Annotated in this window: 54 protein-coding genes and 2 pseudogenes (2 of these 56 running past the window's edge); 32 read left to right on the plus strand and 24 right to left on the minus strand. The window is 65.1% G+C overall.

The window, feature by feature from the left end:
* Positions 1–730: the 3' portion of a DUF8173 domain-containing protein gene (locus KG104_RS08415; protein ID WP_207346712.1), read on the plus strand. Its footprint begins 404 nt before the window's first position; 730 of the gene's 1,134 nt are visible here — the last part of the coding sequence; the start codon falls outside the window, past its left edge; the stop codon is at positions 728–730.
* Between the two features lie 50 nt (positions 731–780).
* Here the strand turns inward: KG104_RS08415 and KG104_RS08420 are convergent, their stop codons facing one another.
* Positions 781–1,497 (minus strand): NADPH-dependent F420 reductase, encoded by a 717-nt coding sequence (locus KG104_RS08420; RefSeq protein WP_207346713.1) that lies wholly within the window; start codon positions 1,495–1,497, stop codon positions 781–783.
* Positions 1,498–1,621: 124 nt separating this feature from the next.
* On the minus strand, positions 1,622–2,326 hold the full coding sequence (locus tag KG104_RS08425; RefSeq protein ID WP_207346714.1) for a DUF4386 domain-containing protein: 705 nt from the start codon (positions 2,324–2,326) through the stop codon (positions 1,622–1,624).
* A gap of 100 nt (positions 2,327–2,426) precedes the next feature.
* Between KG104_RS08425 and KG104_RS08430 the strand changes: the two genes are divergently transcribed.
* Complete coding sequence (locus tag KG104_RS08430) at positions 2,427–3,128, plus strand: TetR/AcrR family transcriptional regulator C-terminal domain-containing protein (RefSeq protein WP_237686806.1); 702 nt, start codon at positions 2,427–2,429, stop codon at positions 3,126–3,128.
* Positions 3,129–3,331: 203 nt separating this feature from the next.
* On the opposite strand, the pseudogene KG104_RS08435 reads toward KG104_RS08430, so the two are convergent.
* Positions 3,332–3,448, minus strand: a pseudogene (locus tag KG104_RS08435) (histidine phosphatase); the annotation flags it as partial.
* 276 nt (positions 3,449–3,724) lie between these two features.
* Between KG104_RS08435 and KG104_RS08440 the strand changes: the two are divergent.
* From KG104_RS08440 to KG104_RS08460, 6 genes are all read left to right on the plus strand, one after another.
* On the plus strand, positions 3,725–4,645 hold the full coding sequence (locus tag KG104_RS08440) for an alpha/beta fold hydrolase (RefSeq protein WP_207346715.1): 921 nt from the start codon (positions 3,725–3,727) through the stop codon (positions 4,643–4,645).
* Complete coding sequence (locus KG104_RS08445) at positions 4,635–5,609, plus strand: CPBP family intramembrane glutamic endopeptidase (RefSeq protein ID WP_104054430.1); 975 nt, start codon at positions 4,635–4,637, stop codon at positions 5,607–5,609. The genes KG104_RS08440 and KG104_RS08445 overlap by 11 nt, the downstream gene beginning before the upstream one ends.
* A 117-nt stretch (positions 5,610–5,726) precedes the next feature.
* Complete coding sequence (locus KG104_RS08450; protein WP_207346716.1) at positions 5,727–6,764, plus strand: pirin family protein; 1,038 nt, start codon at positions 5,727–5,729, stop codon at positions 6,762–6,764.
* Positions 6,761–7,141 (plus strand): GNAT family N-acetyltransferase, encoded by a 381-nt coding sequence (locus KG104_RS08455; RefSeq protein ID WP_104054428.1) that lies wholly within the window; start codon positions 6,761–6,763, stop codon positions 7,139–7,141. The genes KG104_RS08450 and KG104_RS08455 overlap by 4 nt, the downstream gene beginning before the upstream one ends.
* Before the next feature lie 158 nt (positions 7,142–7,299).
* Complete coding sequence (locus KG104_RS18260; protein WP_337925868.1) at positions 7,300–7,515, plus strand: alpha/beta fold hydrolase; 216 nt, start codon at positions 7,300–7,302, stop codon at positions 7,513–7,515.
* On the plus strand, positions 7,458–8,087 hold the full coding sequence (locus KG104_RS08460; protein ID WP_337925869.1) for an alpha/beta hydrolase: 630 nt from the start codon (positions 7,458–7,460) through the stop codon (positions 8,085–8,087). Before KG104_RS18260 ends, KG104_RS08460 begins: the two co-directional genes overlap by 58 nt.
* A gap of 17 nt (positions 8,088–8,104) precedes the next feature.
* On the opposite strand, the pseudogene KG104_RS08465 reads toward KG104_RS08460, so the two are convergent.
* The 6 genes and pseudogenes from KG104_RS08465 to KG104_RS08490 all read right to left on the minus strand — a co-directional run.
* A pseudogene (locus KG104_RS08465) lies at positions 8,105–8,236 on the minus strand (histidine phosphatase family protein); the annotation flags it as partial.
* Between the two features lie 352 nt (positions 8,237–8,588).
* Entirely contained in the window at positions 8,589–9,668 is a 1,080-nt protein-coding gene (locus KG104_RS08470) for an alkene reductase (RefSeq protein ID WP_273545214.1), read from the minus strand.
* 141 nt (positions 9,669–9,809) lie between these two features.
* Entirely contained in the window at positions 9,810–10,271 is a 462-nt protein-coding gene (locus tag KG104_RS08475; RefSeq protein WP_146068479.1) for a hypothetical protein, read from the minus strand.
* Between the two features lie 150 nt (positions 10,272–10,421).
* Positions 10,422–11,138 carry an NADPH-dependent F420 reductase gene (locus KG104_RS08480; protein ID WP_207346718.1) on the minus strand — a complete coding sequence of 239 codons (717 nt, stop codon included), beginning with the start codon at positions 11,136–11,138 and terminating at the stop codon, positions 10,422–10,424.
* A 79-nt stretch (positions 11,139–11,217) separates the two neighbouring features.
* Positions 11,218–11,925, minus strand: coding sequence for an NADPH-dependent F420 reductase (locus KG104_RS08485; protein WP_207346719.1), 708 nt, complete (start codon positions 11,923–11,925; stop codon positions 11,218–11,220).
* A gap of 93 nt (positions 11,926–12,018) precedes the next feature.
* Positions 12,019–12,240, minus strand: coding sequence for a hypothetical protein (locus tag KG104_RS08490; RefSeq protein ID WP_104054423.1), 222 nt, complete (start codon positions 12,238–12,240; stop codon positions 12,019–12,021).
* A gap of 85 nt (positions 12,241–12,325) precedes the next feature.
* On the opposite strand from KG104_RS08490, the gene KG104_RS08495 reads away from it, so the two are divergent.
* On the plus strand, positions 12,326–13,012 hold the full coding sequence (locus tag KG104_RS08495; protein WP_237686807.1) for an ABC transporter ATP-binding protein: 687 nt from the start codon (positions 12,326–12,328) through the stop codon (positions 13,010–13,012).
* 2 nt (positions 13,013–13,014) lie between these two features.
* A complete protein-coding gene (locus KG104_RS08500; RefSeq protein WP_207346720.1) occupies positions 13,015–14,622 on the plus strand; it encodes a DUF6297 family protein in 1,608 nt (535 codons plus the stop codon).
* 23 nt (positions 14,623–14,645) lie between these two features.
* Here the strand turns inward: KG104_RS08500 and KG104_RS08505 are convergent, their stop codons facing one another.
* Complete coding sequence (locus tag KG104_RS08505) at positions 14,646–14,834, minus strand: YegP family protein (protein ID WP_104054420.1); 189 nt, start codon at positions 14,832–14,834, stop codon at positions 14,646–14,648.
* Positions 14,835–15,195: 361 nt separating this feature from the next.
* On the opposite strand from KG104_RS08505, the gene KG104_RS08510 reads away from it, so the two are divergent.
* The 4 genes from KG104_RS08510 to KG104_RS08525 are packed head-to-tail and all read left to right on the plus strand — an operon-like array spanning position 15,196 to position 22,122.
* Positions 15,196–16,230, plus strand: coding sequence for a zinc-dependent alcohol dehydrogenase family protein (locus KG104_RS08510; RefSeq protein ID WP_207346721.1), 1,035 nt, complete (start codon positions 15,196–15,198; stop codon positions 16,228–16,230).
* The gene (locus KG104_RS08515) at positions 16,220–19,456 is read left to right on the plus strand and encodes a beta-phosphoglucomutase family hydrolase (RefSeq protein ID WP_207346722.1); all 3,237 of its coding nucleotides are present in this window, start codon (positions 16,220–16,222) and stop codon (positions 19,454–19,456) included. Before KG104_RS08510 ends, KG104_RS08515 begins: the two co-directional genes overlap by 11 nt.
* 51 nt (positions 19,457–19,507) lie before the next feature.
* Positions 19,508–20,269: an ABC transporter ATP-binding protein gene (locus tag KG104_RS08520; protein WP_207346723.1), complete on the plus strand. Its 762-nt coding sequence runs from the start codon at positions 19,508–19,510 to the stop codon at positions 20,267–20,269.
* Positions 20,254–22,122, plus strand: a complete 1,869-nt coding sequence (locus KG104_RS08525; RefSeq protein WP_207346724.1) for a hypothetical protein — start codon at positions 20,254–20,256, stop codon at positions 22,120–22,122. The genes KG104_RS08520 and KG104_RS08525 overlap by 16 nt, the downstream gene beginning before the upstream one ends.
* Before the next feature lie 103 nt (positions 22,123–22,225).
* On the opposite strand, the gene KG104_RS08530 is transcribed toward KG104_RS08525, so the two are convergent.
* Entirely contained in the window at positions 22,226–23,308 is a 1,083-nt protein-coding gene (locus tag KG104_RS08530) for an AI-2E family transporter (RefSeq protein WP_207346725.1), read from the minus strand.
* Between the two features lie 274 nt (positions 23,309–23,582).
* On the opposite strand from KG104_RS08530, the gene KG104_RS08535 reads away from it, so the two are divergent.
* The 3 genes from KG104_RS08535 to KG104_RS08545 all read left to right on the plus strand — a co-directional run bounded on the left by KG104_RS08535 (position 23,583) and on the right by KG104_RS08545 (position 26,015).
* A complete protein-coding gene (locus tag KG104_RS08535; RefSeq protein WP_207346726.1) occupies positions 23,583–24,152 on the plus strand; it encodes a DapH/DapD/GlmU-related protein in 570 nt (189 codons plus the stop codon).
* Between the two features lie 255 nt (positions 24,153–24,407).
* Positions 24,408–24,599 carry a hypothetical protein gene (locus KG104_RS08540; protein WP_207346727.1) on the plus strand — a complete coding sequence of 64 codons (192 nt, stop codon included), beginning with the start codon at positions 24,408–24,410 and terminating at the stop codon, positions 24,597–24,599.
* A gap of 9 nt (positions 24,600–24,608) precedes the next feature.
* Complete coding sequence (locus tag KG104_RS08545; RefSeq protein WP_207346728.1) at positions 24,609–26,015, plus strand: amidase; 1,407 nt, start codon at positions 24,609–24,611, stop codon at positions 26,013–26,015.
* A gap of 15 nt (positions 26,016–26,030) precedes the next feature.
* Here the strand turns inward: KG104_RS08545 and KG104_RS08550 are convergent, their stop codons facing one another.
* Entirely contained in the window at positions 26,031–27,638 is a 1,608-nt protein-coding gene (locus KG104_RS08550; RefSeq protein WP_207346729.1) for an alpha-amylase family glycosyl hydrolase, read from the minus strand.
* Entirely contained in the window at positions 27,635–27,925 is a 291-nt protein-coding gene (locus tag KG104_RS08555) for a LacI family DNA-binding transcriptional regulator (protein ID WP_207346730.1), read from the minus strand. The genes KG104_RS08550 and KG104_RS08555 overlap by 4 nt, the downstream gene beginning before the upstream one ends.
* Positions 27,926–28,219: 294 nt before the next feature.
* On the opposite strand from KG104_RS08555, the gene KG104_RS08560 reads away from it, so the two are divergent.
* Entirely contained in the window at positions 28,220–29,239 is a 1,020-nt protein-coding gene (locus tag KG104_RS08560; RefSeq protein ID WP_207346731.1) for a zinc-dependent alcohol dehydrogenase family protein, read from the plus strand.
* Between the two features lie 262 nt (positions 29,240–29,501).
* Here the strand turns inward: KG104_RS08560 and KG104_RS08565 are convergent, their stop codons facing one another.
* Complete coding sequence (locus tag KG104_RS08565; RefSeq protein WP_207346732.1) at positions 29,502–29,951, minus strand: HD domain-containing protein; 450 nt, start codon at positions 29,949–29,951, stop codon at positions 29,502–29,504.
* A 358-nt stretch (positions 29,952–30,309) separates the two neighbouring features.
* Between KG104_RS08565 and KG104_RS08570 the strand changes: the two genes are divergently transcribed.
* The gene (locus KG104_RS08570) at positions 30,310–31,290 is read left to right on the plus strand and encodes a lantibiotic dehydratase C-terminal domain-containing protein (protein WP_207346733.1); all 981 of its coding nucleotides are present in this window, start codon (positions 30,310–30,312) and stop codon (positions 31,288–31,290) included.
* Between the two features lie 82 nt (positions 31,291–31,372).
* On the opposite strand, the gene KG104_RS08575 is transcribed toward KG104_RS08570, so the two are convergent.
* From KG104_RS08575 to KG104_RS08605, 7 genes are all read right to left on the minus strand, one after another.
* Positions 31,373–31,864, minus strand: coding sequence for a DUF2975 domain-containing protein (locus KG104_RS08575; RefSeq protein ID WP_207346734.1), 492 nt, complete (start codon positions 31,862–31,864; stop codon positions 31,373–31,375).
* Between the two features lie 221 nt (positions 31,865–32,085).
* A complete protein-coding gene (locus KG104_RS08580) occupies positions 32,086–33,126 on the minus strand; it encodes an FAD-dependent monooxygenase (protein WP_207346735.1) in 1,041 nt (346 codons plus the stop codon).
* Positions 33,127–33,246: 120 nt separating this feature from the next.
* Positions 33,247–33,453 carry an NAD(P)-binding domain-containing protein gene (locus KG104_RS08585; RefSeq protein ID WP_207346736.1) on the minus strand — a complete coding sequence of 69 codons (207 nt, stop codon included), beginning with the start codon at positions 33,451–33,453 and terminating at the stop codon, positions 33,247–33,249.
* Positions 33,454–33,499: 46 nt separating this feature from the next.
* Positions 33,500–34,078 (minus strand): hypothetical protein, encoded by a 579-nt coding sequence (locus KG104_RS08590; protein ID WP_207346737.1) that lies wholly within the window; start codon positions 34,076–34,078, stop codon positions 33,500–33,502.
* A 95-nt stretch (positions 34,079–34,173) separates the two neighbouring features.
* Positions 34,174–34,803 (minus strand): hypothetical protein, encoded by a 630-nt coding sequence (locus KG104_RS08595; protein ID WP_207346738.1) that lies wholly within the window; start codon positions 34,801–34,803, stop codon positions 34,174–34,176.
* Positions 34,804–34,925: 122 nt separating this feature from the next.
* Positions 34,926–35,093, minus strand: a complete 168-nt coding sequence (locus KG104_RS08600; protein ID WP_207346739.1) for a hypothetical protein — start codon at positions 35,091–35,093, stop codon at positions 34,926–34,928.
* A 245-nt stretch (positions 35,094–35,338) separates the two neighbouring features.
* Positions 35,339–37,132 (minus strand): ATP-dependent nuclease, encoded by a 1,794-nt coding sequence (locus tag KG104_RS08605; protein WP_207346740.1) that lies wholly within the window; start codon positions 37,130–37,132, stop codon positions 35,339–35,341.
* 801 nt (positions 37,133–37,933) lie between these two features.
* Between KG104_RS08605 and KG104_RS08610 the strand changes: the two genes are divergently transcribed.
* Genes KG104_RS08610 through KG104_RS08635 form a run of 6 tightly spaced genes read left to right on the plus strand, consistent with a single transcriptional unit; the run spans position 37,934 to position 44,401 of the window.
* Entirely contained in the window at positions 37,934–39,424 is a 1,491-nt protein-coding gene (locus KG104_RS08610) for a fumarylacetoacetate hydrolase family protein (RefSeq protein ID WP_207346741.1), read from the plus strand.
* On the plus strand, positions 39,421–40,098 hold the full coding sequence (locus tag KG104_RS08615) for a GntR family transcriptional regulator (RefSeq protein WP_207346742.1): 678 nt from the start codon (positions 39,421–39,423) through the stop codon (positions 40,096–40,098). Before KG104_RS08610 ends, KG104_RS08615 begins: the two co-directional genes overlap by 4 nt.
* Positions 40,099–40,142: 44 nt before the next feature.
* On the plus strand, positions 40,143–41,660 hold the full coding sequence (gene hpaE / locus KG104_RS08620) for a 5-carboxymethyl-2-hydroxymuconate semialdehyde dehydrogenase (protein ID WP_207346743.1): 1,518 nt from the start codon (positions 40,143–40,145) through the stop codon (positions 41,658–41,660).
* Positions 41,661–41,702: 42 nt separating this feature from the next.
* The gene (gene hpaD / locus KG104_RS08625; protein WP_207346744.1) at positions 41,703–42,788 is read left to right on the plus strand and encodes a 3,4-dihydroxyphenylacetate 2,3-dioxygenase; all 1,086 of its coding nucleotides are present in this window, start codon (positions 41,703–41,705) and stop codon (positions 42,786–42,788) included.
* A 42-nt stretch (positions 42,789–42,830) separates the two neighbouring features.
* The gene (hpaH, locus tag KG104_RS08630) at positions 42,831–43,616 is read left to right on the plus strand and encodes a 2-oxo-hept-4-ene-1,7-dioate hydratase (protein ID WP_104103414.1); all 786 of its coding nucleotides are present in this window, start codon (positions 42,831–42,833) and stop codon (positions 43,614–43,616) included.
* On the plus strand, positions 43,601–44,401 hold the full coding sequence (locus KG104_RS08635) for an HpcH/HpaI aldolase family protein (protein WP_207346745.1): 801 nt from the start codon (positions 43,601–43,603) through the stop codon (positions 44,399–44,401). The genes hpaH and KG104_RS08635 overlap by 16 nt, the downstream gene beginning before the upstream one ends.
* Here KG104_RS08635 and KG104_RS08640 read toward each other — a convergent pair.
* Positions 44,395–45,096 carry a M23 family metallopeptidase gene (locus tag KG104_RS08640; RefSeq protein WP_207346746.1) on the minus strand — a complete coding sequence of 234 codons (702 nt, stop codon included), beginning with the start codon at positions 45,094–45,096 and terminating at the stop codon, positions 44,395–44,397. The two genes, KG104_RS08635 and KG104_RS08640, sit on opposite strands and share 7 nt — an antisense overlap.
* A 137-nt stretch (positions 45,097–45,233) precedes the next feature.
* On the opposite strand from KG104_RS08640, the gene KG104_RS08645 reads away from it, so the two are divergent.
* The 3 genes from KG104_RS08645 (at position 45,234) to KG104_RS08655 (ending at position 47,802) form a co-directional block, all read left to right on the plus strand.
* On the plus strand, positions 45,234–45,809 hold the full coding sequence (locus tag KG104_RS08645) for a GNAT family N-acetyltransferase (protein ID WP_207346747.1): 576 nt from the start codon (positions 45,234–45,236) through the stop codon (positions 45,807–45,809).
* Positions 45,810–45,841: 32 nt separating this feature from the next.
* Positions 45,842–46,984 (plus strand): serine hydrolase domain-containing protein, encoded by a 1,143-nt coding sequence (locus KG104_RS08650; protein WP_207346748.1) that lies wholly within the window; start codon positions 45,842–45,844, stop codon positions 46,982–46,984.
* Positions 46,985–47,100: 116 nt separating this feature from the next.
* Positions 47,101–47,802 (plus strand): maleylpyruvate isomerase family mycothiol-dependent enzyme, encoded by a 702-nt coding sequence (locus KG104_RS08655; RefSeq protein ID WP_207346749.1) that lies wholly within the window; start codon positions 47,101–47,103, stop codon positions 47,800–47,802.
* Here KG104_RS08655 and KG104_RS08660 read toward each other — a convergent pair.
* Complete coding sequence (locus tag KG104_RS08660; RefSeq protein WP_207346750.1) at positions 47,697–48,998, minus strand: glycosyltransferase 87 family protein; 1,302 nt, start codon at positions 48,996–48,998, stop codon at positions 47,697–47,699. The genes KG104_RS08655 and KG104_RS08660 overlap by 106 nt on opposite strands.
* A 121-nt stretch (positions 48,999–49,119) precedes the next feature.
* On the opposite strand from KG104_RS08660, the gene KG104_RS08665 reads away from it, so the two are divergent.
* Positions 49,120–49,959, plus strand: a complete 840-nt coding sequence (locus tag KG104_RS08665) for a formate/nitrite transporter family protein (protein WP_207346751.1) — start codon at positions 49,120–49,122, stop codon at positions 49,957–49,959.
* Positions 49,960–50,730 carry a hypothetical protein gene (locus KG104_RS08670; protein WP_207346752.1) on the plus strand — a complete coding sequence of 257 codons (771 nt, stop codon included), beginning with the start codon at positions 49,960–49,962 and terminating at the stop codon, positions 50,728–50,730. It abuts the gene before it with no gap.
* 27 nt (positions 50,731–50,757) lie between these two features.
* On the opposite strand, the gene KG104_RS08675 is transcribed toward KG104_RS08670, so the two are convergent.
* Positions 50,758–52,371: a Na+/H+ antiporter gene (locus tag KG104_RS08675; protein WP_207346753.1), complete on the minus strand. Its 1,614-nt coding sequence runs from the start codon at positions 52,369–52,371 to the stop codon at positions 50,758–50,760.
* A gap of 128 nt (positions 52,372–52,499) precedes the next feature.
* On the opposite strand from KG104_RS08675, the gene KG104_RS08680 reads away from it, so the two are divergent.
* Together KG104_RS08680 and KG104_RS18075 are read left to right on the plus strand one after the other, a co-directional pair.
* Positions 52,500–53,567 (plus strand): alanine racemase, encoded by a 1,068-nt coding sequence (locus KG104_RS08680; RefSeq protein WP_207346754.1) that lies wholly within the window; start codon positions 52,500–52,502, stop codon positions 53,565–53,567.
* 115 nt (positions 53,568–53,682) lie between these two features.
* On the plus strand, positions 53,683–55,920 hold the 5' portion of the coding sequence (locus tag KG104_RS18075; RefSeq protein ID WP_237686808.1) for an alpha/beta fold hydrolase. It continues 210 nt past the right edge of the window; only the first 2,238 of its 2,448 coding nucleotides appear in the window; it begins with the start codon at positions 53,683–53,685; the stop codon falls past the right edge of the window.

Here is a 55,920-nt window from a genome sequence, read left to right on the forward strand (position 1 = left end):
CGCCTTGGGAACCGACCTGGTGGGCGCCGCGGGTGACATCGACATAGCCGGGGCGGTGGGCCGTGATGTGGAGGTGGGAGTTGGAGACCTCACCATCGACGGAGTGGTTGGGGGCAACCTGACGTATACCTCCGATGACGAGGCAGAGATCGCCCAGGGCGCGGTCAGCGGCACCGTGGAACGCATCGCACCGGAGACCCCCGAGGAGCCGTCTGTGGGGGAGCGGTTTGTCGGGTGGCTGCTCGGCCTGCTTTATGCGCTGGTCGCCCTGAGCCTTGTGACGGTGTTCGCCGGCTGGCTCCTGCCCCGTTTGCTGCACCGGGTGACCGATCAGCTGGTGCCACGGCCGTGGAAAGCGCTGCTGGTAGGTTTCGTGGCATCCATTGCCGTTCCCGTGGTGCTGCTCGTCCTGCTGGTGACGGTCATCGGAGCCCCGCTTGCACTGGCCGGCCTGCTGGTCTGGATCACGCTCACGCTCGCAACATTTGTCTTCGGTGCGTACTACATCGGCAGGCTCCTGTTCCGCGGCAACCAGCATCCCGTGGTCAAATCACTTGTTGGCGGGGTGATCCTCATTGTGGCGCTGCATATCCCGTGGCTGAACATCGCCGTCTGGCTGGCCATGGTGTTCTTTGGCCTCGGCGCGCAGCTTCTGGCGATCTATGACAAGCGGCCGTGGCAGCGGGCGCTGCCGTCGTCATCTGCTTCCAGCAGCTCCGAGACATCATGATCGGGCGAAAAGTCTCGCCGGAATAAGTTCCGCCGGGCACGGGTACCGGCTTAGAAGACGCGCTCGGCCACGTTCACCCGGGAGGCGGACTTCAATGCGGACTCGACCTTCGCCTTGGGCGTTGTGCCCGGAACCGAGGTCATCAGCTGGTCGTCGGGCGTTCCGGCATCCGCGAGGTAGAGACGGGTGTAGCCGGAGGAGTCCGGCTCAAACCGCCAGCTGTCGGCAAGGGTGCCGGCGTCGACCACGTCGTAGCCCAGCGCATCGATGAGCGCCGCCGCCTCAGCCTTTGCGGCCGGATTGTCGGAAGCCACGGGGAGTGCGGAGCGGTCTGCGGACCCGGAAGGGCGGGCCAGCAGCGGAATGTGGTGGGCCAGGATGTTATTGAAGGCCTTGACGTACTGCACTCCGGGAAGCAGGCTCTGTACCAGTTCGCTCGTGGTCACCGTGCTCTCATCAAGCTCAGCAATGCGCCCGTCCCGGGATGGGTAGTAATTGCTGGTGTCCAGGACGATCTTGCCGTCCAGCAACCCGTCGGGAAGGCCGGAGACCGCGCTCAGCGGAATGGAAAGCACGACGGCGTCGCCGAGTTTCGCTGCGTCCTCCACCGTTCCGGCCTGGGCCAGCGGGCCCAGTTCGGCGACCAGGTCCGTCAGCGTTTCGGGTCCCCGCGAGTTGGCAATGACAACGTTCATGCCCGCCGCAACCGCGAGCCGTGCGACCGCGGATCCGATGTTTCCGCTTCCGATAATTCCCAATGTGGCCACGATAAATCCCTTCGATGATGTTCGGCTGGACCGGCGGGGGTGAACTCCGGCAGTCCCTCAAGGGGGTAACTGCGGCCGAGGCGGAGGAATTCCCCCCCGGGCGGCTCCATCCCGAAGGGGTAACCTACGCGCCGGCGTCAACGTTTCCCGTCGGGCTGAAGGCACGGACCGGGCGCGGCCGGCGGAAGCCGACCACCGTCAGGTAAATACCCAGCGACGCTTCCCAAATAATCTCCGGAAGGGTGGCCAGCGCGGAGGGAACCGAGGACTGTTCATAGGCACCGAAAAGCACGGCAAGGCCGGACAGCGACATCAGCGGACCGCCGATCAGGCCGAATAGTGCCATCGGCCGCGGCACCAGATGTGAGCGGTACATCAGGAACCCGAGCAGCAGCCCGTTTCCGATGCCCACCACGAACCCCGGGCCGAGCAGGAAAGTCCAGCCGTGCAGCGCCACCAGCGCCCGCGCCACGGGCAGGTACTCATCGGCGCCGGCGGTCTGCCTCAGTGTCACCACGGTGAGCACGCTGAGGATTCCGACGGCAATCAGGGCGCACTCCATGATCCGGGCCGCAACATACCCGACCGCAGCGGTCTCGCTGTGCCGGCGGAGGACGGGAAACAGTACGACGGCGGTGCCGATGTTCGCGATGATCAGCACCAGTTCGCAGACGGCGCCGAGCAGGACCCGCGTATCGGCACCGGAACCGGTGACGTAGTCCGGGTCCGTGAGTAGCGGCGCATACAGCGCGGCCCCGGCAATGGCCGAGACGAAGGTGAGGAGAAAGAGGGGCCCGGCGGTCCGGGCCGTGCGGTGAGAGGTCTGCATGACGCTCCTGTCAGCAAAGGTGTACCGCGTACACCTGATGCGATGAACATAGGTGTATGTCGTACACTCTGTCAAGCATCGATTCTCGGAAGGCGGCTCTATGGGACAGGTACCGAAGGCACGGCAGGAGGAACCGTCCGCCCGCCGCCAGCGCCTGAACAGGAGCGCCGTGCTGCGCGCCGGCGTCGTCCTGGCCGACCAGGTGGGGATCGACGGTTTCACCATGCGCACGTTGGCGGAGAAACTCGGTGTGGTGCCGATGGCGCTGTACAAGCATGTGGCGAACAAGCAGGAACTGCTCGAGGGCATGGTGGACCTGGTCTGGGCGGAGGTCACGGAACCGGAGGGCGGGTACGGCTGGAAGCAGGCCATGCGGGACCGTGCCGTCTCCCTCCGGGCCGCACTGTTCAGGCACCGCTGGGCGGTGGGGCGGATGGAGGCGGCCGGCCGGCCGGGGCCGGAGAACCTGCGCCAACACAACGCGCTGCTGGGCTGCCTAAGGGAGAACGGATTTTCCTTCCGGGCCACCGTCCACGTCACCAGCCTGCTGGACGCCTACGTGTACGGCTTCGCGCTGCAGCAGGAGACCCTGTCCTTCGAGACCCCGGAGGAGTCGGCCGAGGCCGCCGCTGCCACCCGCGATGCTGAGTCGGCGGAGGCTGCTGCCCGGTATCCGTACCTGCTCGAAGTGGTGGAGGAGCTGGCTAAGGAGGGCTACGACTACGACACCGAGTTCGGCGTCGGGCTGGACGTTCTGCTGGATGGCATCGAGGTTCTGCGGGGTTCCTGGCGCGACGGCTAGGTGCGGCCAGGCGGCGAGCTCGGGCACGGGGTCTTGGAGGGTGGCGCAGCTCCGGCGGGGGAATCTAGCTCCGGCGCGCGGCCTGCACAACGACGTCGGGCAGGGTGACGGTCTGTCCGTCCGGCGCCGTGACGGTGCGGGACTGCGTGTCGGCGGACCTAATGGTCCATTCCACCGGATCCAGCAGTGCCGCAACGTCGACAGCGGTGACGGTGGCTTCGCCGGGCGGCGTCGAGTTCGACGCCGGGGGTCCGGCCGGCCAGCAGCCCGGAGGCGTTCGCTGTGGTGCGGCCGTGCCGCACGAGGATTACTGTTGCCATTCCTCCAGCCTAGCCGCGGGGTCCGACGGCGCGGCGGACGGGGCCTGGGCGCAGCGCGGCATAGCTCTGCCCCTTCTTGGTTGCTGTCGCCGTTCTAGGTAATGCCTGGTGGCCGATTCTAGGTGCTCGCCACCGACGCGAGAGCGCCGACGCCGGTGGGAGTCTGGCAACGTCGCCGTGAACGGGTATCCGATCCCGGCACAGCCGCGGCCCAGGGGCGGAGCTCCACAGGCTGGGGCGTTCATGTCATTGGGCACACTACCGAGAGGGAAGACCATGGCGTTTATCAGCGTCGGATCAGAGAACAGCACGCCAATCGAGTTGTATTACGAGGACCAGGGTGCGGGGCAGCCTGTCGTCCTGATTCACGGGTATCCATTGAACGGACACAGCTGGGAGCATCAGACACGGGAGCTCCTGGCCAGCGGGTACCGGGTCATCACCTACGACCGGCGCGGCTTCGGCCAGTCATCGAAGGTCAGTGTCGGCTATGACTACGACACCTTTGCTGCCGACCTGAGCATCCTGCTGGAGGCCCTGGATCTGCAGGACGTCGTCCTGGTGGGCTTCTCGATGGGGACCGGCGAGCTCGCTCGCTATGTCGCCACGTATGGCCACGAGCGGGTGGCCAAGCTTGCATTCCTCGCCTCGCTGGAGCCCTTCCTTGTTGCGCGTGAAGACAACCCCGAGGGCGTGCCGCGGGCGGTGTTCGATGGAATTGAAGCTGCGGCTAGGAGCGACCGGTACGCCTGGTACACGCAGTTCTTCTCGGACTTCTACAACCTCAACGAGAACCTCGGTACCAGGGTCAGCCAGGAAGCGGTGAGCGGCAGCTGGAACACCGCAATCTCCAGCGCCCCGGTGGCGGCCTACGCCGTCGTCTCTTCGTGGATCGAGGATTTTCGGCGTGATGTCGAAGCAGTGCGCCGGAGCGGGAAACCGGTGTTGATCCTGCACGGCACTGCCGACCGTATCCTGCCCATCGACAACACGGCCCGCCGGTTCTCCCGGTCACTGCCCGCTGCTCACTGCGTCGAGGTGGAGGGCGCCCCTCACGGGTTGCTCTGGACGCATGCCGACGACGTCAATGACGCCCTGCGCACCTTCCTAGGTTCGCCCGGCGACGGCTCCGCCACCGCTGAACCGGGCCATCTCGCCACACACAAGACGAAAGTAGAGGCCAGCCATGGGTCCTAATGAGAATGTCATCAACCAGGTATCCACACTCCGCGATACCGATCACGACACCAGCCGCGCCGGGGGAGACATCCCGGCTGGCACCCCGTACCACCGGGTGCTCGACCGGAAAACCAAAGGACGCGGAATACCGCGTGGCATTCTTGCCATCGTGCTTCTTTTTGGAGGATTGCTGGGATTTGGTGCCGTCGCCGCGCAGATCAGTGGACAGATTGATCTCTTGCTTGGCCGAGACAGCATTGTCACTGGCGGCACGGAATTCACGACCGTTACGCTGGCTGCTACCTTCGCCTCGAGCGCGCTACTCATTCCGTGGAGCATGCTCATCCAGCGCTGGCTCTACGGTGTCAAGGGGCGCACGATGCATTCCGTTACCGGAGTGTTCCGAGCGGCAGTGCTGGGTCGGGCAGTACTCGTTCTTGTGCCCGTCTGGGCCGTTTATATGACCGTCCTGACTATTCTTCAGCCTTCCGTAATGACCGACTGGGCCGTAGGCGACCTCCTCTTCATGTTCGTGGTCACGGTCTTGATCGTGCCGCTGCAGACCGCGGGCGAAGAGTATGGGTTCAGGGGGCTGATCTTTCGCGTGGCTGCTAGCTGGGGGAGAAGCCCTCGCTCAGCCCTGGCCTTGGGGGTGGTCGTCTCTTCGGTGCTGTTCGCGACGATCCACCTGTCCACCGACCTTTGGCTCAATCTTCAGTTCCTGGCCGTGGGCATCACCTTCGCGCTGATCACGTGGCGTACGGGTGGTCTTGAGACATCAGTCGTGCTGCACGCGGCCAATAATTCTCTTGGCCTGATGTTGGCACTTGTGCTTCACGCCGACCTCAATGCGACGACAGATCGCTCTTCCGGGGTGGGTTCCATGGCTTTCCTTATCCCCGTGGTCCTGTTGGCGGTAATCACCGGGGTGATCTGGTACCGCACGCGGCATACCGGGCCTGCGCTCACCCCGGCACCTTGATACAGCGTTAGTTCCCCGAGCCAGAGCGACAGGCGCAGGGCTACAACCGTCTCTCCATCGCCTCCCACCACCCCGTGCCGGGGGCGAAGCGCCCCTCACCCACCAACAGGAGCAGCCATGACCCACGACGCTCTGAACTCCCTGGGACACAGCACCGTCCCCGGCCCTCCCCCCGATCTCGGAGAGCGCCTCACCCCGCGGAACGTGCCGTTGGGCGGGCCGCGGGCCATGACCGTGCGCCGCACCCTGCCGCAGCGGACCCGGTCCCTCATCGGTCCGTGGTGTTTCGTCGACCACTTCGGTCCCGACGACGTCTCCGCCAACGGCGGCATGGCCGTGCCCCGCCACCCCCACGCCGGTCTCGCGACCGTGACCCTTCTGTTCTCCGGGCAGGTCCTGCACCGCGACTCGACCGGGTTCACCAACACTGTGCGCCCTGGGGAGGTGAATCTCATGATCGCGGGCCGGGGCATCTCCCACTCCGAGTTCTCCACCCCGGACACCACCCGCCTGCACGGGATCCAGCTCTGGTATGCCCTGCCGGACGACCTCCGCCACGGGCCACCGGAAGCCCAGCATCATGTCCCCACGCCGGAGATCAGGCCCGGGGGTACCGTGCGCACATATGTCGGGCGCATCGCAGGCGCCTGCTCACCGATCGACACCCGGACGCCGGCTCACGCCGCCGAAGCCCTCATCAACCCCGGTGAAAGCCTCGACCTGCCGCTGGACCCGAACTGCGAGCACGGACTACTTCTCGATACCGGGTCGGTCTCCCTCGCGGCGTGGGGAGCAGACGGTGTCGAGGCCTCTGCGCGAACCGCGCTGTCGCCCGGCGCGCTGCACTATCTCCCCGCCGGGCTGCCTGGCGTGCGCTTGCACGCCAGGCCCGGACCAGGCGCCCGCGTCGTGATCATGGGTGGCCCACCCTTCGACGAGGACATCGTCCTGTGGTGGAACTTCGTGGCCCGCAGCCACGCCGAGATCGTCACCTACCGCACCCAATGGCAGCGCGAAATCGGCGCCGAACCGGGTCCTGCACCGGGACCGGTGCGCTTCGGCCCATACCCCTCCGAGCCTTCGGGTGCGCTGCCCGCACCCGAACTGCCCAATGCCCAGATCAGACCCCGTACACGAGCGAGAGGACAGCAATGACAACCGAAAGTGAACGCAGCACGACTCAGACCCAGCCCGTCGAGGTGCGCAACAACTCTGAAGAGAGCCGTTTCGACATTCTGGTAGGGGGCGTCTCAGCGGGGTTCTCGATGTATACCCACCATGACGAGGGTCCATCGCGGCAGCGCATCTTCTACCACACCGTGATCGACGAGCAGTTCGACGGGCGGGGCCTGGCCAGCGTCCTCACCCGCACTGCCCTGAGAACCAGCGTCCAGGAGGGGTATCGCCTGGTGGCGGTCTGCCCCTACGTTGCGAGATGGCTCACGACGCATCGGGACGTCGACGACGCCGTCGACAGGGTCCGCCCAGCCCATCTCGCGGCAGTGCGACGGGCCGCGCAAGGGTCCGGCTGATCGATCAGGTACATACCGCCCCTAGAGAGGTTAGTGTCATGTCTGCAGTCCACCACCGCTTTGCGACCATCGAGGGCCGCCGGATCTTCTACCGTGAGGCAGGATCTCCCGAGTCACCAACGGTCGTTCTGCTCCACGGGTACCCGACCAGTTCGGCCATGTACCGCAACCTGATCCCGTTGCTCGCGGACCGCTACCACGTCGTCGCGCCAGACCATCTCGGCTTCGGGCTATCCGATGCCCCGAGCGTCGACGAGTTTCGTACTCCTTCGACGCCCTCGCCCGAATCACATCCTCCCTGCTGGCCAGCCTCGAAATCACCAAGTATGCGATCGTCGTGCAGGATTATGGTGCTCCGATCGGGTGGCGGTTAGCTCTGGAGGATCCGTCGGCGATCACAGCGATCATCAGTCAGAACGGCAACGCCTACGAGGAGGGCTTCGTCGAGTCGTTCTGGAAGGACGTCTGGGCCTACGCGCGGGCCCAGACTCCGCAGACAGAGGCGGCCGTGCGGGCCGCGCTCACGCGTGAGGCCATCCGCTGGCAGTACGTGACTGGCGTTGCCGACCCCACCCTGGTGGACCCCGGAACCTGGGAACGGGATGCTTCGCTGATCGGACGACCGGGCAACGACCTCGTCCAGCTCGCCCTGTTCCGTAACTATGCATCCAACATTCCGCTATACCCCCGCCTACACGAGTACTTCCGTAGTACGCAGGTCCCTTTGCTGGCCGTATGGGGGCAAGGCGATGAGATCTTCGGGCCGGAGGGCGCGCACGCGTTCTCCCGGGACCTCCCCAACGCGCACATTGAGCTCCACCCCGGCGGGCACTTCTTGCTTGAGTCCGGGCTCGAGGCGGCGGCGGCGGTGATCCGCTCGTTCCTCAGCGAAGTCGGCTGGATGGGCAACGCCGTCCTGTCCGCGCCGCCCACGCCCACTGTCTGACACGTTCTGTCGGCCGCGCCCGTCGAGGCAGCCTGGTCCCGACCCACCTGATCGAGTTCGACGCCGGGGGTCCGGCCGGCCAGCAGCCAGGATGCATTCGCTGTGGTGCGGCCGTGCCGCACGAGGATTACTGTTCTCCAGCGGAGTATTACGCCGAATTATGCACTGTTACATTCTCGTCGATCAGGCTTTGTTGCGTTGGTTTACGTGATCATCACGGGCAAGTAACCCAGCAATAATCTTTCAAGAATCTGGCCGCGATTCTCGGACTGGGCCTTTCATGCGGGGCCCCCGGTCCGCGGTTTGGCCCGACCGCAGAACCACTAGGGCTGGGCTTCAGCTTCAGGGAGCAGGCGGCCCTTGGCCTGTACGCGCGTGCCTGGAGTAAGGATAAAGAAGCGCAATATTCCGGCGAGGAGCGCTCGTCGCAACCGTCAAAGCGGTAGGCGACGGCAGGCCTCCCGCGTCACGCGGAAGGCCTGCCGTCATCGTTCGCCTGGGCTAGGAAACCGGAGCCAGCACCGGGTAGTCCGTGTAGCCGGCGGCACCGTCGGTGTAGACGGTGGCCTGGTCCAGTTCGTTCAGCGGGAGGTCTTCCTGCCAGCGGCGGGCCAGGTCCGGGTTGGCGATGGCCGGGCGGCCGACGACGGCGGCGTCGGCCAGGTCTTCTTTGAGCAGCATGATGGCGTCATCACGCGTAGTGACGGTGCCGAAGCCGGTGTTCATCAGGACCGGGCCGCCGAAGCGGCGGCGCAGGTCCTGGATCATCTCGTCGGCCGGATCCGCGTGGAGGATGGAAAGGTAGGCCGGCTTCAGATCCGCGATGCCGTCCACCAGAGCGGTGTAGGTGGCGGTGACATCGGCTCGGTCGGTTTCCAGCACGCCCTGGATGTTGTGTTCCGGAGAGATGCGGATGGCGGTGTGCTCGGCGCCGATGGCCTCGGCCACGGCGCGGAAGGTTTCGATGACCATCCGGGCCCGGTTCTCCGGGGAGCCGCCGTAGTTGTCGGTGCGGGTGTTGGAGACGGGGGAGAGGAATTCCTGCAGCAGGTAGCCGTTGGCACCGTGCAGCTCGACGCCGTCGAACCCTGCCTTCATCGCGTTCTGCGCGGCGGAGACAAAGTCGGCCACGACGCCGGGGAGTTCGGCTTCGGTGAGGGCGTGCGGTACGGGGTAGGGCTGCTTGCCGTCGTAGGTGTGGGCCATGCCTTCGAGGGCGATGGCGCTGGGGGCCTGGGGCTGGTGTCCGCCGTTGATGTTTTCGTGGGCGACGCGTCCAGAGTGCATGAGCTGGGCGACGATCCGGCCGCCGGCGGCGTGGACGGCGTCGGTGACGCGCTTCCAGCCTGCGACGTGGGCTTCGGTGACCAGGCCGGGCATCAGGGGGTTGCCCTGGCCGGGGAAGGAGGGGTAGATGCCGTCAGTGATGATCAGGCCCAGGGAGGCGCGCTGGCGGTAGTGCTCGACCATGATGTCGGTGGGCACGCCGTTGCGGTCGGCGCGCACCCGGGACATCGGTGCCATGACGAGGCGGTTGGGCAGTTCCATGGTGCCGACGGTGAGCGGGGTAAAGAGTTTCACGCAGGATTTCCTTTTGTCGCGTCGCTCAGGCCCTTTGAAATGGCCTGAGCTGAAGTTCGTATCTCCAGCGACAACCGGCGGAGGCATCGGTGCTATTCCGCGAAGCGAGCGAGCTCACACCGGGGCGTCCCTGCGGAAGCGCTACAAATCGACATGCAGATTCGTCAGCAGTATTTTGGTGGACGCGTCCCGGTATTCGGTGACCACCCCGAACTCCCGGTTGATAATGGCTTCACCGGTTTCTCCGGGCGCTTCCCGATGTTCCAGCTTCAAAGTCACAAAAACATCATCTTCGAATGCGGCGGTGACCCGCATCTGATCGGCCGCACCGTCCCAAATCCGCATCTGCAACGGGTGGAACAGTGCTATTTGCGGAGGCATCCAGTCCGCCCTTTCCAGTCCGCCGACTTCCTCTCCGGACGGCGACCACATGACCAGCCCCCTGACTGGATCGCAGCTGGAACCGCCGGAGGAGCTGTCGGTTAGTGACCAGGTGCTGCGGCTGCGGTTCACCTTGACGGCCTCTTCTGCCGTGCTGCCCGACTCATTCGTCGTGACTGCCGTGCATGCCAGCGGCGGCGACATCCGTGCGTCTCGGGTCATCGCTATGACTGCCAGGATTGCATTGAAACTGTCTGAACCCTCCACTGCGCCAGCCCCGTTCTCGTCGTGCCCGTTGAAGTGTCAGGGAAGATATCCCCCGGCAAGGGACACTGTAGGCGAAGGCCGGGAGTCATGATGCAGGGGAAGAGCCTAGAACTTCCGCTCTGCCACGTTGACCCGGGTGGCGGCGTCGAGTGCCGAGCGGATCTCATCCGCAGGTGTCGCGCTGGGTGGGGTGTTCATCAGCTGCTGCTCGGACGCGTTGGGATCCGCGAAGTAGATCAGCCCGTAGGCCGGAGTCTCGGGTTCGAACTTCCAGCTCTCGGCCAGCGTCCCGGCGTCCACGGTGTCATAGCCAAGCCGCTCGATGATGGCCGTTGCCTGCGTCTTGGCAGCGGCGTCGTCGCCGGCGATGGGCAGCGCTGAACGGTCCGGCGCACCTTCCGGGCGGGCGAGGGCCGGGATGTGTGCCGCAGTGATGTTGTTGAACACCTTCACGTAGCGGGTGTCACCGAGCATCCGCTGCACCAGCTCGCTGGTGGTCACGGTGCTCTCATCAAGTTCTTCGATGCGTCCGTCGCGTGACGGGTAATAGTTGCTCGTGTCAAGGACGAGTTTGCCGGCCAGCAGCCCGTCCGGCAGGTCCTTCACCGCCTTGAGGGGGATGGAAAGCACGACGGCGTCGGTCTGGCCGGCTGCCTCTTCGACAGTTCCGGCCCGGGCGAGCGGGCCCAGTTCGGCGACCAGGCTTCGAAGTGATTCCGGTCCCCGTGAGTTCGCGATGACCACGTTCATGTCCGCAGCAACCGCCAGCCTCGCCACAGCCGATCCGATGTTTCCGCTTCCGATGATTCCCAGTGTTGGCATGTTGCTCATCCCTTCGGTGGTGTTGTGGTGTGTGCAAGCAATGGCCGGAACCGGAAAATTCCCGCAGGAACAGTGCGGCTCAGATCGCCGGCACGGCCACGAGCGCTAATTCCTTCAGCTGCGCGGCGGTCAACCGGGCACCAAACGCGGATCCGCCCGGCTGCAGGAACAGGGTCCCGGCCAAAGAGGCGACCGGAACCGGGTCGTAGCCGATCCGGTGCACCACCGCCGAGACGAGCGCGACAGCGTCCTGCTGATTCCCGGCCACCGCCAGGCCAAGCCTCTCCGGATGCCCGGCAGGACGACGGTCCGGCTCCAGGGTTGAGTATCCGGTGTGGTTAAAGGTCTTCACCACGGCGGCGCCCGGAAGCATCTCCTGCACCACCTCTGATGAGCCAAGATCCTTCGCCGCGAACCCGGGAATATCCCCGTCCACAGGAGGCCAGTAGTTCATTGCATCCACCACCACCTTGCCTTCCAGCAGGGCCGGGTCCACAAGGTGGAGCCGGTGGAGCGGCAGCGCGAGGATCACGAGGTCAGTGTCGGCCACGGCGTCCCGGGTCCACTTTGGCTCCGCGCCCGGGGTGATGATGCCTGCCATCAGTGCCAGGGCCTGCGGATCACCGGAGGCGGAGAGTGAAACCCGGTACCCGGCGTCGAGCAGTGAACGGGCGACGGCGGTGCCCGCTTTTCCTGCGCCCACCACCGCAATGTGCAGGTGCTCAGAGGCGGCTGCAGGGGTTTGATCCAAGGAAGTGTCCGGGGTGTCTGCCGGTGAGGAGGTCATGCCTGCGGCAACGCGCGCTCCGCCGCCGTCATTCCCGAAACGGTCCGCTGCGGAAGGACCTGCCAGCCGTCCAGACGCTCCTGGCGCTGCCGGCTAACGATCCGCGGCCGGTTCCTGCCATCCGCCGCGGCGGGTCATGGACGGGGGCACCGGCTCCGGCGCCCGCCACACGACGATCAGCAGCGTCGCAAAAGGTCCCAGCAGCAGGGAAACGAGGAACCAGTTCCACCGGGAGCGGTTCTTCTGTTCGGCGAGACCGGCGTTGATCAGGGCTACCGTGAACCAGAACGTTCCTGTGCTTACGTATTCATCCATCAGGCCACCCAACCACAACCGGCGGAGTTCTGCATGGATGTTGCGCGGCCCCTGGCCGCGTTGTCCCGTCCGCTAGATTGGTCGCATGACTTCAGTGGGGGCTGTGCTCGAGATATCCGAATTGTCCGTGGGATACGGCGGTGCGCCGGTGTGCGGCCCGGTCACGGCGCAGGCGGAGGCCGGCGAAATCCTGGGCGTGGTGGGATTCAACGGGGCCGGCAAATCCACAGTGGCGCGCACTATCGCCGGAAAGCAGCCGATGCTCGACGGCGAGGTGCGGGTGCACGGCCTGCCGGTCAATGAAGACGCCCTTCCGTTCCGCCGCCAGGTGGCCGCCCTGTTCGATGAGGACGCCTTCTTTCCCTCCCTCTCGCTGCGCGAGCACCTCCAGCTGGTGGCCCGCGGACACTCCGTTCCGGACCCGGACAAAGCGGTGAACGCCGAACTGGACTTCTTTGCCCTGCAGGAGCGCGCCGACGCCGTTCCCGCCTCCGTCTCATCGGGGCAGCGGCGCCGCCTGCTGCTGGCCTCCGCCCTGATCCGGCCCTCCTCGCTGCTGATCCTGGACGAACCCGAGCAGCGTCTGGACCCGGTCATGCGCGAACGTCTGGGGGAGCGGATCAATGGGTACGCCGACGGCGGGGGCACGGTTTTGCTGGTCACTCACGACCCGGCGCTGCTCCTGGCCACTGCCGGCCGGTGCCTGCTGATTGACGACGACGTCCGCGAGATCGCCCCCGACCGTGCCGCTTCCGAAATCGCGGGACGCTAGCGATGACCTCCGGAGCCGCCGTCAGAACGGCACCGACAGTTTTCGATCCTGTTCGCTTCACGCGGCAGGCATCCCGCGCTTACACCCGGGGCCGGAGCCGGATCCGGGATGTCTTCGTTGATGTCTACACAGCTCTCCTGACTGCGGGAACGATCGGAGCACTCGCGGCGGGGCTGGTCCTGGCGCTGCGCGAGCAGGTAGCCCTGGCCTGGTCCGCGGACTCGGCGGGGCGCACCCTGGTGGACCCGCCGTCGTTCTCCCTGCCCGACGGCGCGGCACCGACCGTGCTGCTGTTCGCCGCGTTGGCGGCGATCATGGTGGTGGCCCGAAAACTTGGTCCGGCCGCGGTCAGCGGACCCGAAGGGTACTGGTGGCTGAGCCTGCCACTGGACCGGCGGCGCATGGTGTCAGGACGGCTGATCCGCCGCCTGGTCCTGGTCTGGGCAGGAGCATCTGTACTGTATCTGCCGTTCGGCTTCATCACGGATCTTGCAGCCAGCGTGCGCGGACAATTCGGAGCAGCCGCGGCGTTTGGCCTGGCTGCTGTCTGCGCGGTGCTGCTCGCGCTCCTGCGGCAGGTCGGGGCAGGACCCGCCACATCTGGGGGACCGGCAACTGCGACACCGGCGGGGGTAAGCCGGACTGCGCCCGGGCTGGCCCGGCGAATGGTGTCAGGCCAGCTGCCCGGTCTGTTGCTGCTGGCGGTGCTGAGCTTTGTTCCCCGGGAGGCCGCAGCAGGCCTGTGGGGGCCTGCGCTCGTCACTTTGGCTGCCGCCGTCGCGCTGTGGCTGGTCGGCCGGCCCCGGTTGGGGGATATTCAGGGCCGGGATCTCATCCGCGGCGGCGCGGTGTCCGGGCATGCCGGGGCAGCGGTGTATCTCATGGACCCGAACGAGGTGGCGCGTGCCCTGTCCGCGGATCCCGGCGTCGTCGTTTCCGCACGCGCCGGCCGCTGGTATGCGAAGGGCGGCCGGACGCCGTTTGGCGCGCTGCTGCGGGCCGATACCGCTGCCTTCCTGCGGACACCGGGTTTGTGGGTCCGCCCGGTGCTGCTGCTTTTGCTGTGTATGACTCTGCTGCTGACCGGCGGGAGGCAACCGGTTCCGGTACAGCTGGCTCTGATCGCCGCCACGGTGTTTGCGGTGGTTCCGGCGCTGGGTGCGCTGGCGCGGCGGACCGCGATCATGCCGGGATTGGATTTGCTGCTGCCGCTGTCGCTGAGCACGGTGCGGCTGAGCCGGACGGCTTTGCCCGCAGCTGCCCTTGCACTGTGGTCCGCTCTGTTTTGCGCCGTGCTGGTGCTGCTGGGTGCCGGCAGCCCGGAGTTGATTGCTCTGGGCGCGCTGGCAGGCGTGGGGTTTGGTGCGTCGGCCGTGCGGGGAGCGTATCGGGTCCAGCCGGACTGGACGGCTCCGCCGGTGGACACCGTGTTCGGTCCGGTGCCCACGGCTCAGACCGGGGCCATGATCAGGGGTTTGGACACCACGCTGCTGGCGCTGGTTCCGCTGCTGCTGGGCTTGTTCCTGGGTTATGCCCCCGGTGTGCTCCTGCTGGCACAGGGGTTCTCCGCGGTGTGCCTTCTGATGGTGATGTACTCAAATCCGAAGTAGGCCCGAAAGGGGTCCAGGGCCGCCTAGGTCGCGACGGCCGTCAGGTCCGTGATTTCGGACGCGGCGTTATTTCGGACGGATTCCACGCCCTTCAGCGCCGATGCCTTGGACTTATAGCTTTCCGACGAGGCGATGACTTCGCCATTGCCTGCCTTCAGGCGGAACCTGTACCCGCCGGACTTGTCCTGATAGACCTCGAATTTTCCTGCCATGACTGCCTCGTTTGATCTCGGTTCCGGTGCTGCATTTTTGTGGCAATGCAGGGTAAACGACTCCCTGCATAGCGGAAGGGGCAGACGCCGGATTCACTCGGTTTCCGGCGCCGCTGCACCCGTCAGGAGGGCGGGTGAGGACCGCAGGTCAGGCGTGCTGTGAACAGGGGAACACCGCCCCTTCCAGCGTATGCCTGTCTCTGGGATTCGGCGGGGGAGAACACAAACCTTTCCTGATAGGACCCGTCGGGGCGGGGCAACCTGTCCGGCGGACGCTCACGCCGCTAGAGTTGGCAATCACCTGCAGGACGGGGGCGGGCCGATAATCCGCGTACATCCCTGCGGCCGGATAGGGAGGAACATGCGCGCCTGGTGGGTTGATGATCCCGGCCCGCTGACCGGTCCAGCTGCCGGCCGGCCGCTGGTTTGCGGCGAGCGCCCGGATCCGGTGCCGCGACCCGGGGAACTGCTGGTCCGTGTCCGTGTCTGCGGTGTTTGCCGGACTGACCTTCACCTGGCCGAAGGAGACCTGCCGCCAAAACGGCACGGGGTGATTCCCGGGCACGAAGTCGTGGGCGAGGTGGTTGGGACGGGTCCTGGCTGTACGATCTTCTCCCGGGGTGAGCGGGTGGGCATAGCCTGGCTGCGGTCCACCTGCGGCCGGTGCCGGTGCTGTCTCAGCGGGAGGGAGAACCTCTGCCTCACTCCCCGGTTTACGGGATGGGACGACGACGGCGGGTTCGCTGAGCTGGCCACGGTTCCGGAGAGCTTCGCCTACCCGCTGCCCGATACGTTCAGCGACGAGGAAGCAGCACCCCTGCTGTGTGCAGGGATCATTGGCTACCGTGCCCTGCGCCGGTCGGGGATCCGGCCCGGCGGGAACCTGGGCATCTACGGTTTTGGTGCCTCGGCCCACCTCGCCGCACAGGTTGCCATGTTCGAGGATGTTCAGGTCCATGTCATGACTCGTTCAGAGAAGGGCCGCCGTCTGGCCTGTGAACTGGGCGCGGCGTCCGTCGGCGGAACAACCGATGAACCTCCCGTTCTCCTGGATGCGGCAATCCTCTTCGCCCCGGCTGGAACGCTGGTGCCGCCCGCCCTCCGCGCCCTGGACCGCGGCGGGACCCTTGCCGTGGCCGGCATCTACCTCAGCGCCATTCCGGAGCTTGACTACGACGCGGAGCTTTTTCAGGAACGCCGGCTGCTCAGCGTCACGGCGAACACCCGGCAGGACGGCAACGAGTTTCTGGAGCTCGCGGCCCGAATCCCCGTCCGCGTGAGCACCACGCCGTACTCCTTCTCCGCGGCGGACCGTGCCCTGACGGACCTGGCAGCTGACCGGGTCTCCGGAGCCGCCGTCCTCCACATAGCCGCTTCACCGGCCGATGCCCGCTGAACCGCGGCCGGATGCCGTCCCGTCACCCGCGCTGCCGCTGCCTGCCGCGGTGACACCCCTGCGGTATCAGGCCGTCATCTTTGACATGGACGGGGTCGTCACCGACACAGCTTCGGTGCACCGCTCAGTATGGAAAGCCCTCTTCGACTCCGTCCTCGCTGACAGGAGAGCCGAAGCAGCCTCCGGCGGCCCCTTCCAGGACAGCGACTACTACGCCTACGTTGACGGGCGCCCGCGCGAACAGGGAGTCCTGGGGTTCCTCCGCTCCCGCGGAGTGGACGTTCCCCTGGGGTCCCCGGATGACGCGCCCTGGTCCTGGACCGCCTACGGCCTGGGGTCGGCCAAAAACGTGCTGTTCCTGGCCGCCCTTCAGCAGGACGGTGTTCGTGCCTATCCCGGAACGGTGGGTTTGTTGGACCGGCTGCGCACGGACATGGTGCCGGTGGCCCTGGTTACGGCCAGCCGCAACGCGCCCGCCGTCCTCGCGGCGGCGGGGCTGGAGGACAAGTTCGACGCCGTCGTCGACGGTTCTGTTGCGGCGGCCCTGCAGCTGAAGGGCAAGCCGGACCCCGCGACGTTCCTCGAAGCCGCACGCCGTCTCGGCGTCAGCCCCTCGCAGGCCGTGGTGATCGAAGACTCCACCGCAGGCGTTGAAGCCGCGCGCAGCGGCGGGTTCGGACTGGTGGTCGGCATTGACCGGGCCAAACAGCGCACCCAGCTGGAAACTGCCGGGGCGGATCTGGTGCTCCGGGATCCCGGGGAACTGGACATCGGCCTCGTGCTGTCCCACCCCTGGCAGCTGATTTACGACGGTTTTGATCCCTGGCACGAGGGGCACCGGGAGGCGCTGACAACGCTCGGCAACGGCCGGATGGGAACCCGGGGAACAGCACCCGAAGCCCGTGCGGACTCCATTCACTATCCCGGAACCTACGCTGCGGGCATCTTTAACCGTGTTCCGGAGGCCATCGGCGGTGAGACGGCGTGGAACGAGCACATGGTGAATCTGCCGAACTGGCTTCCGGTGGACCTTCGCTTTGGCTCCGGCGGCTGGTGGTCCGAAGGCGGGCTGATTCTGCGGCGGGAACACCGGTCGCTGGACATGCAACGTGCCGTCCTGACCCGCCGTGTCCTGCTGGAGGACGGGAACGGACGGCGGCTCGACGTTGTCCAGCAGCGCGTCGTGTCCATGGCCTCTCCCGCGCTCGCCGTATTGGAGACCACGGTGACTGCCCGGGGGTGGGACGGGCCGGTGGAGTTCAGGACAGGGATTGATCACGACATCCGCAACGCGAATGTGGCCGAGGACGCCTCGCTGGGAAACCGCCACCTCAATACCCTTGCCGTTGACCTGCAGTCCGGCACGGAAAGCGTTGAAGCTGAAACCACGCAAAGCCAGATCCGGATCGCTGTTGCCGTGCGGGTCACCTTCCGCGCAGACACCCCGGTGGACAGCAGCCCGCTGCCCGGAGCATCCGGGGCGGGAGCGGATTCCTCCCGCTGGCTGCAGTACCATCGCGGGGAGCTGCGCGGTGGAAAGCCTTTGAGTGTCCTCAAAACCGCCGCCGTCGTCACCTCCCATGACCGGGCCATTTCCACGCCGGCCTCCGGAGCGCACGCCGTGCTCGCCCGCACCCCGGCTGACTTCACCGCAATCCTTGCCGGCCACCAGGCTGCCTGGCGCAGGCTGCTGCATTTGTTCAGCCTTGACCTGCACGCGGACGGTCAAACGCAGCTGGTCCTGAACCTGCATGTGTTCCACCTGCTGCAGGTGCTCACCCCGATCACTGAGGAACTGGACGTGGGTGTTCCGGCACGCGGACTGCACGGGGAAGGCTACCGGGGACACATTTTTTGGGATGATCTGTTTGTCCTTCCGCTGGTCACCTCGCGGCTGCCCTCCATCACGCGCTCGGTGCTGAACTACCGGTGGCGCCGTCTGGACGCCGCCCGGGATACGGCCCGCGCGGCCGGGCTGGCCGGCGCACTGTTCCCCTGGCGCAGCGGCAGCGATGGAACCGAAGAAACGCCCCGGTGGCTGTACAACAGGTTTTCCCAGAAATGGATGAGGGACAACTCCCGGCTTCAGCGCCACGGCAGCCTGGCCGTCGCCTACAACGTTTGGCAGTATTTCCAGGCCACAGAGGATCGTCAATGGCTGATCAGCCGCGGAGCGGAGATCATCGTGGAGGTCGCCCGGATGATCGCGTCCATGGCCGAAACGGGGGAGGACGGACGGTTCCACCTGCGCGGCGTGGTGGGGCCGGACGAGTACCACGACGGTTACCCGGAGCACCCCGGCTCCGGGGTGGATGACAACGCGTACACCAACATCATGGCCGCCTGGCTGTGCGCCCTCCCGGCACGGATCCTCAAGGAACTGCACGGACAGGACAGCAAGTATCTGCGCAAGAAGCTGGGGATTACCCAGGCCGAACTGACGTTTTGGAAGCAGCTGGGCCGGCGGCTTTACGTCCCTTTGCATGACGGCATGATCAGTCAGTTCGAAGGATACGGCCGGCTCAAGGAGCTGGACTGGGAGCATTACCGGCGGCGCTACGGCAACATCGAACGGCTGGATTTGATCCTTGCTTCGGAGGGAGACAGCACCAACGGCTACAAGCTCTCCAAACAGGCCGACGTGCTGATGCTGCTCTACGTCCTGGGTGAAGAGGACCTGGTGCGCCTCCTGCGGCGGATGGCTTACGACGTCGGGCCGGGACAGATCCGGGCAATGGTGGACTACTACCTGTCCCGGACCATTCACGGTTCCACGCTCAGCCGGGTCGCCCATGCCTCCGTTCTGTCCGCCTCCGATCCGGAACGCGCGTGGGACACGTTCAGGGACGCCCTGGACGCAGACCTTGACGATACCCAGGGCGGCACAACCCGAACCGGAGTGCACTTGGGCGCCATGGCCGGAACCATCGACGTCGTGCAGCGCAGCTTTGCGGGGCTGCGGATGGAATCCGGGGACCTGGTCTTCACCCCCAGGCTGCCCTCAGGGCTCCGGCGGGTGTCCTTCCGGGTTCGCTACCGCGGGGTGCTGCTGGATATCAGCTTGGAACGCACCGTCCTGCGGGTATCGGCCGCTCCGGGTAATCTGCCCCCGGTCCGGATCCGGGTGGGGAATGCCCTGTTCCAGCTCCGTCCCGGCGGCCGCGTGGACATCCCGCTGGAGCCGGCGGGAGAACTGGATGAGGGTTACATTGAACCGGTTGAGTAGATGGACGGGACGCTGCGCCTGTTTGGATAACAAGAGCCCGGGGGATTGGACATGAACGTCGCGTCCGCCCTGTCCATCCGCGGACTCAGCAAGAGCTTCGGTGGGAAGATCGCCGTTAACTCAGTGGACTTGGAGGTTCTGTCCGGCTCCTTTTTCGGGTTAGTGGGACCTAACGGGGCCGGTAAGACAACCCTTCTGTTGATGGCGGTAGGGCTAATGCGCCCTGACGCGGGGACGTCAGCAGTGCTCGGGACCGACGTCTGGCACCGCGGACTCCAACCCAAACGGGACCTGGGGGTGCTGCCGGACGCCCTCGCCCTGCCGGAATTCCTCACCGGACGCGAGTTGCTGAACTACCTCGGCCGGTTGCGGGGGCTGGAAGCAGAGATAGTGGATACCCGCTCTGAAGAGTTGCTGCAGGTGATGGATCTGCTGGGAGAAGAACGTACCCTCGTGGTGGATTACTCCACCGGGATGCGCAAGAAAATCGGGCTTGCCACCGCGCTCCTGCATAATCCCCGGGTCCTGGTGCTCGACGAACCGTTCGAAGCTGTGGACCCGGTGTCGGCACTGAGCCTGAAACGGATCCTCGGCCGGTATGTCGCCCGGGGTGGTGCTGTGCTGCTCTCCAGTCACGTCATGGCACTGGTGGAGCAACTGTGCGACACCGTGGCTGTCATGTCCAACGGCGAGGTCATCGCTGGAGGAGCGCTTGAGGAGGTTCGCGGCGCCGGATCGCTGGAAAAAGCCGTGGTTGCCCTGACGGACCCGGGCAGCGGCGGCGCGGAAGAACTGTCGTGGTTGGGGACCTGATCCGGATGAGGTGGGCGCTGGCGCGAAACTCGGCCAGCGTCTCCGGAGCCTTCTGGACATGGAGTGGTGCGGTGATCGGCGCTGCTTTGGCTGCAGGCGCCGTGGTGCTGGCAGCTCTGCCGCTGAGGCCGGCATCGCTGGTGGCGGACCTGCTCGCCGTCGCCTATCTCACCTGGATGGTCGGGTGGTTGGTGGGTCCGGTATGGTCTGCGCCCCCGCTGCGGCCGGTACACCTGGCGATGCTGCCACTGCCCCGTCACAGGCTGGTGGGAGGGTTGCTCGTGGCTGGTTTTGCAGCCCCGACGTTTGCGGTGACGGTACTGTTATTCGCCAGTCTTGTGGTTTATGCCTCGCATCAAGGGCTGTGGGTGGGAGTGCTGGCGTTGCCGGTGGCCGCGCTTCAAGCCGTGCTGCTGGTATTGATGTCCCGGGCAGCCCACATCCAGCTGGGACGGCTGGCCCGGGCCCGTTCCGGGGCCGCGCTCAACGGCGTGCTGTTGGCCGTGGTGCTTGTGCTCACGCAATCGGGCTGGATGCTGTTGGTGGGTTTGCTCGCCTCGGGGGTTCTTGAGCAGGGATTTCCGCAGTCCGTGACGCAGGCACTGCGGTGGGTGCCGTCGTCCTGGGGACTTGCTGCGGTGGAGTCCGCGGCCCGGGGACAATGGCCGGCGGCGGGCTTGATCGTCATGGGGATGATGGTTCTCGGGGGTGCGATGCTGGCTCTGTGGATCGCAACGCTGGGTGGAACCCGCGGCAACCGGGAAGTTGTCCGCGGCTCAGCCCGGCGAAAACGGCGCCGAGTTCTGTCCGGTGGCGCCGCAGGTGCAATCCTCGGAAAGGAGCTGCACAGCTGGTGGCGGGATCCTGCCCGGTTTACGGCGCTCACCACGCCGGTGGTCTGGGGCTTGCTCACCGCTGTGTTGCCGCTGACCTTCGGTGTGGTGGACTTGCTCCCCTGGGCCGGGACCATGATGGTGGTCATGGCTGTCAGTCTGGCGGCAAATCTGTATTCGTTCGACGGAACCGGGATCTGGCTGACCCTGCAATCCGGGTCCGAGCGCGCCGATATCCGTGCCCGTCAGGGAGCCTTCGTGCTTGTCTACGGCCCCGTTGCACTGCTGGCAACCATTGCGCTAACGGCAGCAAGCTCAGTGGAGGGGGCCTGGCCCTGGGTGCTGGCCGCTCTCTTCGCAGCAGTGGGAGGCGGTGCCGGATTGGTTGCGTACGCCTCGGTGGCGTTGCCCGCTCCCCGGCCGGATCCCCGCGAACGCACAGAGAATCCCGCCGACGGCGGCGAGGGTGTTGGGCAGGCGATCGCCCTGTTCTTCGCCGCCCTGCTGCCGCCGGTGCCCGGCCTGGCAGTGGTTCTGGCCGGCGCACGCTTCGAAAACCCGGTGCTGCAGTGGGCCGGCGTCGGACTGGGAGCAGCGACCGGTGGTCTCCTCGCCTGGAGCCTGGGCCGTGCAGCCGTCCGCCGGTTGGAACGGACGGGACCCGAAATCCTGCAGCTGATGCGTGCCGGCCGCGCCGTTCCGGCAACGGCTTCCGCGGAAGCCGAGCCGGATCTGACCGGACAGGCCGCCGCCGTGGTGCTGATCGGCTGGACCGTTGGCCCGCTGGCGGCCATCCCGCAGGGCCTGGTGCCGCTGCTGCTGAAGATTACGGGCAATGATGACGTGCGGGTCTGGTTTTTGGCCATGTACGTGCCGGGCCTGTGGGGCTGGCTGGCCGCCGTCGGTCTGATGTTAGGCGGCGGCTGCCTGATCTGGCTCGCAGCGTCGGTGCGCCGGCGGGCAGGAAAACACGGTCCTGGAAAGGCTCCCGCACCGGGCGAAACACGTGTGCCGGTCTGACGTACGGGTGCGTCCTGCCTGCAGGTGGGGCATTCAAAGACGGTGATCGTTGCAGCCCTGGTGCACTGCTTCCCCTATGTGGGGTTCCTCCGGGCGGTGGCGGCTATCCGGGCCGTGAAGGACTTTGAGGATCCTCCGGGCCGTCATCGCCGCTGATCCACTGCGCGAAGCGCGCACCGGGATCCCCGCCGATGATCAGGAAGCGGGCAAAGAGGGTAAGCGGCACAGCCAGCAGCGAGCCAACCGCTCCCAGCAGGGTTGTCCAAAGAACCACCGAGGCGAAGGTCAGCGTGACGCTCAGCCTTACTGATTCCCCCACAAACCGGGGCTGGATCAGCACTTGGAGGGTGACGTTGGCGATGCAGTAAATGGCCAGCACCAGCAGTCCCAGCTCCCAGCCGCCGACGGCGACAGCGAGCACGACGGGAGGCACGACGCCCAGGACGAAACCAATATTGGGGATGTAGTTGGTGACGAACGCGAGCACCGCCCAGACGAATGGACCGGGTACGCCGAGGACCCAGAGGGCGAGTCCGTCAATCACCGCGACGATCAGCCCGAATATTGAGTTGACGAGGAAGTACCGGTTGGTTGCGGTGGTGAACCGGTTGAAGGCCTGCAGCCTCCGGCTGCTCGCCTCCGCTAGCTCGGCCGGGGGATTCTGCCACCGTGCAGCATCCATCCCGAGGAACATCGCGTAGGCGAAGACAAAAAAGACGGCCGTGCCCAGGCCCAGCAGTTGCGTGCCGGCATTGAAAACGGTCGTCAGGAGTGCAGAGGGCTGGATTGCCCGCGTTAAGTCGTCCATCGATACGGTGCTGAATCCGAGGCTTCGGAAAAACGACTCAAGCGTCTCGGCGCTCTCTTGCAGCTGGCCGGCGTAGTCGGCCAGAATGCGCGCGAACTGCCCCAGGGCCAGAAGGACCAGCACGGCTAGAACCAGCAGGATTCCCCACGAGATTGACACGACGACGAGCGTGCCTACCCAGCCTGGGGTGCCGCGCCGGTCCAAGGGTTTTCGTGCGGGCAGCGCGATAATGACGAGCGCCGCGGCCAGCACCAGCGGTCCCAGGAGCGATCGGCCTGCCCATACCGTCCAGCAGGCACCACCGGCAGCCGCCAGGGTCAGCAGAATCCGCGTTGGCCTGGCAAGTCCGGATGACCCGGGTGGCTCACGATCACTCATGCGGCCTCACAGTTGTCAGGGAACGACGACGCTAAAGTCCGGCCTCCGCTGCTTCTTCCCGGCGACCCCTACCACCACAGGTTGGCGCACAGGGCAATCTCCGTCTAGAGGCAACCTTGTATACCGGCGCCTTGGGGACGGGAATCATTCCCGGCTCCGGATCAGCGCATGGTGTGACCGCGGGCCGCCGCTTCCAGAGCCGCAGATCGGCGTTCGGTTCGGCTGGCTGCATCACTCCTGTTCGACAGCTTGGTGCTCAATGCATACTGAGCCAATGGAACTTGATGAACTGCTCACAGCGTTGAACGCCGGTGAGGCCGTAACGGCTGGTTCGCCTCTGCATGAGGCCATGCACCATGCCAGCCAGGCCGCCCTGCGGATTACCGGCGAACTCAACAGCGGCTACCACGAACCGGAACAGGTACGGGAGCTGCTGTCCCGGCTGATCGGCAAATCGGTGGACGAAACCGTTGCCGTGTTCCCGCCGTTTTCCTCGGATTTCGGCAGAAACATCACCCTGGGCAAACGGGTGTTCATCAATTCCGGCTGCCGGTTCCAGGACCAGGGCGGAATCAGCATCGGCGACGACTGCCTGATCGGTCACAACGCCGTCCTGGCAACGCTTAACCACGATCTGTCGCCCAGCCGCCGGGCGGACATGCATCCGGGGCCCATCACGATTGGCCGGAATGTCTGGCTGGGATCCAACGTCACGGTGCTGCCGGGGGTGACCATCGGTAACGACGCCGTTGTGGCCGCCGGAGCCGTGGTCACCAAGGATGTGCCGGCCCGGTCCGTGGTGGTCGGATCCCCGGCCCGGGTGATCCGCAGCGTCGAGGACTAGTTGGCTTCGTGTCCGTGACCGCAGGGCCCTTCTGAGCCTGCACGGGACGGCCGTTACAGCGTTCACCGGAAGGTGGCGCGCAGATGAGTACACCTCAGGAAGGACGGGCTTGGAAGCATCCGCGGAGGATTCCCAACCGGCACGTAAGACGGTGAGTCCTATGACTAATCCGTCCTGCTGCGGGTAGGTTGTGCCTTCCAGACCGTGACCGGCCAGCACGCCGGACCGCGGTCCCCGGCAACCAGGAGGATCACGATGCAGACACCTGATCAAAACACTGAGATCTTCGGCAGCATGGCAGCGCTGGCGGGATTGGATCTCAGTCCCGAGCGTGCCCTTGCCCTGGCGGAAGCGGCGGCACCGATTCACGCGCTGCTGAGGACGTTGAGCAGTCAGGACCTGGGCGAAACACCTCCCGCCTCCGCCTTCAGCGCCGCTTGGAAGTAGGAACAGACCATGGAACCGTACGAACTTTCACTCGCCGCCGCCTCCGCTGCCATCAGTGCCGGAGAGCTGTCGCCGCTGGAACTGGCTGAATCCTCGCTGAACCGGATTGCCGCCGTCGAACCGCAAATCCACGCCTTTGCCACCGTGACCGCGGACTTGGCGTTGGCGCAGGCTAAGACGGCAGGGGAGGAGATCGCTGCGGGCAGGCGCCGAGGACCTCTGCACGGCATCCCGCTGGGCGTCAAGGATCTCTATAACACGGCAGGGATTGCCACCACCTCGAGTTCCAGGGTGAGGGAGCATTTCATTCCCGAGACCGACAGTGCCGCCGTCACAGCACTTGCCGAGGCGGGAATGGTTCTGGTCGGTAAAACCCATACACATGAATTTGCCTTCGGCGTGGTTACACCGACAACCCGCAATCCCTGGGATGTGAACGCCAGTCCCGGCGGTTCCAGCGGCGGCTCAGGAGCCGCCGTCGCGTCCGGATCCTGCCTGGTGGCTCTAGGCAGCGACACCGGCGGTTCCATCCGGATTCCGGCAGCCCTGTGCGGAACGGTTGGGCTGAAACCGACCTACGGGCGCACCTCGCGGTTTGGTGTGGCGTCGTTGTCCTGGTCCCTGGACCATGTGGGGCCGTTGACCCGCAACGTCACCGATGCCGCCCTGGTACTGAACGCCATGGCGGGCTACGACCGCCGCGACCCTGCTTCCGTGGATCTTCCCGTGCCGGACTTCACCGCCGGGCTGGAGCGAGGCGTGAAGGGGCTGCGGATCGGTGTCCCCACGAACTATTTCACGGACCGTGTTGACCCTGAAGTTGCGGCGGCAGTCTCCGATGCCGTGACGCTGCTGGAGGGACTTGGCGCAGTGGTGGTTGAGGTCCGGATCCCACGGGCCGAGAGTATCCAGGCCGCTGAATGGGGGATTCTGATGCCCGAAGCCAGCGCCTATCACCGGCACGCCATGAGGGCGAACCCTGAGCTTTACACTGCCGAGGTGCGTGCGCTGCTGGAGGTAGGAGAAACCATCCTGGCCACGGATTACATTGACGCGCTCCGGATGCGGCAGCTCATGAAGCTGGAGTGGGAGCAGATGTTCGCCAATATCGATGTGCTGATTGCGCCGTCGGTTCCTGCCCCGGCCGTCGCCGCGGATGATCCTCAGGTTTACTGGCCCGACGGGACCGTAGAGACAGCTACGGATGCGATGGTCCGGCTGTCGGCACCGGGAAACCTGACCGGCCTGCCCTCGGTATCGGTGCCCTGCGGATTCTCGTCCTCAGGACTTCCCCTGGGCATGCAAATCATTGGCGGCCCCTTTGAAGAATCCACCATTCTTGCCGTTGCCCGCACCTACGAGCTGGCTAGCGATTACGTGGGCCGGATTGCTGATTTGTCCACCGCTCCCGCATAGCGGCGCGGTGGCCAGTTAAGGTTGGTCTTTGAGGATCCAGGCGGCGCTGTCCGGTGGAAGGAGCCCTTCCGGGGTCAGGGGGAATGACGCCAGCAGAACGCTTCCGCCGGGCAGGCGGGAGGGTTCGCCGCCCATGTTCACGGCAAGCAGGATCTGCTCCCCGCGCTCGCAGATAAGCAATCCGGTGTCGTGGACGTGCCAGGCGCTGGCGTCGTTCGGTGAGAAGATCTCCTTTTCGATCAGCTGCTTGCGCAATGCGAGTGCGGTGGTCACCAGATGCAGGGTCGAACCGGGGTCGCTGCGGTGCGCCTCCACGGAGAGCGACCCCCACGAGGCGGGTGTAGGCAACCACGGCTGCGCTGCAGCGGCAGGGGAAAAGCCGTAGGTGTTGTCGGGAGCGGTGGTCCAGGGCAGCGGCACGCGGGCCCCGTCACGGGAGACCCCGCCCCGTGTCCACATGGGATCGGCTCGAGCGTGAAGCGGGACCTCGACGTCGGGAAGGTTGAGCTCCTGTCCTTGGTAGATGTACGCCCCGCCGGGCAGCCCGAGGATGGCGAGCAGGCCGGCACGTGCTCGGAGAGCTCCGCGTTCACCTCCGCCGAACCGTGTCACGGAACGGCTGATGTCATGGTTCTCGAGTGCCCAGGTTGGCGGCGCCCCGTGGGTCCGGCGGGCAACTTCGAGTTCAGTGCCGACCGCAGCCCAAGCAGCGGCATCCCAGCCCAGCTTGACGAACGCAAACGCGAAGGCCTGATGCATCTCGTCATGCCGGGTGTAGCGGGCGGCGCGGCCCGGCGCCAGGTTCACTTCACCGACCAGCACCCGGCTGGGGGAGTAGGAATCGGCAATGCGGCGCCAGTGCCGGTAGACCTCGTGTACGTCCTCCTGATCGGATACTTTCGGGTTGGAGCGCAGGCCGTTGACGACGGCGTCAGTGCCTTCAGCGTCAGGCAGTCCGTCCGCCTTGAACAAGGCATGCGCGACGTCGATCCGCAGGCCGTCCACGCCCTTGTCAAACCAGAACCGGAGCACGCCTTCGAAGTAGTCGCCCACCGCCGGGTTACGCCAATTCCAGTCCGGTTGCTCCGGCGAGAAGAGGTGCAGGTACCACTCCCGGCCCGAGTCCGAACCGGGATTCACGCGGCTCCAGGCACGGCCGCCGAAGACGCTTTGCCAGTTGTTCGGCGGGGCTCCGCCGTCGCCCCCGTTCTCGAAGTGGAACATCGCCCGTTCGGGTGAGCCGGGACCGGAGGCGACGGCGGCTTGGAACAGGGGATGCTCCGATGAGCAGTGGTTGGGTACCACGTCGAGGAAGATCCGGAGCCCCATGGCGTGAGCCGCCTCCAGCAGTTTGTCGAACTGTTCCATGGTGCCGAAGAGCGGATCGACTCCGCAGTAGTCGCTGACGTCATATCCCTGGTCCACCTGCGGGGAGGGCTGGAACGGGGTCATCCAGATGCCGTCCACGCCCAGCGAGGCAAGGTACGGCAGACGGTCCAGCAGGCCCGCTAGGTCGCCGACCCCGTCCCCATCGCCGTCGGCGAAGGAGCGTGGGTACACCTGGTAGATGACGGCATCCTGCCACCAGCCGGGCCTGGGGTCCCGGGGTGTCGATCCGGTCATTTGGTGCCTCCGGAGGTAAGCCCGTCGACGATGCGGCGCTGGAAGATGAGGACCATGATCTGGGAAGCGAGAGCGTCCGACACCATGGGGGCGAGGAGCCCGATCACAGATGTCTGTCGTGTCTTCAGTCCGCGTGCCATCAAATCGGTCTCGTAGTTGAGGCGGGCTACCGCCTCTTCGACGCGGTGCCGTGTCTCCTCGGAGTAGCCCACAAGACCATTGACGACCCGGGACACGGTTGCCGGTGATACACCGGCATACTTCGCGACATCCCTGATGGTTGCCAAGGTCATCCTCCTCTGGATGCTGAACGCAAACGGTTTACGTAAAGGGTTTCGTGGTCTGCGTCACCACACTATGCGGTGTGTGTGATCCATGCCGTTTCGTAAACGGTAGGCCACCATCACCCCTGTTGGATGCTTCGCTGCCGGCGGCTCCGGCGAAAGTCATAGGTGAACCGCGACCCGCCGATGCCTGTTCCGCGTGGCTAACGGGAACTCAGGAGTCCCGAACACCTACCCATGCGTCTGTGCGGGTGCTGTCCTTGGAAGGGAGAGAATCCTGCCGGAGAAGGAGACACCATGCGTGGCGTAGTAATGCATGCACCAGGAGATGTGCGCGTCGAGGACCGGGCCGATCCGGCGATTGAAGAACCGACCGACGCCGTGATCAGGCTGGCAGCGACCTGCATCTGTGGATCGGACCTGTGGCCGTACCGAGGTGTGGAGGACGCCCATAACGCACCCATGGGACATGAGTACATCGGCTGGGTGGAGGAGGTTGGGCCCGAGGTGCGGACCATCAAGGCCGGGGACTTCGTCGTCGGTTCCTTCTGGGCTTCCGACAACACGTGCGAAATCTGCCGGGCCGGCTACCAGAGCCGATGCATCAATGCCGTGCCGATGGGCATGATGGGAACCCAGGCGCAGTTCGCCCGGATTCCGCTGGCCGACGGCACCTTGGTGACCACCCCGGAAGCTCCGCCGGCGGACCTGCTGCCTTCACTGATGGCGGCCTCCGATGTCCTGGGCACCGGTTGGTTCGGCGCCGTGGCGGCCGAGGCCGGCCCCGGCAAAACCGTCGCCGTGGTGGGGGACGGCGCCGTCGGCGTTTTGGCAGTCCTGGCCGCCAGGCAGCTCGGTGCCGAGCGGATTATCGCTTTTAGCCGGCACCCCGAACGCCAGCAGCTGGCCCGTGAATTCGGAGCCACCGATATCATCGCCGAACGCGGTGATGCGGGGGTGGCTGCGCTCAAGGACCTGACCAACGGGCTCGGCGCCCATTCGGTAGTGGAGGCCGTGGGAACACAGGAGTCAATGATGCAGGCCGTGCGCTCCACCCGGCCGGGCGGACATATGGGCTTTGTGGGCGTCTCTCATGACGTCGCTCTTCCCGGGCTGGAACTGTTCTTCGCTGAGATCCACATGCTCGGCGGACCCGCTCCCGTGCGCCGCTTTTTGCCCGATCTGATTCAGCGGATCTGGGACCGGCAGATCGATCCGGGCCGGGTTTTCGACCTCACCCTTCCGCTGGCCGACGCCGCGGAGGGCTACCGGGCCATGGATGAGCGCCGCGCCGTCAAAGTGCTGCTGACTCCTTAGGCCACGGGCGCGGGTACGCCCGGCAGTGCTTCCAGCTGCGCGCCGGTGAGCCGTGCTCCGAACGCAGGTCCGCCGGGCTTCTGGAACGAGGTCTGGTTCCAGGCTGGAGTCCCCGGTGTAGTTGAAGCTCTTGACCACCGAGGCGCCCGGGAACATCTCCTGCACCACTACGGACGAGTAGCGTGCCCCCGCAGCCAATGCCCGGAGGCGACGCGCTGGTGATGTTCTCGAACCGCAAGCAGGGCTGGTTTGCGGCTCGGAATTACTCCAGGGTGAGCAGCTCCCGTGAACGCTGGTATTTGGCGGCCAGACGAGTCCGGTCCGCGTGGTCCAGTTTCTGGACGCGTTCAGGGTTGGTGTTGTCGTCAATGTCCGCTGCCTTGACGATGCGGGCAAGGTTATTGGCCCGGACGCGTTCGAAGTAGCTTTCGACGGGTTCTCCCTGACGTTTGGTCATGGCGTCCACGCCGGCGACGACGGTTTCGGGGAAGCCCTGCTCACGCAGCCCCTGCAGGGTCACGCCGGTGTCTTCCACCGTGTCATGCAGCCAGGCCACAGCCTGCGCCTGTTCGCGCAGATGCTCCGGCGCCCTTTGCGCCGCTGTCCGGGCGACCCGCTCGGGATGCGTGATGTAGGGGACTCCTGTCTTGTCGGTCTGGCCTTCGTGCGTAGCTCGTGCCACGCGTTCGGCATTGGTTATGAGGTTGTCCATGTATTCCCCCTGCGGCTTGTGGCCGGGTTTGCGATTTGTCAGTTGCTGTTGGTGCCAGCATAGGGGCCGGCTGCCCCATTAATGCCGCAAGCTCCTGGTGCTCAGTGCCGTGGCAGAACCGGTGCCGCCCGTCGTCGAACTGTGTGGCCAGGACCTTAACCTTTCAGTCAGACGCTGCATGGCGCCGTTTCAGCAAAACCCATAGTCGCTGCGCGTATACAGGAAAAGAGCCTTGATGAAAATGGGTCATGGTTTTTGGGAGATGGCATTAACGTTCGCATATCGGGGCCACACCGTGTATGCAGTACACGTACAGATGTCAGGACAATCATTTTTTGGGGATGAAATGAACCGCGTAATGCAATCGAACACTGTTCATCGGGGAGCAGCTGCCCGTCCTGTGCAGCAGCGCTCCAGCCCAACCACCTTGTGGTCCGTCCTGACCATGGAGCCGGAGCGTAAGGATTTGGGCGACGGAATAGTCCGCCACATGGTTGCCCCGCTGTCTTCCCAAATGCGGCTCGTAGAGGCGGGCCGGTTTCGTTTTTCGCGCAGCCTGGAATCCGCCCATCCGGCCGTGCTCCTGCATGTGCGGGCCACCGACGACGTCGCTCAGCGCCTGTGGAAGTTTGCCCACGTGCTCGCGGCGGAAAGCGTTGCCAGTCTGGGCACCGTGAAAATCTCCAAGTCGCAGGGCATCGTCTATCCGCCACGGCCGGGCGAGCCGGTGCCTGAGCTGGTGGAAGCGACATTTGCACGGTTCGGTGGACCAAAGGGCTTGGAACTGGCAGCTGAGGTTTCTGAGGTGTCCTCGGATTTGGCTTTGTGGGCCGTTGACCGTTTTCCGGGCCTCACCACGCGCTCGATGCTGGCCGCCCTGCTTCTTTTCGACGCCGGCCACGCCATGATGCACGGACCCCGGTCCGCTGTTTGGCCCGACCGCAGAACTACAAGCTGGGACTATTACTGGAACGCTCATCTGCACGCCTGCACGGGTTCTTTTGGCTCCCAGCCTGAGCGTGCGCGCAGGGCAATGATGGACCGGATAACACCCCGGATTATGCCCACACATAGGGTGATGGCCGCGTTGGCCTCAGAGCCGGCGGTGGATATCTGGCGGAAGCGCTGGGCGCGGGCCATCGATGAGTATTTGTATCGGGCGGACAAGCATCGCGTCAGTCGCAGCGCGCAGCAGCTGGCTATGGGGGCGAGCCAGCTGGCACTCAACCGGCTGGGCTTTTCGTTCCGGGAGCAGGCGGTCCTCGGCCTGTACGCGCGTGCCTGGAGTAAGGACATTGAAGCGCTGTATTCCGGTGTGGAGTCCTCTCACACCCGTTGAAGTCAGGCGGGTAAGAAATGATGGTTTAGGCGGCACCGGTCTGTGTCCCGGATTTAGACGGGGGAGGCTCGTCGGAGATCCGCTAAAGCTGGACGCGCCGCTGCTGCTTCGCGGCGTCTCGTACACTCTGCAGCAGCCGGCCGCGCCATACCAGTACCCCGAGGATCGCTGCCGCTCCGAGGGACATTCCGCCCATCAGGCCCAGGCCCACGGCCGGGCCCCCGCCGCCCGTCTGTGGATCGGCGGTCAGAACCGCGGAGATGGCGGCTAGCATTCCCGTGCCGGCGACCAGTGAGAGGATCAGGGCGTCCACCCAGCGCGTCGTTCGGCTGGTTAGGAAGGCTCCGCGCCCGGAAAGCGTGAGCAGTCGCCAGATGCAGACCAGCGCCGCCTCGCCGCATGCGATGGCAACAACCGCCAGTGCGGTCAGGGGAGTCCGCAGATAGGCGACTTCGGGAAAACTGGCCGCCGCCTCCGCAGCAAGCATCGGAAGGACCACGACCTGCGCCGCCACCGCAACAGTGAGTACTGCGCCGATGAGGATCTTCAGTTCAGTGATTGCCGCTGGGCGCATTCAGGTCTCCCTGTATCGATAACCGATGGAAAGGAATCGTTGGCCGATGCTTGCACAATCATGTACGGGGCACAAGAGCCGGATAACGAACGCTGGAGTCATCGACGGGTCAACCGGTTCCGGTGCCCGCCACGCAACAATCAGGATGGCGCCGATGGGTCCAGGGTGAGTGTATTCGCGGAAATGAAGGCACCGGACGGCGGCTGCCGGCGGCGAAAGTCCTAGGCGAACCGTGACCCCGCGGACATCGCGAGGTTGCGGAGGCCGGTGAAGTGCTCGGCTGTGCCCAGACGGTTCAGCAGCCGTGCCGCGCGGACCATGGCGTTTCCCCGCCGACGCCGGCTGGAGTCGTAGCGCTGCAGTCCGGCGGCAACATTGGGCGCCGAGCTGAGGGCATCGACCAGCGCAACCGCATCCAAAAGTGCCTCACAGGCGCCGCGGCCAAGGTTCGGCGCCATGGCGTGCGCGGCGTCGCCCAGCAGCGCCACGTTGCCGGACACATAGGAACGGAGCGGCGGAACGTCGAACAGCTCGCGGTAATCTATCGGGCTCCCGTCCAGCTTTCCAAGGACCCGGGCGACGTCCGGGTGCCACCCGCGGTACAGGCTGCGTAGCAGGTCGGTGCCCTGGGCGCCGAAGGCCCCCGGGGCACCCAGCGGGGGAAGGTCCGCGGAACGGAGGCAGGCAAACCAGTTAGTGCTAACGGAATCCAGCGGCGTAATGCCGAACAATCGGCCGCGCCCCCACGTCTCGGTGACCCCGCCGGCGGGGCCGGCAACAACGCCGCGGAAGGCCACCGTTCGCAGTGCCCGTGGTGGTGCCGCGTTGCAGGCGGTGCGCAGTCGGCTGGATATGCCGTCGGCGGCCACGACAACATCGGCGTGGGGCAGGGATCCAGGCCCGGTGACCGGCGTATTCCATTGGATAAGCCCGTCGGGAAGGTCCCCGGAGAGGGCATCCAGCAGGACGGTGCGAGGCACAAACCGAGCGGTCCGGTTGCGGCCCATGGTTGCGATCTTGCTTCCGTCGGGTTTCAGGATTCGAGCGCCGTGCCCTTCCATCGAGCCGGCGAGGACGGCGTCACCGGCACCCAGCGATTCCAGTGCTCTCAGCGCCTCGGGCCACATGGCCAGCGCCGTTCCGCTGCCGGGCAGGTTTGCGCCGCGTTCGAGCACCTGGACCGACCATCCTGCCCGCAGCAGACCGCGGGCAGCAGCGGTTCCCGCGATGCCCGCTCCGACGATCAGTGCCGAACCGCGCATGCCTTCTCCTCACCACTGGTTCTTGCGGTTCCGCCGGGGAGCGGCCCCGGCGGAACGGTGATTCAGCTCATGCCGGAATTTACACCGTCTGCCGCCTGCTGTCTCCTGTCGACATCGGCTTCAATAGTTCATCGTATCCACCACGACGCGGCCCTCCAGCATGGCGGGATCCACGTGCTGCAGCCGGTGCAGGAGCACAGTGAGGATCACTAGATCCGCGTCTGCCACGGCGTCGCTCGTCCACTTTGGCTCAGCCCCCGGGGTGACGATTTCGGCCATCAGCGTCAACTGTGCGGGGTGGCGGCCGGTCAGGTCCGGATTGGCCATGACGGAAAGGCTGACGACGAGTTTGCGAACTGAAAAAGGCAGTCGCCTACCAATCCGGGAGGTATTCTTTCCAAGGATGATCTTCCGGAAGGCCAACCCTGGGATCGACGGCAAGTTTGCGGTAATGCCGGGGGAGCATCACAGGTATTTCACCCGTAGGCGTGCCGAGAAGGTCCCAACGATCCTCGTAGGGTTGAAAGGTCTCGACGCTGACCCGGGACTGATCCGGCCCGGCATTGCGCTTTCCGGGGGGTGTCTCGGGATCGGTAAGCCAGTTCATGTGCCCTATCCATGCGGCAGCGGCCACGTGGTCCCGCGGGACAATAAAGGAACGGGGCGCGGCAGTAGGCATAGAAGTATCGAGCAGGACAAGCACATACCATTCGTGCTGAGAGAGCGCCGGTTGCTGGGACTTCAGGCCGAGGAGCCAAGTCCCCTTTGCATCCTTGGCCTGGATGGCCTTGACTTGAACTTCGATTTGGCGTCGCGGTCCGTCAGTATGAACCGCAAGAATATCGGTCCGCTCCAGTCCGTCCCGTGTAAGTGCTGCGGCCCAATTGTGCCGCGCCAACACGGAACACACCCAGTGTTCTCCTGCGCTCTTGCTCATTTTCTTATCTGTCATGCTGCGGAGCATACCCAACGCCAGCTACGGTCCCGATAGGCGTCCCGCGACAATCGTTGCTTCACTCGTTTCTGCGGGCCTGTCTACCAAGCCGCCTACCAGATCATGGCACGGTCTGCGGGCGCCACGGGCCTATGGGAGGATGAAGCCGTGAGCAGCCGAACGTCGGGGTGGTAGCGACCCTCGTGTACTTCTGCCTTCAAATCATCCATGTCGAACGTCTGGCGGTGGTGGTTATCAAGCACGCAGACGTAGGCCAGTGGCATGTCAGCCTCCGGTGAGTTGAGACTGTGTTCCTCAAGCAGACGGCCAAGTTTGAGCACATCGGCAAGGATCGACCGGCGCTGGAGGCCACTCGCGGTGCTCGCCCCCACTTTGAGCTCGGAGATCACGGAAAGGTGCTTGAGGATCCCTATGCCTGACTCGTCCGAGGAACGGGCCTCCCCGTTGGCGTAATGGGGGATCATGATTCCCGGCTTTCGGGCCACAACCGCATCGGGCCGCACTTCTCCCACACCCGGAGAGTGCGCGAAGTACTTTTCATTGATGGTGACTTCACGGCCAACTCGATCAATGCCGAACTGGCCGATCAAATAATGGGCAAACCATGCCTGATAGCTCGCTTCATTGGCCCAGAGGTGGCCGCATGAGGCCGCGAACACGTTCCAGCCAGCTTTGAATTTTTGTGCGACCGGCTCGGGGCCGGGATTCCAAGTGAGACTCATTCAAGGGATCATGCCATGGCTCGACGGTGGAGAGGCCTAACCGGTGAGGTCTCCGCCCAAATGCCGAATGCGCGATTGCCTTAGGCAGTGGCAGTCAGGGTGTCCAGGAGCAGTAGTCCCGGCTAGGAAGCGACCGGTGCCAGTCCCATGTATTCCGTGTAGCCGACGACGACGGTGTCGGCCAGGTTCCCCTCCAGCAGCATGATTGCGTCCTCGTGGTGGGTGACCGTGCCGATGCCGGTGTTCATCAGCACCAGGCCGCCAAAGCGGCGGCGCAGGTTCTGGACCATCTCGTCGAAGCCTGGTCATCTGGGACGGACATCAAGAGCATAACCCAGGTACGAAAGCTGACATATGCGCTGTTATCGGCGCTGCCAGACCATGTGACAGGCGTGTGGCCTTAGCTAGCAGTGAAGGAACCCTTCCAATAGTCGCTCAGAAGCTAGCCGTCATCGCTTTCCAATGTCGGCCTCAGCCGTGACCCTTAGATCGCGTTACTCCGGGATGTTGGCCGGACGATCGCTAGGCGATTATCTCATTGTGCTGCTCGAGGGGTGCTGCCTGCTAAAGCTGCTGGATGCCGTTGGCTTATCATCATCTCGACCGTGGCGGCGATTCCATGCATAACACGCCAAGCTTCAGGTGTCAGAGACAGACGAATATCTGCAGAGGCCCAGTCTGCAAGGTCCTTTTTCAGTGGGTCCAGGTCTTCATCTTCAGCTAGGCCGGAGGTATCGCGTAAGACTCTCTTCATTCTGTCCGACCAAGTAGAGCCGTTGTCGGCAGGACTCGGAAGAGGGAGCTCGAGGCCGGTGTGTTTGGCGTACGCTCGCTCATGCAGTTCACGGACGTAGAGGTCCTCAAGCACGCTTTGACTTCGGCCTGCGATTGAGAGTTTCCGGATTCGTCCTCGATCAAGCGACGCAATCTTCGCCAACTTTTCTATTACTCCCCTACCAGCAGAGTCATCATCAACAACGACGACGACATCGGCCATCATTTCTATCGCAAATCTTGCTCTGTTCGGAAGGTTATTGGCGCCCACCGCGTCAGTCACTGCTAGGCGCCCGTCTGTCAAAGCGGTTGCGCAATCATCGGAGAGGTGGCGGAGGGCACTGGTGATAACTTGGCTGTCCGACGGGCCCTCAGTGAGGACCATGAATTCTGCAGATGACAGGTTGTCGAATGGCCGGACTCCGAGACAGGCTCTAATTTGGCCGATTCTGAGCACCTCTGAAACCGCGTTATTCTCCACTATTAGATTCTTGTTGAGCTGAGTTCGGTTTACCAGAACGGGGCTGTGCGTAGCCACGATAACTCTTTGTTCAGTCGCGATCTCCCTAAGGACTTGGGCCATCTTGTGCACCGCGTCGGGATGCAGATGAGCCTCCGGTTCGTCTATGGCGAGTAGTACTTGTGATGATGAACCACGGTCCGCGAGATCATGGAGAAGAGCCATGGTGAGGAGACTCTTGACCCCGTCTCCCTTCTCGAGAATCGATGTTGACACCCCATCATCGAGTTCAATTGCATCGATGGCTCGAAGGCCACCCAGCGTCATGCCTCCTGTTTGCAGCTGAATGGAGAGGTCGCTTCGCCCTTGCATATACACATCTAGCCGCCTCCCGATTGAATGAGAAAGTTCCCTTGCATGCTCATGGTGGAGTGCATCTAGCCGCGAAACTAGCTCCATGTACTCGTCGTTCTTAGCCAGTGTCTCCAGCCGGTCAGTGATGAGTTCGGATATGACCTCTACCGCTTGGTCGGCGGTCCGTATGGCTGGCACATAGAGGAAGGTGAAATTGTCCTCGATGAAAGCGCAGATCGCCCGGCCGGCCTTACGGTAGGAGCCGGAACCGCCAGGTTTCGGAAAATCTATATGAATGTTGTCCTGTGTGAACGTGATTTCGACAGAGAGCGCCCCATTATTCTTGGTTCGGGTTCGCTTCCAGAACTCGGCTCGTTCCTGTTCATCTAAACTAAAATTGAATCTTAGGACTGAGGTAGGCTTTACCCGACCGTTTTCTCGAAACTGTGCTGGGAAATCACGGAGCCAGTCGTAACGGGAACCAGCCTGATGCGGCGGCCGACGCCACAAGGTTGAGGTCCGACGGGGGGCGTGTGGCATCCCGGCTAGACTGGAATCAGCGTTCACATGAAGCCGAACCCGTGCCATGGCGATTGTTTCCATCCCAAGTCGTATCGCTTGAAGGATGTTTGACTTTCCTTGGTTGTTCGGCCCGATTAGGACGGTCAGCCCCTGGAGATCCACCTCAGTGGGTCCCAATATACTTCGGTACTTGTGAATCTTCAGAGAGTCGAGTTCCATAGCTACCGCCCTCCGAATTCAGCCAAAACGCTGTTAATACCCGACACTGCTCCCATTTCTCCTACAACAGGACAGTGGGGCATGGTGCATAGATGCCGTCATGATAGCTACCCCGGCAAAACGCGGGGTCCCTCTGGCCCGTGCAGCGTTTATCGATCCCGCACGTACTGCTCTGATTCTACGCAAAGCGAATGGCAGGCTTTGGCGTCGGCGATCGCCGGCGAAACACCTCATCACCTAAGGCCAGTGACGGTTAGGCGTCTCCGTCAGTTCGCGCCTGCCTATCGCAGTAAAGGAGTGTCTGTTGCGACAAGGGGCTCTCGCAGGCAGCGTGGGGAGGATGACGGTTCTTGAATGTGGGCCTTGTCTCAGCAGTATGTCTCATTTACGAGAGTCTCTGAAAACGCGAAAATGAACATCGATGTGACGGGGCAGTGTGGCAAGCCGCGGACGTGCCGGAGCTGCGACTGTCAATCGAGAGTAGTGGCTTTCACAGCTCAACTGGGCGGTTCTATGTCTTGCAAGCCACGGGTTGTGAGACATGGCGAACGAGACAACTGCAATGACGCACCCTTTCAGGTGCCTAGTGTCCTACAGTCATGTATCGGAACCTCGCAGCGAGCTTATGGCGCGATCTTTGGAAGCAAGACACTTTTGGTTCATGCGGACTGCAACGGCGAGTTTGTGTCTGGCTGCTGTTGGGGGCAACTCTGTTGGCCAAGCGAAGAATTAACACCTTGACGTGACTACCACCACATGTAATGCTGATCATATACGATTTCGTACTTGATCAGGAGAGACATGTCCCCGAGCAACGACGCCACCAAGGACACGCTGAAGCAGGCCGGCAAGGTCATCGCCGTCCACATCAACTACCCCAGCAGGGCAGCAGAACGCGGACGCACCCCGGAACAACCCTCCTACTTCCTGAAGCCCGGCTCCTCCCTGGCCCTCACCGGCAGCACGGTTGAGCGCCCGGCCGGCTGCGAGCTGCTCGGCTTCGAAGGCGAAATCGCCCTGATCATCGGCAAGACCGCCCGCCGGGTGAGCATCGAGGACGCTTGGAATTACGTCGGGGGAGTGACCGCCAGCAATGACCTGGGCGTCTACGACCTGCGCTGGGCAGACAAGGGCTCCAACCTCCGCTCCAAGGGCGGTGACGGCTTCACCCCGGTCGGCCCGGCTATTCTCAACGCGGCCGACGTCGACCCCGCCGCACTGCGCATCCGCACCTGGGTCAACGGCGAACTCGCCCAGGACGACACCACCGCAGACCTGCTCTTCCCCTTCGCCCAGCTGGTGGCGGACCTCTCCCAGCTGCTCACGCTGGAACCGGGCGACATGATCCTCACGGGCACTCCGGCCGGCGCCTCCGTGGCCGTCCCCGGCGACGTCCTGGAAATCGAAGTGGACGTCCCTGCCACCGGAGCAACCACCGGCCGCCTGACCACCACCGTCACCGAGGGCACGACGGCGCTGGCCGCCTTCGGCGCGCAGCCCAAGATCGACGACAAACAGCGCGAAGAGGCCTGGGGTTCCGCCGAAAAGGCCGGCCTGGCTCCGCAGGCCGAAACCGAGCAGGACCAGCCCAAAACCCTCACCCCCGAGCTGAAGGCAAAGCTGGAATCGGTCGCCACCGCCACCCTCAGCTCGCAGATGCGCGCCCGCGGCCTGAACAACGTCTCCATCGACGGCCTCACCGGCACCAAGACCGGCCGCAAGGTCGTCGGCACCGCCCGCACCCTGCGCTACGTCCCCAACCGTGAGGACCTCTTCAAGTCCCACGGCGGCGGTTACAACGCGCAGAAACGCGCCATCGACTCCGTCCGCGAAGGCGAAATCCTGGTCATGGAAGCCCGCGGCGAGAAGGGCACCGGCACCCTGGGCGACATCCTCGCCCTGCGCGCCCAGTACAACGGCGCGGCAGCCATCATCACCGACGGCGGCGTCCGCGACTACTCCACCGTGGCTAGCTTCGACCTGCCCGTGTACTGCGCCAACCCGCACCCCGCCGTCCTCGGCCGTCGTCACATCCCCTGGGATACGGACATCACCATTGCCTGCGGCGGCGCCACCATCCAGCCCGGCGACATTATCGTGGCCGACGACGACGGCATCCTGGTCATCCCGCCGGCCATCGCCGAAGAGCTGGTGGAAGCCTGCATCGTCCAGGAACACCAGGAAGAGTTCATCGCCGAAATGGTGAAGGCCGGCAACAGCGTGGACGGCCTCTACCCGATGAACGCTGCCTGGAAGGAAAAGTACGAAGCCTGGGCGGCGGAACAGGCATGAGCAGCACCGGCACAGGCACCCGCTCCAAATCGGAGCAGGCCTACGAACAGCTGAAGACCCGCATCCTCGGCGGTGAAATGAGCCCCGGCTACCGCCTGGTGCTCAGCAGCATCGCCAACGACATGGGCTTCAGCGTGGTGCCGGTCAGGGAAGCCATCCGCCGGCTCGAAGCCGAAGGCCTGGTGCACTTCGAACGCAACGTCGGCGCCACCGTGGCCGGCATCGATCCGGACCTGTATCTGCACACCATGCAGACCCTCAGCATCATCGAGGGTGCCGCCACCGCGCTGGCCGCCCCGAGCATCAGCACCGAGGATCTGGCGCAGGCCCGGGACCTGAACAACCAGATGCACGAGGTCCTGGCGAACTTCGACCCGATCCGGTTCACCCAGCTGAACACCGAGTTCCACGCCCTGTTGTACGGGCACTGCCCCAACCCGCACATTCTGGACCTCGTGCACCGTGGCTGGGCCCGGCTGGGCCGGATGCGCACTTCCACCTTCCGGTACGTGCCGGGCCGGGCCCACGCCTCGGTGGAAGAACACGAGAACCTGTTGAACCTGATCGAATCCGGCGCCCCAGCGTCCGACGTCGAACACGCCGCCCGCGCGCACCGCACCAATACGCTCAACGCCTTCCTGGCCCAAAACGGCCAGCCTCCGTCACCCATCTGATGTAGATCCACCAAGAACTTTCAACGCAGAAAGAGGACCACCCCATGGCCGAACACTTTGTTCCCGAAAACCTTCCCACCCACATCCAGCACTTCATCAACGGCAAGTTCGTCGACTCCGCCAGCGGCGCCAGCTTCGATGTGCTGGACCCGGTCACCAACAAGACGTACGCCACCGCCGCCGCAGGCCAGAAGGAAGACATCGACGCCGCCGTCGCTGCCGCCCGCGAAGCCTTCGTCAACGGTCCGTGGCCGAAAATGAAGCCGCGCGAACGCGCCCGCATCCTGAACAAGATTGCCGACGCCGTCGAAGCCCAGGAAGCCCGTCTGGCCGAAATGGAAACCTTCGACACCGGCCTGCCCATCACCCAGGCCAAGGGCCAGGCCCTGCGCGCCGCGGAGAACTTCCGCTTCTTCGCGGACCTGATCGTCGCCCAGTTCGACGACGCCATGAAGGTCCCCGGCGCGCAGATCAACTACGTGAACCGCAAGCCCATCGGCGTGGCCGGTCTGATCACCCCGTGGAACACCCCGTTCATGCTCGAGTCCTGGAAGCTCGCCCCGGCCCTGGCCACCGGAAACACCGTGGTGCTCAAGCCGGCCGAATTCACCCCGCTGTCCGCCTCCCTCTGGGCCGACATCTTCACCGAAGCCGGCGTTCCCGCCGGTGTCTTCAACCTGGTCAACGGCCTGGGAGAGGAAGCCGGCGACGCGCTGGTCAAGCACCCGGACGTGCCGCTGATCTCCTTCACCGGCGAGACCACCACCGGCAAGACGATCTTCCGCAACGCCGCGGAGAACCTCAAGGGCATGTCCATGGAACTCGGCGGCAAGAGCCCCTGCGTGATCTTCGCTGACGCAGACCTGGACGCCGCCCTCGATTCCGCCCTGTTCGGCGTCTTCTCGCTCAACGGCGAACGCTGCACCGCCGGCTCCCGCATCCTGGTGGAACGCCCCGTCTACGACCAGTTCTGCGAGCGGTTCGCCGCCCGTGCCAAGACCATCGTCGTCGGCGACCCCCACGACCCGAAGACCCAGGTGGGCGCCCTGGTGCACCCCGAGCACTTCAAGAAGGTGGCCTCCTATGTGGAGATCGGCAAGACCGAAGGCCGCCTGCTGGCCGGCGGCGGCCGCCCCGAAGGCCTGGAGGAGGGCAACTACATTGCCCCCACCGTCTTTGCCGATGTAAAGCCCGACGCGCGGATCTTCCAGGAGGAGATTTTCGGCCCCGTCGTTGCCATCACCCCGTTCGACACCGAAGACGAGGCGCTGGAGCTGGCCAATAACACCAAGTACGGCCTGGCTGCCTACGTCTGGACGCAGGACCTCACCCGCGCGCACAACTTCGCGCAGAACACCGAGGCCGGCATGGTGTGGCTGAACAGCCACAACGTCCGCGACCTGCGCACCCCGTTTGGCGGCGTAAAGTCCTCGGGCCTGGGCCACGAGGGCGGCTACCGCTCCATCGATTTCTACACTGACCAGCAGGCCGTGCACATCACGCTCGGCAAGGTCCACACGCCCAAGTTCGGGACCGACGACGCCGCTACGGTCGCCGGCTAAGCCTCCCAGACACTTTTACCCCGTTTGCAAAGGAGCAGCCTCATGAGCGTTTCAGCCATCAACCCCAACCCGATCCCGACGCCGAGCATCCAGCCGCCGGACATTGTCCGCTGCGCCTACATGGAGCTCATCGTCACCGACCTGGCCAAGTCCCGCGAGTTCTACGTGGACGTCCTGGGCCTGCACGTCACCGAAGAGGATGACGAGGCCATCTATCTGCGCTCCCTCGAGGAGTTCATCCACCACAACCTGGTTTTGCGCAAGGGACCCGTCGCCGCCGTCGCATCCTTCGCCTACCGCGTGCGCACCCCTGAAGACGTGGACGTGGCCGAGGCCTACTACAAGGAAATGGGCTGCCGCACCGAACGCCGGGCCGAGGGCTTCACCAAGGGCGTGGGCGACTCGGTCCGCGTGGAGGATCCGCTGGGCTTCCCGTACGAGTTCTTCTACACCGTGGACCATGTGGAGCGCCTGACCCAGCGCTACGACCTCTACTCCGCCGGTGAGCTGGTGCGCCTGGACCACTTCAACCAGGTCACCCCCGACGTTCCCCGCGGCCGTGCCTACCTGGAGGACCTGGGCTTCCGCGTCTCCGAGGACATCAAGGATTCCGACGGCGTCACCTACGCCGCCTGGATGCACCGCAAGGACACCGTCCATGACACCGCCCTGACCGGCGGCGACGGCCCGCGCATGCACCACGTTGCCTTCGCCACCCACGAAAAGCACAACATCATCCAGATCTGCGACAAGATGGGCGCCCTGCGCATCTCCGACCGGATTGAGCGCGGCCCCGGCCGCCACGGCGTCTCCAACGCGTTCTACCTCTACATCCTGGATCCGGACGACCACCGCATCGAGATTTACACGCAGGACTACTACACCGGCGACCCGGACAACCCCACCATCACCTGGGACGTGCACGACAACCAGCGCCGCGACTGGTGGGGCAACCCCGTGGTTCCGTCCTGGTACACCGAGGCCTCCCTGGTCCTGGACCTGGACGGCAACCCGCAGCCGCTGGTGGCCCGCACCGATTCCTCGGAAATGGAAGTGACAGTCGGTGCGGACGGCTTCTCCTACACCCGCGGTGACGAGACCGATTACAAGGTCGGCTCCCAGCTTTAAGCAGGCTCACTCCGAACAGCCATCCGAACAGAAAGCAGTGCGGTGCTAGATAAATCAACTCTCCAGGCGGTGGCCGATGAGCTGGTCGAAGCCAAGCGGACCCGGACCCCGGTTCCGCTGCTGACCGCCCGTTATCCCGAGATGACCATCGCGGATTCCTACGCGGTGCAGAACCTCTGGGCGGACCGGCTGTTGGCCTCCGGCCGCCGGCTCGCCGGGCACAAGATCGGCCTGACTTCCAAGGCCATGCAGGCCGCCACCGGCATCACCGAGCCGGACTACGGCGTCATCCTCGATGACATGGTGCTGGAAAACGGCTGCACCGTGCAGTGGGATGAATACACCCACCCGCGGATCGAGGTGGAGCTGGCTTTTGTGCTCGGCAAACCGCTGGCCGGCCCGCACTGCACCATCTTCGATGTTCTGGATGCCACCGACTACGTGGTTCCCGCCTTGGAAATCCTGGATTCCCGGATCGAGATGGAAGGCCGGACCATTGTGGACACCATCGCGGACAACGCCGCGATGGGCGCCATGGTGGTGGGCGGGAACCCGGTGAAGGCGGCCGACGTCGACCTGCGCTGGGTTTCCGCTTTGCTCTACCGCAACCAGGGCATCGAGGAAACCGGTGTGGCGGCCGGAGTGCTGAACCACCCGGCTGCCGGCGTGTACTGGCTGGCGAACAAGCTGGCTGCGCACCAGACCTCGCTGGAAGCCGGGGAAATTATCCTCGCCGGCTCCTTCACCCGGCCCATGTGGGTCTACAAGGGCGACACCGTGTTCGCCGACTACGGACCGTTGGGAACCATCACATGCCGCTTCGAGTAGAGGAAACCTTCGCCGCACGGCTCGCCGCCCGCGGCCGCCAGACCGGCATGTGGGTCTGCTCCGGCAGCCCGCTGGTCGCGGAAATCTGTGCCGGTTCCGGCCTGGACTGGCTGCTGATCGATGCCGAACACAGCCCCAACGGGCTGGAATCCCTGCTGGCCCAGCTGCAGGCCGTGCACGGTTATCCGGTGGCCCCGGTGGTGCGCCCGCCGTCGGGGGATCCCGTGCTGCTGAAGCAGTACCTGGATCTGGGCGCGCAGAATCTGCTGATCCCCATGGTGGACACCCCGGAACAAGCCGCCGACCTGGTCCGGGCCGTCCGCTACCCGCCGCACGGCATCCGCGGCGTGGGCAGCGCCCTGGCCCGGGCCTCGCGCTGGAACAGGATCGACGGTTACCTGCACAACGCTGAGGACACCCTCACGCTGCTGGTGCAGATCGAGACGGTTGCCGCCGTGGAGAATGTTGCTGCGATTGCCGACGTCGACGGCGTGGACGGGCTCTTCATCGGCCCCTCTGACCTGGCTGCCTCCATGGGCCTGCTGGGCCAGCAGGATCACCCCGACGTGGTGGCCGCTGTCGAGCACTGCATCCGTGAGATCAAGGCCGCCGGCAAACCTGTGGGCGTGAACGCTTTCGCCGAGGCCACCGCCCGCCGCTATATCGCGGCCGGCGTCGACTTTCTCCTGGTGGGTGCCGACGTCGCCCTCCTGGCCCGGGGGAGCGAGGCCCTGGCCGCCACCTACATTTCATCCGCGGACGACGACGCCCGCGCCAGTTACTGAAAAGGACGTGGTGCGGGTGCCCGGACCGTTGAGGCTTCCTGCGGTAGTGCGTTTCGGCGAGGGATGAAGCCGGTGCTGCCGGCCGGTCTTTCATCGAAGGCACGGAAAACCAGCGGCAGCCCGCGGGCGGTCCACGGGTCCGCCCGGTCCATGGCCTGCACATGCACGTGCGGCTGTGTGGAATTGCCGGAGTTTCCGCAGTCCCCGATGTGCTGGCCCTCCCGGACCTGCTCGCCGAAACTCGCCCGGAGCGAACCGGACCTCAGGTGCATCACCCCAACCACTGCGCCGCCGTCGGGCGTTTGGATCAGGACATGGTTGCCGGCAATGGCCCCGGCTCCCTGCCGCAGCCGGGCCTGCTGCCCCAGCAGATACGGCAGCAGGGCGAGCTGGGACCGGCGGGCTTCATGGTCGCGTTCGCCGTCGTGGACTGCCACCACCTGGCCGCTGACGGGGGCCAGGATCGGGCGGCCGAAGGAAAAGAAGAGGTCCGGGGGTTCGGTGCCCAGGACCGTGTGCCAGCTGACCGAGGGAGCCGTCCGGCCGTCGTCGTCCACGCCCACAAAATCGATGGCGTACGTTGTCGCGAGCAGATGCGTGCCGTGACTGGGCACCCGGCGCAGCGGGCTGTTCTCCACTTTCCAGGTGCCGGTGAACGGAAGCGCGACCTCCAGCGGATTCGGGGATGCCTTCATAGCGGTGCCTCTCTCCCTTCTAGACGCATATGATCCCCGAGTACCGCACCCAGGCCAAGTAGCAAGATCAGTCGGTGGATGTCAGGCTCCGGCCGTCGCGCAATGGATGCGGGCACAGCTGCGCCTAGGCTGGGCGGATGCGCCAAGACACGTCTCGATGGACCCCGGTCACCACCGAGCGGCTGTTGCTGCGCCGCATCATGGACACGGACCACAGTGCAGCCGTCCGCATCCACACGGATCCCAGGACCACCAGATACAACCGGAAGCCGCCCACTATTGAGAAGGCCGAAGAGCTTCTGGAGTTCTTCCTCGGCCACTGGAACCGGGAAGGTTTTGGCTACTGGGCAGTGGCGGAGCGGGAGCAGCCGGAGACGGTCATCGGGTTCACCGGGCTGCACCGGGCCGTGGTTGCCGGCAGGGAGGTGCTGAACCTCTACTACCGCTACGATCCGTCCGTTTGGCGCCGCGGCTATGCCACTGAAGGAGCCCGGGAAGCGGTGCGCCGGGGCAGGGAATTGCTGCCTGAACTGCCTGTGCTGGCCAGCATGTCGGACCGGAACCTTGCCTCTGTGAAAACAGCCCGGGCCGCGGGGCTGCAGCGCCGGACCTCACTGGACCGGCAGATTGGGCGCGACGTGGACATCTATTTCACCCTCGGTTGGCTGGACGGGCCCGATAGGAAGCGGCCCCGGTATGCCGGGCAGCGTTGACTCTCCGTCTCCCGCGGACGGACAGTGGACGCATGCCAAGAAGAGCTGCACCGTTGTGGGACGCGCTCGCCGAAACGGTCCGTTCGGGCTGGTGCCCGGGGCTGGTGGCAGGCGTCCGGATCAACGGCGAGACTGAGGTCTTCGCTGCCGGTTCCCTCGATACCTCCGCATCCGCCCCGATGACCGAAGATGCGCCGTTCCGGATTTCGTCGCTCAGCAAGCTGATGGGCGGGGCGCTGGCCCTGTCCCTGGTGGCGGACGGAATGCTGGAACTGGACGACGACGTCGCGCGGTGGCTTCCGGCGCTGGCGGCCCCGCGCGTCCTGGCCACCCCCGATGCACCGCTGTCCCTGACCGTGCCCGCCCGCAGTCCGATCACTGTCCGCCATCTGCTCACGTTCACTGCCGGGCTTGGCATCGACTTCGGACGCACTCCTTACGCGGCGGCCACACGCGAGCTTTTATGGGGGCCGAATCCGCCGGCGGTGGCACCCGAAGAGTATCTGGCGCAGGTCGCGGCCCTGCCGCTGGCGCATCAGCCGGGGGACCGCTGGATGTACCACGCCGCGGCGGATGTTCTCTCGGTCCTGCTGCCGGCCGTTGCGCTCACGCCGTTGGGGCAACTCCTGGAGGAACGGATCGCCGTGCCGTTTGGGCTGTCCGGTACCGGATTCCCCACCGGGAACGAGCAGTTTCCCGCCGTGTATGAGGCAGTTGAGGGCGGTCTGCGGGAAGCGGAGTCCTACCGGGACGTCTTTGCGGCTCCGCCGGTGTTCGGCTCCCTCGCCGGAGGTCTGGTCTCCACGGTTCCGGACTATCTGGCTTTCCTGGCCGGATTGGCCGATGACACTGTGCTGCCGCCTGACCTCCGGGCGCAGATGACGGCTGACCAGCTGACCTCGCGGCAGCGTGCCGGCATGATCGAGATGTCCGGGCCGGACGAATCCTGGGGCTTCATGACGGCGGTGCAGGTCGGCGCGGGCGCTCCGTGGTCCGAACCGGGCATGTGGGGCTGGTCCGGCGGCTCCGGGGTGAGCGCCGCCGTCTGTCCCAACGGGGATATTGGCGTCATTTTCACCCAGCGCTTCATGGCCGGACCGAACGATACGTTCGATTTCTTCTGGGAACCCTTCGGCCAGGTTCGGGACAAGCGTCCTCCGGGGATTAGTTGGTGAGCGCGGGGGCACTTTTGGGGGTGAACCTTTTGCCGGTGCGGGACCTTTGCTAGAACTGCCGTGGTGAGGGCAGCCGTCCGGACGCAGCATTCAAGCCAGGATTGTGAAGTGAAGCCATGAGTACAGGGAAGAACACCGGAGGGGAATTGTGGGCCCTTATCCACGCGGAGCGCGCCAAACTGGCTGAGGATCTAGAGAACCTGTCCGAGGAACAGTGGCAGCACGGCACACTGTGCACCGGCTGGACGGTTGAGCAGGTCCTGGCACACCTCACCGCAGCAGCAAGCACCAACCAGCGGCAGTGGATGCGGAGCATGATCGGCGCCCGCTTCCGTCCCGACGTCCACAACCAGCGGCGGCTTGCCGAACATCTGGGCTCCACCCCGGCGCAAACACTGCAGGGGTTCCGGGCCGTCATCAACAGCACCACCGCCCCCTCCGCCCACACCGCGGCGTACCTGGGCGAAGTGCTGGTGCACGCCCAGGACATCCGCCATCCGCTGGGATTGACGCGGACCCCGGGTCCGGAGGCGCTGGATCCGGTGGCTGGGTTTTTTGCCTCCCGCGACTTCGCCGTTCCCAGCAAAACCTACGCCGAGGGTCTTCAGCTCCGGGCCACGGACAGCGCCTTCAACGCAGGCTACGGATTCCTCGTTACGGGGCCGGTCCTTGCCCTGGTCATGAGCTTGGCCGGCCGCACCGCGTATCTGGATCAGCTCGCCGGACCAGGGGCATCCACGCTGCGGGCCCGGGTGGAACGGAACCTTGCAACGGTTTCGGCACCGCCCGCGTCCGGGACGGGATCCGTTGCCCAGTAAACCAGGGCCAGGATCGGAAGGATGACGCCCAGGCTGGTGAACAGCTCCAGCGCGGCAGGTCCCTGACCGCTGACCTCGCCGGTAAGGGTCATCGTGACGGTGATGGAAGAGAGCATAAACACCGGCACCATGGCCACCGCCAGGGCCGTCCCCATCGCGCGCACCCCGGCCCGCCGCCGTCGTACTGTCACCCACAGTGCCGGCAGGATCAGGGCAATCCAGACCCAGTGGTGGAACCAGGAGATGGGGGAGATGGCCAGCATCACCACGGCATTGGCGCTGATCGCTGCCACTTTGTCCCCGCGCCCGTCAGCGCGGCGGATGGCCAGGAAACCCAGCACGACGACGGCGGCACAGGCCAGGAGCCACAGCGGGCGCTGCAGGAACTCGGGGGTGCCCAGATGCACCATCAGCGAGTTCAGCGACACGTTGTACATGTCGGTGGTGTCGCCCACGCGCGCGGGGTCGGACAACGCATCAAACCAGAACGTGCGCGACTGCGCCGGTGCCGCAAGCCAGCCCACGGCCACAGTGGCAGCAAAAGTGGCTCCCATGGTGAAGATGGAGCGCCAGTCGCGGCGCACCAGGAAAATGAGCCCGAAGGCCAGCGGAGTCAGCTTAATGCCGGCCGCCAGCCCGATCAGGACACCGCGCGGCACGCGGCCGGCGGGACGGAGTAGGTCAGCCACGATCAGCAGCATGAGCATTGGATTGATCTGGCCGAAGCCCAGGCCTTCACGCCACGGCCCGAGCAGACCGATCAACACGGTGGCCAGGACAATGACTCCTGCCGGGCCGCCAAGCACAGCCTGGAGCCGTGCGGGGACGGCGTCATTGAGCTGCAGATAGCGGGACACCAGAACCGCTGTCACCAGCAGGCAGAGGCAGGAAGTTGCGGTCAGCAGCACCAGTCCGGCCGCTTCGGGCAGGAAGGCAAAGGGGGCCAGCAGGAGCGCGGCGAACGGCGGATACGTGAACGGCAGCCCGCGGGTGTCGGTCTCCACCAGGCTCGGGTCATACAGCTGGTGCTCGCTCTTTCCCAGGAACGCCAGCGCACCCTCGCGGTACACGGTGAAATCCAACCCATGGATCTGGGCGCCGAAAACTACGAGCGCGAGAGCGGCGGGTACGCCCAGGATCAGCCAGAGAAGCGCGGTGCGGTGCCGCGTGCCGTGAGCAGTCGTCGATAAAGCCATGCCTGCCAGTCTAGTTTGGCCGGTGATCTCCCAACGTCCCCCCGTATATTCCTCAGCAGGCTTACTGTTGTATCCGGTGTCCCGGTGGGCAGCAGGATGCAAACGCAGCGAAAGGAACGGCATGAGCGAGGAACGCCGCAGGGAAATCGGGGAGTCGGAAGCCCCCGTTGAGGACGAACTGCAGGAGTCCTTTGAAAACACCATCACCGAAGGGGCCGAACGGTTGCACCGCACATTCCGGGCCGTCCTGGTGACCGGAGTGTTCGGCGGACTCGAGGTGGGCTTGGGAGTCATGGCCTATCTGGCCGTGATGCATCAAACCGGAGACCATCTGCTGGCCGGAATAGCCTTCAGCATGGGCCTAATTGCGTTGTTCCTCGCCCACAGTGAGCTCTTTACCGAGAATTTCCTGATGCCGGTGGCGGCCGTGGTGGCCAAAGAGGCCAGCCTGCGGCAGCTCGCCAAGCTCTGGGGAGTGACACTGCTGGGCAATCTGGCGGGCGGCTGGATCATCATGTGGATTGTCATGCAGGCCTTTCCACAGTGGGAAAGCCTCATCGAGGAATCAGCGCGGCACTTCACCGACGCCCCGTTTTCCCTGCAGACTGTTGCCCTGGCCGTTCTGGGCGGAAGCACGATTACCCTGATGAGCCGCATGCAGCAGGGCACCTCGTCGGATCCGGCCAAGATCGTAGCCACCGTGATCGGCGGGTTCCTTCTTGCCGGACTCCAAATGTTCCATTCCATTCTCGATTCCCTGCTGATCTTCGGGGCCATTCAGTCCGGTGCCGGCATCACCTACCTCGAATGGCTCACCTGGTTTGGCTACACGCTGCTCTTCAACATGCTGGGCGGACTGGTGCTGGTCACAGCCCTGCGCCTGGTCCGGACGAAAGAGCTGCTGAAGGAACGCCGTGATGCGGCCCCCGCGGACCCCGACGCTTCCCGCGGCGGTGCCTAGGTGTCCCGCCTGCTGCGTTTCCGGGGTTTGTTTCCGGTCTTGTGCTGCCTTGCAGCTGCCCTGACGGGATGCAGCGTCCAGACCAACTCCGCCGAACCGGAATCGCCTGAATTCACATCGCTGACGGACGCTTACCGTGCGGTGGACGAGGTTGCGGACTGTGATGAGACTCCGCCGGAGCCGCCGGCTGTCTACCTGCCGGACGGCGGCGCAACCGGCGAAGCTCTGATGTGCACCGGCAGCGTTGTGCTGTTCTGGTTCGAAACTGACCAGGAGCGCTCGGCTGTGCTCTATTTGCTGGCTTCGGCTGCAACTCCGGCAGAAGATAAGTGGGTGTATTTTGCCGAGGGCAAGAATTGGTTCCTGGCCGACATGTCCGATGTGCAGGTGGGGTCTGAACCTGATCGCAGGGTGAACGTCGCCGAGGTGGCGGAAGCGCTCGGTGCCAGGTACACAGGTGCGGATGGCATGCATGCGGAGGTCAGGACGGGTCCGGCGGCGACCCTTCCCGGGCAGGTCCCCACCGCTGCGAATCGGCTTCCGGATGAATTTGGCAAGGGATCAAAGTTCTTCGCCGCGGTGCGGGAACATGCGCCCACGCTGACCCCGGAGCGTGTTGACGACGAGCAGCTGCTGGGAATCGGATCCCTGGCCTGCACCAATGCGGATGACCCGCAGAAGCAGCGCAAGTATCAGGAGTTCTGGATCCAGCGCGGTTTCACGGAATCCGAAGTGCAGGTGATCTTCACGGAAGCTCGCACGATGTGCTGACGGGCAGCTGCTGCCCGCCCCGCGCAGTTATTCTTCGTCAGCTGCATCGTGCGGAGCTGCGAGTCGAACTTCCTCCAGGTCCAGCCGTGCCTGGAGCTGAAGGAGCACCGTGTCATCAATCCGACGCTCGTCCCGCAGGCGGATCAGCGTGTTTCTTTTTCGGGCAATGAGTGCCAGGCCCAGTTCGCGGTACTGGCCGGCGCGGGTCAGGGCACGGGCGGCGCCGTCGTCGTCTGCGTCCGTTTCATTCGCCAGCGCTCTGAGGACACCCAGGCGTTGGTTGTATTCCGTCACCAGCTCATCAACCACCTGCTGGTCGGTGCCGAGCTCGGAGGCCAGCCGGGGCATGGCCTCAAGCGCGTCGTTGATGGCCGATGCCTGGGCGAAGCGCAGTTCCTCGGTACGGGCCTCGGTATCCTGCGGCAGCCGTGCCCAGCGCGCCACTGCCGGCAGCAGCGGAGCCTGCAGGACGAGGGTCACCACGATCACTCCCGCTGCGACAAAGATGATGAGATCCCGGTCCGGAAACGGTGTGCCGGCTGCCGTGGAACGCGGAGTCGCCAGGGCAGCCGCGAGCGAGACGGCACCGCGGAAGCCCGCCAATCCGCTGACGACACGTGCCCGGTTGCTGATTCTGCGGGCCCGTTGGCTTTCTCTGCGGTCCAGTAGCCGGATCAGATACGTGGTGCCGAACAGATAGGCCAAACGGACGGCAACGATCACCACCGTCACCACGCCGACCAGGACCAGGCCGCGGAACAGCTCACCACGGGTCAGCTCGGATATTGCCCTGGGAAGCTCCAGTCCAACCAGGACAAACAATGCGCCGTTCAGCAGGAAGGTGGCCAAAGACCAAAACGCCGTCATTTGACGGCGGGTGCCGGCCTGCACAACCCTCGGCCCCAGCCGTCCCATCGCAAGCCCGGCCACCACGACGGCGAGAACACCCGAGGCTTCCACCGATTCGGCGAGCACAAAAGCCGTGAAGGGCGACAGGATGGTGACCACGTTGCTCAGCAGCGGATCCTGAATCCAGCGGCGGACATGCACCCCCGCCCAAGCGGTGAGAGCCCCGGCGGCAATCCCGCCCGCATAAGCGAGCAGGAAGCGCCCGGAAACATCTGCCGCATCCAGTACCTCGGTGCGGGCAGTGGCCGCCACGGCCACGCCGTAAACTACCAGCGCGGTTCCGTCATTGATCAGGCTCTCCGCGCGCAGGACAGTAACGTACCGGTTCGGCAGCACGCGCGCCAGAGCGCCGACGGCGGTGGCATCCGTGGGCGCAATGGCGGCGCCCAGCACCCAGGCCGGTCCCCAGGGCAGCCCCAGGGCATGGGCTGCCGCGGCCACAGCCCATGCTGTCACTATCACCAGGAGGGTGCCCATCAGCACGATGCCGCGCAGATTGCTCCGGACCTCCCGCAGCGACGTGCTGATGCTCTCCCAATAAAGCAGGACCGGCAGGAACAAAAACAGCACGGCCTCGGGCGGCAGCTCCACCTCAGCCAGAGCCGGAATCAGGCCCAGCAGGATGCCGCACGCCAGCAGCAGCACCGGGGCCGGCAACCCCCACCTGCGCGCAGCAAGACTGCAGAGCAGCACCGCCGTGCACAGGATTACCACCAGCTCAGAGCCAAGCACCTTAGGTCCTCAACGGATTCGAAGCGAAAGCGATGCAGTTCTCCATTTCTCCACGGTAGAAGCGTCACAAAGCCAATGGCAGGGCGGCAAGGGGAAGCGGGCGGTTCATATGGTGTTGAATTGCTCAGATGAGTGCAGTGAACCCGGACCAGGATGCCCCGTATCTCCGCTTGGATACCGCCGTCATGGAAGCGAACATCCGTGCCATGGCATCGTCCGCTCAAACCCGGGGGCTCGGCCTCTGGCCGCACGCCAAGACGCACAAATCCGCGAAGATTGGTCGACTGCAGCTGGCCGCGGGCGCAGAGGGCCTGACCGTGGCAACAGTGGGGGAGGCGGAAGTGTTTGCCGCCGCCGGTGCCCCGGGCATCTTCATTGCCTATCCGCTCTGGATGACGACGGCACGGGCGAAGCGCCTGCGCACGGTGGCCCGCCAAACGCTGCTGCGCATCGGCGTCGACTCTCCGGCAGCGGCTGAACAGCTGGCGCGCTTCGACATTCCCGCTGAGGTGATGATCGAAGTGGACTCCGGCCACCACCGCAGCGGCTGCCAGCCCGGGAACGCGGGTGAGCTTGCCGCACATACCGGGCGTGTGGGGCTGAAGGTGGCGGGCGTTTTCACCTTCCCCGGCCACAGCTACGCTCCCGGCAACGGTCGTGCAGCGGCCGACGACGAAGGCCGGGCGGTCACCGAGGCGGTGGCCGGCCTCGAAAGTGCAGGTGTTACGGCACCGGTGGTGAGCGGCGGTTCCAGCCCGTCCGCCGCTTACTCCCGGAACATGCTGACCGACATCCGGCCCGGCGTATATGTGTTCAATGATGCCCAGCAGCTGGAACTGGGTACCTGCTCCATGGAGGACATTGCCCTGACTGTTGTGGCCACTGTGGTGTCAAAGCCTGCCGGGCGGGTGGTCCTGGACTCGGGAACCAAGACGCTGGGTGCTGATCGTCCGGTCTGGGCCACCGGGCACGGGCGCCTGCTGGAGCATCCCTCCGCGCGGATCACCGCCGCTTCGGAGCATCACGCCACGGTACAAATGCCCGGACCGCTGCCGGACCTGGGCAGCAGGGTACTGGTGGTGCCCAACCACGCCTGCAACGCCGTGAACCTGCACGAGGAGTATGTGCTGGCTGGTGGAGCCGCCGGGTTCGCAGGGTCATCACGCTGGGCGGTGGATGCTCGGGGCATGAACTGATCTTCGGCTGAACCCGATAACGTCACCCGGGTCCGCTAGTGTCGGACGCAAAGGCACAACGGCGTGCCGGCAGCGGCAGCCGAGCCGCAAAACAGGGGCAGAAAACGGGGGACTCATGGAAACCGAAGCTGAACATCTGGACGTGCTGATCATCGGCGCCGGACTAAGCGGGATCGGTGCTGCCTGCAGGTTGCGGCAGGACCATCCTGGCCGGTCCATTGCACTGCTGGAATCGCGCGGCCGGGCGGGCGGGACCTGGGACCTTTTCCGCTACCCCGGCATCCGCTCTGATTCAGACCTGTACACCTTCGGCTATGACTTTCGGCCGTGGCTCGAGGAGAAAGCCATTGCGGACGGCCCGAGCATCCTTTCTTATTTGTTGGAGACAGCCGCCGAGCATGGCGTGGACGCCCTGATCCGCTACCACCACAGGGTGATCTGCGCAGATTGGTCCAGCAGGGAAGCACGCTGGAACATCACCGTGGAGCGGACCAGGACCCCGGAACCCGTTCCGGATTCAGCACCGGACTCAGCGCCTGCCGAACCGGTGGGAACCGGAGAAACACTGCACCTGACCGCGGGTTGGATCTTCAACGCTGCCGGATACTACCGCTACGACGAGGGGTACACCCCCGAGATCCCCGGGCGCGAGCAATTCTCCGGGCGGATTGTGCATCCGCAGCACTGGCCGGAAGATCTGGATGTGTCCGGCAAACGGATTGCAGTAATCGGCAGCGGCGCCACCGCGGTGACCCTCGTGCCGGCGCTCGCAGAACTTGGTGCCCGGGTGACGATGATCCAGCGCACTCCCACCTACATCCTGCCCATCCCCGCGGAGGACCCGATCGCGCGCCGGCTGCGCGGCGTCGTCGGCCCCGAGCGCACCGGAAAGATCATGGCCGAAGTCAGTGCCCGCCGGCAGCGGGCCATCTGGGCCTTCTGCCAGCGCTGGCCCAACCTGGCCCGAAAGCTCATCCGCGGCATCCAGTCCCGTGTTCTTCCGGAGGGCTTTGACCTGGACACGCACCTGAATCCGCCCTACCGGCCGTGGGACCAACGGCTGTGCGCGGTTCCGGACGGCGATTTCTTCACCGCCCTGGGCAGCGGCAACGTCACCATGGTCACCGGGCAGACGTCCGCGTTTACCGAACACGGCGTGCGCCTGGCGTCGGGGGAAGAGGTGGAAGCCGACGTCGTCGTGACCGCCACCGGGTTGGCCCTGCGGATCCTGGGCGGCATGGAGATGCGGCTGGACGGCGTGCCCGTGAACCTTGCGGAGACCGTGGCATACCGCGGCGTCATGCTCAGCGGCATCCCGAACATGGCGTTTGCCATCGGATACACCAACGCGTCATGGACCCTGAAAGTAGGACTGCTGACCCGGTGGTTCTCCCGGCTGCTGACCCGCGTGGACCGCCTCGGCCACACTGCCGCAGTACCGGTGGCCCCCGCCGGCATGCCCACCCGGCCGCTGCTGGACTTTGGCGCCGGGTATATTCAGCGCAGCATGGCTGACTTGCCGCGGCAGGGAACGCAGGCGCCCTGGCTCATGACCATGAACTTCCTGGCCGACCGCCGGGACCTGCAAAAGGCCGCACTGGTTGATGAGCACCTGCAGTTCACTGGTCCGCAGGGGTCCCTGCCCGGTCCGCAGGATGAAGATCGCTTCGTGAATCTCGAGTCGGGGGTGCGGCTGTGCTATCGCGTTGACGGGCCCGATGACGGTGAGCCGGTGGTTCTCGTGGCCGGCCTCGGGCTGGATCTGATGTCCTGGCCCGCTGCATTTGTGGACGGACTGGCAGCCGCCGGGTACCAGGTGATCCGCCTGGATAACCGTGACGCGGGGCGTTCGAGTCGAATGAATACCCCCGTGCCCAGCCTGCTGCACCAGGCCCTGGCCCGGCCCGTGCCCGGTGCCTACCGGATCGAGGATATGGCGGATGATGTCGTCGGCCTGATGGATCACCTGCAGGTGGACCGGGCACACATGGCGGGGATGTCCATGGGCGGCATGATTGCCCAGTCCGTCGCGGCCCATTATCCGGACCGGGTCCTGACCCTGACTTCGATCATCTCCACCACCGGAGCCCGGAAAATCGGTGCCGCGGCACTGTCAACCAAACGCAGGTTTGCCGCCCGGCCGCCGCGGACACGGGAGGAGTTCATCAAGGACCGGGTGGGCATGATGCGGCATCTTTCCGGGCGGGTGAATCCTGCGGAGCCGGCGGAAGAGGCCAGGATCGGCGGACTGGCCTGGGACCGGGGCATTTATCCGGACAATGGAACTGCACGTTCCCGGCACCTCGGTGCCATCAACGCCTCTGCGGACCGGACGGCCGACCTCGCCGGAATC

Source organism: Arthrobacter sunyaminii, assembly GCF_018866305.1.
Lineage (GTDB): Bacteria > Actinomycetota > Actinomycetes > Actinomycetales > Micrococcaceae > Arthrobacter_B > Arthrobacter_B sunyaminii.

What these genes read in the sequence shown, in the direction of transcription:
- KG104_RS08530 (WP_207346725.1), bottom strand. Translation starts at nt 23,308, where the DNA reads ATGAGTGATCGTGAGCCACCCGGGTCATCCGGACTTGCCAGGCCAACG.
- KG104_RS08490 (WP_104054423.1), bottom strand. Translation starts at nt 12,240, where the DNA reads ATGGATGAATACGTAAGCACAGGAACGTTCTGGTTCACGGTAGCCCTG.
- KG104_RS08550 (WP_207346729.1), bottom strand. Translation starts at nt 27,638, where the DNA reads ATGACCGGATCGACACCCCGGGACCCCAGGCCCGGCTGGTGGCAGGAT.
- KG104_RS08570 (WP_207346733.1), top strand. Translation starts at nt 30,310, where the DNA reads ATGCAATCGAACACTGTTCATCGGGGAGCAGCTGCCCGTCCTGTGCAG.
- KG104_RS08535 (WP_207346726.1), top strand. Translation starts at nt 23,583, where the DNA reads ATGGAACTTGATGAACTGCTCACAGCGTTGAACGCCGGTGAGGCCGTA.
- KG104_RS08475 (WP_146068479.1), bottom strand. Translation starts at nt 10,271, where the DNA reads ATGACCCGAGACGCACGGATGTCGCCGCCGCTGGCATGCACGGCAGTC.
- KG104_RS08600 (WP_207346739.1), bottom strand. Translation starts at nt 35,093, where the DNA reads ATGGTCCAGAACCTGCGCCGCCGCTTTGGCGGCCTGGTGCTGATGAAC.
- KG104_RS08495 (WP_237686807.1), top strand. Translation starts at nt 12,326, where the DNA reads ATGACTTCAGTGGGGGCTGTGCTCGAGATATCCGAATTGTCCGTGGGA.
- KG104_RS08450 (WP_207346716.1), top strand. Translation starts at nt 5,727, where the DNA reads ATGACCCACGACGCTCTGAACTCCCTGGGACACAGCACCGTCCCCGGC.
- KG104_RS08660 (WP_207346750.1), bottom strand. Translation starts at nt 48,998, where the DNA reads ATGGCTTTATCGACGACTGCTCACGGCACGCGGCACCGCACCGCGCTT.
- KG104_RS08650 (WP_207346748.1), top strand. Translation starts at nt 45,842, where the DNA reads ATGCCAAGAAGAGCTGCACCGTTGTGGGACGCGCTCGCCGAAACGGTC.
- KG104_RS08510 (WP_207346721.1), top strand. Translation starts at nt 15,196, where the DNA reads ATGCGCGCCTGGTGGGTTGATGATCCCGGCCCGCTGACCGGTCCAGCT.
- KG104_RS08615 (WP_207346742.1), top strand. Translation starts at nt 39,421, where the DNA reads ATGAGCAGCACCGGCACAGGCACCCGCTCCAAATCGGAGCAGGCCTAC.
- KG104_RS08520 (WP_207346723.1), top strand. Translation starts at nt 19,508, where the DNA reads ATGAACGTCGCGTCCGCCCTGTCCATCCGCGGACTCAGCAAGAGCTTC.
- KG104_RS08605 (WP_207346740.1), bottom strand. Translation starts at nt 37,132, where the DNA reads ATGGAACTCGACTCTCTGAAGATTCACAAGTACCGAAGTATATTGGGA.
- KG104_RS08440 (WP_207346715.1), top strand. Translation starts at nt 3,725, where the DNA reads ATGGCGTTTATCAGCGTCGGATCAGAGAACAGCACGCCAATCGAGTTG.
- KG104_RS08585 (WP_207346736.1), bottom strand. Translation starts at nt 33,453, where the DNA reads ATGGCCAATCCGGACCTGACCGGCCGCCACCCCGCACAGTTGACGCTG.
- KG104_RS08505 (WP_104054420.1), bottom strand. Translation starts at nt 14,834, where the DNA reads ATGGCAGGAAAATTCGAGGTCTATCAGGACAAGTCCGGCGGGTACAGG.
- KG104_RS08500 (WP_207346720.1), top strand. Translation starts at nt 13,015, where the DNA reads ATGACCTCCGGAGCCGCCGTCAGAACGGCACCGACAGTTTTCGATCCT.
- KG104_RS08540 (WP_207346727.1), top strand. Translation starts at nt 24,408, where the DNA reads ATGCAGACACCTGATCAAAACACTGAGATCTTCGGCAGCATGGCAGCG.
- KG104_RS08610 (WP_207346741.1), top strand. Translation starts at nt 37,934, where the DNA reads ATGTCCCCGAGCAACGACGCCACCAAGGACACGCTGAAGCAGGCCGGC.
- KG104_RS08645 (WP_207346747.1), top strand. Translation starts at nt 45,234, where the DNA reads ATGCGCCAAGACACGTCTCGATGGACCCCGGTCACCACCGAGCGGCTG.
- KG104_RS08580 (WP_207346735.1), bottom strand. Translation starts at nt 33,126, where the DNA reads ATGCGCGGTTCGGCACTGATCGTCGGAGCGGGCATCGCGGGAACCGCT.
- KG104_RS08640 (WP_207346746.1), bottom strand. Translation starts at nt 45,096, where the DNA reads ATGAAGGCATCCCCGAATCCGCTGGAGGTCGCGCTTCCGTTCACCGGC.
- KG104_RS08655 (WP_207346749.1), top strand. Translation starts at nt 47,101, where the DNA reads ATGAGTACAGGGAAGAACACCGGAGGGGAATTGTGGGCCCTTATCCAC.
- KG104_RS08680 (WP_207346754.1), top strand. Translation starts at nt 52,500, where the DNA reads ATGAGTGCAGTGAACCCGGACCAGGATGCCCCGTATCTCCGCTTGGAT.
- KG104_RS08560 (WP_207346731.1), top strand. Translation starts at nt 28,220, where the DNA reads ATGCGTGGCGTAGTAATGCATGCACCAGGAGATGTGCGCGTCGAGGAC.
- KG104_RS08445 (WP_104054430.1), top strand. Translation starts at nt 4,635, where the DNA reads ATGGGTCCTAATGAGAATGTCATCAACCAGGTATCCACACTCCGCGAT.
- KG104_RS08590 (WP_207346737.1), bottom strand. Translation starts at nt 34,078, where the DNA reads ATGACAGATAAGAAAATGAGCAAGAGCGCAGGAGAACACTGGGTGTGT.
- KG104_RS08455 (WP_104054428.1), top strand. Translation starts at nt 6,761, where the DNA reads ATGACAACCGAAAGTGAACGCAGCACGACTCAGACCCAGCCCGTCGAG.
- KG104_RS08515 (WP_207346722.1), top strand. Translation starts at nt 16,220, where the DNA reads ATGCCCGCTGAACCGCGGCCGGATGCCGTCCCGTCACCCGCGCTGCCG.
- KG104_RS08565 (WP_207346732.1), bottom strand. Translation starts at nt 29,951, where the DNA reads ATGGACAACCTCATAACCAATGCCGAACGCGTGGCACGAGCTACGCAC.
- KG104_RS08425 (WP_207346714.1), bottom strand. Translation starts at nt 2,326, where the DNA reads ATGCAGACCTCTCACCGCACGGCCCGGACCGCCGGGCCCCTCTTTCTC.
- KG104_RS08635 (WP_207346745.1), top strand. Translation starts at nt 43,601, where the DNA reads ATGCCGCTTCGAGTAGAGGAAACCTTCGCCGCACGGCTCGCCGCCCGC.
- KG104_RS08595 (WP_207346738.1), bottom strand. Translation starts at nt 34,803, where the DNA reads ATGAGTCTCACTTGGAATCCCGGCCCCGAGCCGGTCGCACAAAAATTC.
- hpaE (WP_207346743.1), top strand. Translation starts at nt 40,143, where the DNA reads ATGGCCGAACACTTTGTTCCCGAAAACCTTCCCACCCACATCCAGCAC.
- KG104_RS08480 (WP_207346718.1), bottom strand. Translation starts at nt 11,138, where the DNA reads ATGCCAACACTGGGAATCATCGGAAGCGGAAACATCGGATCGGCTGTG.
- KG104_RS08545 (WP_207346728.1), top strand. Translation starts at nt 24,609, where the DNA reads ATGGAACCGTACGAACTTTCACTCGCCGCCGCCTCCGCTGCCATCAGT.
- KG104_RS08575 (WP_207346734.1), bottom strand. Translation starts at nt 31,864, where the DNA reads ATGCGCCCAGCGGCAATCACTGAACTGAAGATCCTCATCGGCGCAGTA.
- hpaD (WP_207346744.1), top strand. Translation starts at nt 41,703, where the DNA reads ATGAGCGTTTCAGCCATCAACCCCAACCCGATCCCGACGCCGAGCATC.
- KG104_RS08430 (WP_237686806.1), top strand. Translation starts at nt 2,427, where the DNA reads ATGGGACAGGTACCGAAGGCACGGCAGGAGGAACCGTCCGCCCGCCGC.
- KG104_RS08665 (WP_207346751.1), top strand. Translation starts at nt 49,120, where the DNA reads ATGAGCGAGGAACGCCGCAGGGAAATCGGGGAGTCGGAAGCCCCCGTT.
- KG104_RS08485 (WP_207346719.1), bottom strand. Translation starts at nt 11,925, where the DNA reads ATGACCTCCTCACCGGCAGACACCCCGGACACTTCCTTGGATCAAACC.
- KG104_RS18260 (WP_337925868.1), top strand. Translation starts at nt 7,300, where the DNA reads ATGTACCGCAACCTGATCCCGTTGCTCGCGGACCGCTACCACGTCGTC.